The organism is Candidatus Spechtbacterales bacterium (assembly GCA_040879145.1).
In the GTDB taxonomy this organism is placed as follows: domain Bacteria; phylum Patescibacteriota; class Minisyncoccia; order Spechtbacterales; family 2-12-FULL-38-22; genus JAWVZY01.
In genome coordinates this window covers 3,202-47,121 of the sequence record JBBDKX010000004.1, presented here as the reverse complement: position 1 = coordinate 47,121, position 43,920 = coordinate 3,202, and the positions used below count along the sequence as shown (strand labels likewise).

49 protein-coding genes and 1 other RNA gene are annotated in these 43,920 nt (G+C 40.4%); 3 read left to right on the top strand and 47 right to left on the bottom strand.

Annotated features, from left to right (window positions below; translation table 11 throughout):
* Nucleotides 1–255 precede the first annotated feature (255 nt).
* Nucleotides 256–2,067, top strand: coding sequence for a hypothetical protein (locus tag WDZ40_00635; GenBank protein MEX0877354.1), 1,812 nt, complete (start codon nucleotides 256–258; stop codon nucleotides 2,065–2,067).
* A 59-nt stretch (nucleotides 2,068–2,126) separates the two neighbouring features.
* On the opposite strand, the gene WDZ40_00630 is transcribed toward WDZ40_00635, so the two are convergent.
* The 7 genes from WDZ40_00630 to WDZ40_00600 all read right to left on the bottom strand — a co-directional run bounded on the left by WDZ40_00630 (nucleotide 2,127) and on the right by WDZ40_00600 (nucleotide 12,984).
* Nucleotides 2,127–2,498, bottom strand: coding sequence for a septum formation initiator family protein (locus WDZ40_00630; GenBank protein ID MEX0877353.1), 372 nt, complete (start codon nucleotides 2,496–2,498; stop codon nucleotides 2,127–2,129).
* Between the two features lie 201 nt (nucleotides 2,499–2,699).
* Entirely contained in the window at nucleotides 2,700–4,490 is a 1,791-nt protein-coding gene (gene lepA / locus WDZ40_00625) for a translation elongation factor 4 (GenBank protein ID MEX0877352.1), read from the bottom strand.
* 79 nt (nucleotides 4,491–4,569) lie between these two features.
* Entirely contained in the window at nucleotides 4,570–6,264 is a 1,695-nt protein-coding gene (gene murJ, locus WDZ40_00620; protein MEX0877351.1) for a murein biosynthesis integral membrane protein MurJ, read from the bottom strand.
* Nucleotides 6,265–6,283: 19 nt separating this feature from the next.
* A complete protein-coding gene (locus WDZ40_00615) occupies nucleotides 6,284–8,971 on the bottom strand; it encodes a DUF4012 domain-containing protein (protein MEX0877350.1) in 2,688 nt (895 codons plus the stop codon).
* 246 nt (nucleotides 8,972–9,217) lie between these two features.
* Nucleotides 9,218–10,357 carry a glycosyltransferase family 1 protein gene (locus tag WDZ40_00610; protein ID MEX0877349.1) on the bottom strand — a complete coding sequence of 380 codons (1,140 nt, stop codon included), beginning with the start codon at nucleotides 10,355–10,357 and terminating at the stop codon, nucleotides 9,218–9,220.
* A 4-nt stretch (nucleotides 10,358–10,361) separates the two neighbouring features.
* Nucleotides 10,362–11,468: a glycosyltransferase gene (locus WDZ40_00605; GenBank protein MEX0877348.1), complete on the bottom strand. Its 1,107-nt coding sequence runs from the start codon at nucleotides 11,466–11,468 to the stop codon at nucleotides 10,362–10,364.
* A gap of 133 nt (nucleotides 11,469–11,601) precedes the next feature.
* Nucleotides 11,602–12,984, bottom strand: a complete 1,383-nt coding sequence (locus WDZ40_00600; GenBank protein ID MEX0877347.1) for a sugar transferase — start codon at nucleotides 12,982–12,984, stop codon at nucleotides 11,602–11,604.
* 108 nt (nucleotides 12,985–13,092) lie between these two features.
* On the opposite strand from WDZ40_00600, the gene rnpB reads away from it, so the two are divergent.
* Nucleotides 13,093–13,545, top strand: an RNA gene (gene rnpB / locus WDZ40_00595) — RNase P RNA component class A.
* 72 nt (nucleotides 13,546–13,617) lie between these two features.
* Here rnpB and WDZ40_00590 read toward each other — a convergent pair.
* The 3 genes from WDZ40_00590 to WDZ40_00580 form a co-directional block, all read right to left on the bottom strand.
* Nucleotides 13,618–14,016: a hypothetical protein gene (locus WDZ40_00590; protein ID MEX0877346.1), complete on the bottom strand. Its 399-nt coding sequence runs from the start codon at nucleotides 14,014–14,016 to the stop codon at nucleotides 13,618–13,620.
* Between the two features lie 67 nt (nucleotides 14,017–14,083).
* Nucleotides 14,084–14,530 carry a ribonuclease HI family protein gene (locus WDZ40_00585; protein ID MEX0877345.1) on the bottom strand — a complete coding sequence of 149 codons (447 nt, stop codon included), beginning with the start codon at nucleotides 14,528–14,530 and terminating at the stop codon, nucleotides 14,084–14,086.
* 506 nt (nucleotides 14,531–15,036) lie between these two features.
* On the bottom strand, nucleotides 15,037–15,240 hold the full coding sequence (locus tag WDZ40_00580) for a hypothetical protein (protein ID MEX0877344.1): 204 nt from the start codon (nucleotides 15,238–15,240) through the stop codon (nucleotides 15,037–15,039).
* A 76-nt stretch (nucleotides 15,241–15,316) separates the two neighbouring features.
* Between WDZ40_00580 and WDZ40_00575 the strand changes: the two genes are divergently transcribed.
* A complete protein-coding gene (locus tag WDZ40_00575) occupies nucleotides 15,317–15,538 on the top strand; it encodes a hypothetical protein (protein ID MEX0877343.1) in 222 nt (73 codons plus the stop codon).
* 1,254 nt (nucleotides 15,539–16,792) lie between these two features.
* Here WDZ40_00575 and WDZ40_00570 read toward each other — a convergent pair.
* The 37 genes from WDZ40_00570 to WDZ40_00390 form a co-directional block, all read right to left on the bottom strand.
* Entirely contained in the window at nucleotides 16,793–17,578 is a 786-nt protein-coding gene (locus tag WDZ40_00570; GenBank protein MEX0877342.1) for a helix-turn-helix domain-containing protein, read from the bottom strand.
* 80 nt (nucleotides 17,579–17,658) lie between these two features.
* Nucleotides 17,659–19,416: a single-stranded-DNA-specific exonuclease RecJ gene (gene recJ / locus WDZ40_00565; protein MEX0877341.1), complete on the bottom strand. Its 1,758-nt coding sequence runs from the start codon at nucleotides 19,414–19,416 to the stop codon at nucleotides 17,659–17,661.
* A 91-nt stretch (nucleotides 19,417–19,507) separates the two neighbouring features.
* Nucleotides 19,508–20,665, bottom strand: a complete 1,158-nt coding sequence (locus tag WDZ40_00560) for a phosphoglycerate kinase (protein MEX0877340.1) — start codon at nucleotides 20,663–20,665, stop codon at nucleotides 19,508–19,510.
* On the bottom strand, nucleotides 20,662–21,405 hold the full coding sequence (tpiA, locus tag WDZ40_00555; GenBank protein MEX0877339.1) for a triose-phosphate isomerase: 744 nt from the start codon (nucleotides 21,403–21,405) through the stop codon (nucleotides 20,662–20,664). Before tpiA ends, WDZ40_00560 begins: the two co-directional genes overlap by 4 nt.
* Nucleotides 21,406–21,431: 26 nt before the next feature.
* Nucleotides 21,432–22,082, bottom strand: coding sequence for a DedA family protein (locus WDZ40_00550; GenBank protein MEX0877338.1), 651 nt, complete (start codon nucleotides 22,080–22,082; stop codon nucleotides 21,432–21,434).
* A 2-nt stretch (nucleotides 22,083–22,084) separates the two neighbouring features.
* Nucleotides 22,085–23,119, bottom strand: coding sequence for a galactose-1-phosphate uridylyltransferase (gene galT, locus WDZ40_00545; GenBank protein ID MEX0877337.1), 1,035 nt, complete (start codon nucleotides 23,117–23,119; stop codon nucleotides 22,085–22,087).
* Nucleotides 23,082–23,852, bottom strand: a complete 771-nt coding sequence (locus tag WDZ40_00540; GenBank protein ID MEX0877336.1) for a dolichyl-phosphate beta-glucosyltransferase — start codon at nucleotides 23,850–23,852, stop codon at nucleotides 23,082–23,084. Before WDZ40_00540 ends, galT begins: the two co-directional genes overlap by 38 nt.
* 159 nt (nucleotides 23,853–24,011) lie before the next feature.
* Nucleotides 24,012–24,764 (bottom strand): type I methionyl aminopeptidase, encoded by a 753-nt coding sequence (gene map / locus WDZ40_00535; GenBank protein ID MEX0877335.1) that lies wholly within the window; start codon nucleotides 24,762–24,764, stop codon nucleotides 24,012–24,014.
* 39 nt (nucleotides 24,765–24,803) lie between these two features.
* The gene (locus WDZ40_00530; protein MEX0877334.1) at nucleotides 24,804–25,370 is read right to left on the bottom strand and encodes a nucleoside monophosphate kinase; all 567 of its coding nucleotides are present in this window, start codon (nucleotides 25,368–25,370) and stop codon (nucleotides 24,804–24,806) included.
* Nucleotides 25,367–25,930 (bottom strand): AAA family ATPase, encoded by a 564-nt coding sequence (locus WDZ40_00525; GenBank protein MEX0877333.1) that lies wholly within the window; start codon nucleotides 25,928–25,930, stop codon nucleotides 25,367–25,369. Before WDZ40_00525 ends, WDZ40_00530 begins: the two co-directional genes overlap by 4 nt.
* 65 nt (nucleotides 25,931–25,995) lie before the next feature.
* Nucleotides 25,996–27,285 carry a preprotein translocase subunit SecY gene (gene secY / locus WDZ40_00520; protein MEX0877332.1) on the bottom strand — a complete coding sequence of 430 codons (1,290 nt, stop codon included), beginning with the start codon at nucleotides 27,283–27,285 and terminating at the stop codon, nucleotides 25,996–25,998.
* Nucleotides 27,286–27,288: 3 nt separating this feature from the next.
* Nucleotides 27,289–27,738 carry an uL15 family ribosomal protein gene (locus WDZ40_00515; protein ID MEX0877331.1) on the bottom strand — a complete coding sequence of 150 codons (450 nt, stop codon included), beginning with the start codon at nucleotides 27,736–27,738 and terminating at the stop codon, nucleotides 27,289–27,291.
* 81 nt (nucleotides 27,739–27,819) lie between these two features.
* Nucleotides 27,820–28,563: a hypothetical protein gene (locus WDZ40_00510; GenBank protein MEX0877330.1), complete on the bottom strand. Its 744-nt coding sequence runs from the start codon at nucleotides 28,561–28,563 to the stop codon at nucleotides 27,820–27,822.
* Between the two features lie 11 nt (nucleotides 28,564–28,574).
* A complete protein-coding gene (rplR, locus tag WDZ40_00505; GenBank protein ID MEX0877329.1) occupies nucleotides 28,575–28,937 on the bottom strand; it encodes a 50S ribosomal protein L18 in 363 nt (120 codons plus the stop codon).
* Nucleotides 28,938–28,945: 8 nt separating this feature from the next.
* Nucleotides 28,946–29,494, bottom strand: coding sequence for a 50S ribosomal protein L6 (gene rplF / locus WDZ40_00500; GenBank protein ID MEX0877328.1), 549 nt, complete (start codon nucleotides 29,492–29,494; stop codon nucleotides 28,946–28,948).
* A 111-nt stretch (nucleotides 29,495–29,605) separates the two neighbouring features.
* Nucleotides 29,606–30,004 (bottom strand): 30S ribosomal protein S8, encoded by a 399-nt coding sequence (gene rpsH / locus WDZ40_00495; protein ID MEX0877327.1) that lies wholly within the window; start codon nucleotides 30,002–30,004, stop codon nucleotides 29,606–29,608.
* A gap of 152 nt (nucleotides 30,005–30,156) precedes the next feature.
* Nucleotides 30,157–30,342: a type Z 30S ribosomal protein S14 gene (locus tag WDZ40_00490; protein MEX0877326.1), complete on the bottom strand. Its 186-nt coding sequence runs from the start codon at nucleotides 30,340–30,342 to the stop codon at nucleotides 30,157–30,159.
* Between the two features lie 9 nt (nucleotides 30,343–30,351).
* Nucleotides 30,352–30,936, bottom strand: a complete 585-nt coding sequence (rplE, locus tag WDZ40_00485; GenBank protein MEX0877325.1) for a 50S ribosomal protein L5 — start codon at nucleotides 30,934–30,936, stop codon at nucleotides 30,352–30,354.
* Nucleotides 30,937–31,019: 83 nt separating this feature from the next.
* Nucleotides 31,020–31,328, bottom strand: coding sequence for a 50S ribosomal protein L24 (gene rplX, locus WDZ40_00480; GenBank protein MEX0877324.1), 309 nt, complete (start codon nucleotides 31,326–31,328; stop codon nucleotides 31,020–31,022).
* 4 nt (nucleotides 31,329–31,332) lie between these two features.
* On the bottom strand, nucleotides 31,333–31,698 hold the full coding sequence (rplN, locus tag WDZ40_00475) for a 50S ribosomal protein L14 (protein MEX0877323.1): 366 nt from the start codon (nucleotides 31,696–31,698) through the stop codon (nucleotides 31,333–31,335).
* A 105-nt stretch (nucleotides 31,699–31,803) separates the two neighbouring features.
* Nucleotides 31,804–32,064, bottom strand: a complete 261-nt coding sequence (gene rpsQ / locus WDZ40_00470; GenBank protein ID MEX0877322.1) for a 30S ribosomal protein S17 — start codon at nucleotides 32,062–32,064, stop codon at nucleotides 31,804–31,806.
* A gap of 8 nt (nucleotides 32,065–32,072) precedes the next feature.
* Nucleotides 32,073–32,279 carry a 50S ribosomal protein L29 gene (rpmC, locus tag WDZ40_00465; GenBank protein ID MEX0877321.1) on the bottom strand — a complete coding sequence of 69 codons (207 nt, stop codon included), beginning with the start codon at nucleotides 32,277–32,279 and terminating at the stop codon, nucleotides 32,073–32,075.
* Between the two features lie 19 nt (nucleotides 32,280–32,298).
* The gene (gene rplP, locus WDZ40_00460) at nucleotides 32,299–32,709 is read right to left on the bottom strand and encodes a 50S ribosomal protein L16 (GenBank protein ID MEX0877320.1); all 411 of its coding nucleotides are present in this window, start codon (nucleotides 32,707–32,709) and stop codon (nucleotides 32,299–32,301) included.
* A gap of 61 nt (nucleotides 32,710–32,770) precedes the next feature.
* A complete protein-coding gene (gene rpsC / locus WDZ40_00455) occupies nucleotides 32,771–33,451 on the bottom strand; it encodes a 30S ribosomal protein S3 (GenBank protein ID MEX0877319.1) in 681 nt (226 codons plus the stop codon).
* Nucleotides 33,452–33,498: 47 nt separating this feature from the next.
* Nucleotides 33,499–33,978, bottom strand: coding sequence for a 50S ribosomal protein L22 (gene rplV, locus WDZ40_00450; protein MEX0877318.1), 480 nt, complete (start codon nucleotides 33,976–33,978; stop codon nucleotides 33,499–33,501).
* 166 nt (nucleotides 33,979–34,144) lie between these two features.
* Entirely contained in the window at nucleotides 34,145–34,429 is a 285-nt protein-coding gene (gene rpsS, locus WDZ40_00445) for a 30S ribosomal protein S19 (GenBank protein MEX0877317.1), read from the bottom strand.
* 145 nt (nucleotides 34,430–34,574) lie between these two features.
* Nucleotides 34,575–35,414: a 50S ribosomal protein L2 gene (gene rplB, locus WDZ40_00440; GenBank protein ID MEX0877316.1), complete on the bottom strand. Its 840-nt coding sequence runs from the start codon at nucleotides 35,412–35,414 to the stop codon at nucleotides 34,575–34,577.
* Between the two features lie 154 nt (nucleotides 35,415–35,568).
* Nucleotides 35,569–36,054: a 50S ribosomal protein L23 gene (gene rplW, locus WDZ40_00435; GenBank protein ID MEX0877315.1), complete on the bottom strand. Its 486-nt coding sequence runs from the start codon at nucleotides 36,052–36,054 to the stop codon at nucleotides 35,569–35,571.
* Entirely contained in the window at nucleotides 35,936–36,676 is a 741-nt protein-coding gene (gene rplD / locus WDZ40_00430) for a 50S ribosomal protein L4 (GenBank protein ID MEX0877314.1), read from the bottom strand. The genes rplW and rplD overlap by 119 nt, the downstream gene beginning before the upstream one ends.
* A gap of 2 nt (nucleotides 36,677–36,678) precedes the next feature.
* Nucleotides 36,679–37,296 (bottom strand): 50S ribosomal protein L3, encoded by a 618-nt coding sequence (rplC, locus tag WDZ40_00425; protein ID MEX0877313.1) that lies wholly within the window; start codon nucleotides 37,294–37,296, stop codon nucleotides 36,679–36,681.
* Nucleotides 37,297–37,550: 254 nt separating this feature from the next.
* Complete coding sequence (gene rpsJ / locus WDZ40_00420) at nucleotides 37,551–37,904, bottom strand: 30S ribosomal protein S10 (protein MEX0877312.1); 354 nt, start codon at nucleotides 37,902–37,904, stop codon at nucleotides 37,551–37,553.
* Between the two features lie 32 nt (nucleotides 37,905–37,936).
* On the bottom strand, nucleotides 37,937–39,133 hold the full coding sequence (tuf, locus tag WDZ40_00415; protein MEX0877311.1) for an elongation factor Tu: 1,197 nt from the start codon (nucleotides 39,131–39,133) through the stop codon (nucleotides 37,937–37,939).
* A 169-nt stretch (nucleotides 39,134–39,302) separates the two neighbouring features.
* A complete protein-coding gene (locus WDZ40_00410; protein MEX0877310.1) occupies nucleotides 39,303–39,686 on the bottom strand; it encodes a hypothetical protein in 384 nt (127 codons plus the stop codon).
* A 271-nt stretch (nucleotides 39,687–39,957) separates the two neighbouring features.
* Nucleotides 39,958–42,063 (bottom strand): elongation factor G, encoded by a 2,106-nt coding sequence (gene fusA / locus WDZ40_00405; GenBank protein MEX0877309.1) that lies wholly within the window; start codon nucleotides 42,061–42,063, stop codon nucleotides 39,958–39,960.
* 2 nt (nucleotides 42,064–42,065) lie between these two features.
* A complete protein-coding gene (gene rpsG / locus WDZ40_00400; GenBank protein MEX0877308.1) occupies nucleotides 42,066–42,533 on the bottom strand; it encodes a 30S ribosomal protein S7 in 468 nt (155 codons plus the stop codon).
* Between the two features lie 6 nt (nucleotides 42,534–42,539).
* The gene (rpsL, locus tag WDZ40_00395) at nucleotides 42,540–42,953 is read right to left on the bottom strand and encodes a 30S ribosomal protein S12 (protein MEX0877307.1); all 414 of its coding nucleotides are present in this window, start codon (nucleotides 42,951–42,953) and stop codon (nucleotides 42,540–42,542) included.
* Between the two features lie 85 nt (nucleotides 42,954–43,038).
* Nucleotides 43,039–43,695, bottom strand: a complete 657-nt coding sequence (locus WDZ40_00390; GenBank protein ID MEX0877306.1) for a site-2 protease family protein — start codon at nucleotides 43,693–43,695, stop codon at nucleotides 43,039–43,041.
* Nucleotides 43,696–43,920 lie beyond the last annotated feature (225 nt).

Here is a 43,920-nt window from a genome sequence, read left to right as displayed (position 1 = left end):
AAATCAAAGATTTGGGCAATATCGGAGCGAGTGCGTTGCTCTACCAACTGAGCTATCCTGGCAAAATTTTATAGAACATCGAGGACTCTCGACATTGCAACCAAATCAAAGATTTGGGCAATATCGGAGCGAGTGCGTTGCTCTACCAACTGAGCTAAGGTGGCCTGCCACCTGCCAGGCTCCCGATAGAAACCAGTCCAGCTTGTGTATAAATATCCTCCCAAATATACCACAAAAAATGCTAATATTAAATATATGGCTTTAGGTAAAAAAACATGGCCCTTTTTGGTCCTCATCCTCCTTTTGGCACTTGGAGCTTTTTTTAGGTTGCACAAATTAGACACAGTGCCCCCGGGAATCTATCCTGATGAAGCAAAAAATGCCAACGACGCGGTAGAAACACTGCAAACCGGGGAATATGAACTGTTCTATCCTGAAAACAACGGACGGGAGGGTTTATATGTCTGGATGATAGCATCCTCTTTTCAATACAACGGAATAAATATTCCGGCAGTAAGAATGGTAAGCGCGATAATAGGGATATTAACAATACTTGGCACATATCTTTTTACGCGCGAAATTTTTATATACAAAGAATTAAACGACCCTGAAGAATCAAAAATAGGAATAGCGCCAATAGCGCGAGAAACAATAGCGTTACTGGCGGCAGGGTTTCTTGCTGTCAGCTTCTGGCATATTAATTTTTCGCGTATCGGCTTTAGAGCCATACTGGTACCGATGCTTTTGAGCTTCGCAATGTGGCTTACATTAAAGGCACTGCGCCCCATAGGGCCCTCGGAGTACAGCTCAATTGAAAAAAAGAGTTTGTGGGCTGCAATATTTGCGGGACTTTTCTGGGGAGCCGGATTTCATACATATATAGCTTTCAGAATAGCCTACGGCATACCACTATTTATGATATCAGCAGCTTTTATTGTTTATCTCTTTAGAAATAAACCGCGGTTAAGTTGGGAATGGGTAAAAGAAGTACTTATACGCGACAGGTGGATAAATATATGTGCGATGTTTACAGCCATGTTTCTTGCTATGGCTCCCATGCTACTGCACTTCGCAAACAACAGAGAGGACTTTATATCGCGCGCTACAGGTATTTCAGTTTTTGATGAACCAACCCCTGTAATTGCCTTTCTCAAAAGTCTCGGTCTTCATATGCAAATGTTCTTCTTCCGTGGTGATGCCAACTGGCGGCACAACCTTTCTACGGAACCGCAACTCCTGCTTCCTGTTGGAATTCTGTTTATCCTTGGACTGATATATTCCTTCTTAATTATGAAAGATGGCGTAAAGCATAAGAACAGCGAGGCCATTGTTATACACCTTACTCTTCTTGCTGCCTTGGGAGCTATGATGCTTCCGGGAGCCCTTACCGCGGAAGGAGTACCGCACGCCCTGCGCGTAATAGGCATGATGCCTTTTGTTTTTGTTTACGCCGCTTTTGGTTTTCTTTATTTTTTACGAATAATGTTTCCGCACACTCACCACAGAGCAGAGATATGGCCTTTTGCCTTAGGGACAGCAGTAGTAATGATACTTGTAATAGCATCATTCCAGTACCGGAACTATTTTATTGACTGGGGTAAAAACACTGAAACAGAACACGCATTTAGTAAAGGATATGTGGAGATAGGAAAATATTTTAATAGCCAACCTCTGGATGTACAAAAGTATCTTATAGTAAACGGGGGTGGAATAGATGTAACTTATCCGCAAGAACTTGCCACAGAGGGAGCGTTGGCACTTTTTCCTGACTGTCTGGATTGCCCCAGAGATAAAGAATTACTACGACTCCCCATGTCCGCGCAAACCACATTGTTTGTACAGCGCACCAAACAGTCTACTCTGGACTATTCTTTCTATGGATCTGAGATACCTATACAGAGTACAAAATACATACGCGAAAATCAGCTACCCGCTATAATTGAAGGGCAAACTATATTTGTGCCTCTTAGTGCTACTGATGAGATAAAAGAAAAATTACGCACAAGCTATCCGTTAGGTGAAGAAATTCAATTTGAATACTTCTGGGCATGGCAGATAAACATTTAGTATTTTATTGAAGCAGTAAATTACCAGTAACTAAAAACGCGCTCTATGCGCGTTTTTAGTTACTCAAACCAACTTATTATCTTGTGCCAAAAAGAGCTCGCTTTATCCCCGGTTTCAGGGGATTGCTCCTCTATGATATTTTTATCTTCGCCGCCCGGAGGCAAGATGATTACAACTTCTTCTCCATCTTTTTTAAGGTTTAGACGTCTTCGGGCTTCCCTATCTATTGTTGAGGGATCCTGAAAGTTTTCAATTGCCTTTTGTAAATCTTCGTTTTGTTTTTCAACACTTTCTATATTGGTCTCTAATTTACTTATTTGCGCGTGAAGGTTATAATTTTTTTTTGCCTGATTGAAAACACCTACAGCCAAAACACCAATAAGTACCAGGAGCGTGGGGGGTAAAATAAATTTATAAAAAAAAGTCTTCATTACAGTTGAAAAAAATTACTAAAAGTTATATACTATTAACCATATGTTATTAAATTCCAATAAAAAGAAAAAGGTTGTAAAAATAGGACAGACTCTTATGGTTATTTTTGCAGCGGCAGGAATGATACTTTTCCTTGTAGCGCCTGCATTTTCATAATACCACAAACAATAAAAAAAGGGCTCGCAACGCGAGCCCTTTTTTTATTGAAATATCTTCATCAAAGTATCCGTATCCAGATCAACCTTGCCCTGTTCCTTCAAACGCTTTTTTCCCTTTTTCTGTTTTTCAAGCTGTTTTCGTTTTCTTGTATAATCCCCGCCATACAGTCCCGCTGTTACATCTTTGCGCATGGCGCTACGAGTTTCGCGTGCTACAATTTTGCCACCAACAGCGGCCTGAATTGCTACCGCAAACTGCTCTGCAGGTAAAACATTTTTTATTTTTTCCGCAAGCTTCCTTCCTTCTTTTTCTGCATAATCTTTGGGAACCATGCGCGCAAGCGCGGCTACAGGTTCGCCGGCAAGTAATATATCCAATTTTACAATATCAACAGGCCTGTATCCCGTTATCTCATACGACATAGAGCCGTAGCCGGAGGTTGTATTCTTTAAATTGTCATAAAAATCGGAAATTATATCAGCCAAAGGCGCTTCGTAATTTATACGTATTCTATCACTTCCTATATACTCTGTATCTTTGTAAAGTCCGCGAATGGTTTTGAGAAGATTCATTACATTATTCATATATTCAGGTTGCACAATGATGCGCAAAAACACCCAGGGCTCTTGTGCACCCTCAATGATTGAAGGATCAGGATACTGAGACGGAGTAAAAACAGTGATAGTCTCTCCGGATTTCATTGCCACATTATAAGCTACTGATGGAGATGTAACTACAAGTTCAAGACCATACTCACGACGCATGCGTTCTAAAATTATCTCCATATGAAGCATGCCCAAAAACCCTGTTTTAAAACCGCGTCCAAGAACCGGAGAGCTTTCGGGTTCAAAATACAGAGCTGCATCGCTCAATTTAAGTTTTTCCAAGGCATCCCTTAAATCCTCGTAGTTGCTGTCTTCTTTTGTAAAAATAGTTGAAAAAACAACCGCCTGAGGCTGCCTGTACCCGGGTATTGAACTTTCAGACTTATTATTAGCCAGTGTTATAGTATCTCCTATGCCTGCGAGTTCTATATCTTTTATCCCTCCAACTATGTATCCGATATCCCCTGCCTGAAGCCCGTCCTTTTGTATGCGCTGAGGAGAAAATATGCCAACCTCTTTGCTCTCGCTTTTTTCTTTTGATGCCATAAAAAATATGTCATCTCCGGGCTTTATCTTTCCCTCAACTATTCGCACGTGAGATATTACTCCCTGGTAGTCGTCGTACATTGAATCAAAAATAAGCGCTCTAAGAGGGGCTTCTGTTTTTTGCTCAGGTGCGGGAACCTGTCTTACAACATCATCAAGAAGCTCCTTTATGCCTTCCCCTGTTTTTGCGGATATCCTATGCACATCTCCGATGTCATAATCAAGAGACAAAAGCAAATTCAATATCTCTTCTTCTGCGACGTCGGGTTCGGACTGGGGAAGATCTATTTTATTTATTACGGGGATTATTTTTAACTTCTGTTCAATAGCGGTTGTAAGATGCGCTACTGTTTGCGCCTGTATGCCTTTTGTGGCATCTACCAGCAATATAGCTCCTTCAACCGCGGCAAGAGAGCGGGAAACTTCATAAGAAAAATCCACATGTCCCGGTGTATCTATAAGATTAAGAGTATATGATTCACCGTCCACGCTGTACGCCATTGTAACCGGCTGCATCTTTATTGTTATCCCGCGCTCGCGCTCAAGTTCCATCTGATCTAAATACTGTTCCTGCATTTTTCTTTTTTCTACCGCGTGCGTCAATTCTAAAAACCTATCCGCCAGTGTGGATTTTCCGTGGTCAATATGGGCTATTATTACGAAATTTCTTATCTTTTTCATAAATACAAAGGTTTTAAATTAGCATGCCATCTGCCAAGATTCTAACAGGTAAAGCAGTCGCTTGCAATGGACTTGTACTTTATTCCGGATGAGAAAGGTCATTCATCTGGTCCAGAGGACCTGACTGAGGTAATTTAGAACGCTTAAACTTTGCGTTCATAAATGAGCGCAAAAGAGAAAATTCATCATATTTGAAAAAGTAGGCAATAAAAACATACACCGCAATGGCTACAACAGCAGAAACAGCTGTCTGAATAAATATCATTATAAAAGTGTTTATGGGATTAAATATTCCAAAAAGCTTCAAAACCATCCACCCAATTCCGCCCGATATAAACCCGGCAAAAAGAGTGCGTGTAAATGCTTCTTTTAAATCTCTGACAATTGAAAAATTTCTATCCTCTCTAAAAAAAGCTACAAGAAGAAAGATGAGAGAGAAAATTCCCGAAATTGAAAAGGCTATGGGCAGTCCTATTACGGCTATCTCCGGAAGATCATCTATCTTTAAAAAAGACCCTATCATGTTTAATGTTCCATCAGCCGGAAATATAAAAAATATAAGCAGTACGCTAAGAATAATATTTATAACTATACCTGCCGTATTTGCTAAAACAGGCGTTTTTGTATTTTCCCGCGCGTAAAATGCCTTAGAAATTATCGGTGCCAGAGCGTACGCGGAAATACCCAGACTAAAAGCACCCAATGCCGCGGCGGTAAGGCGTGTATCTTCCCAGCTAAATTGACCTGTTCCAAGAATTATACGAACTATCTGCGCGCGAAAAATAAAGAACATAACGCTAAGGGGAAAAACTAAAAAGAAGACGCTTCTCAACGTGCGTGAAATCTCCATGAGATAGCTCTTTTCATCTTTACGTGAAAAAGATTGAGACAAATTAGGAAATACCGCTGTAGCAAAAGATGTTCCAATAATTCCTATGGGCAGGTACTGTATATTATTTGCAAGTGTAAATATTGCCAAAGAACCCACAGCCAGAGTTGAAGCTATTATGGTTATCACCCAAAGATTAATCTGATAAGCGGCAAGACCAAGCGCACGAGGACCCATAAGGCGTAGTATGCGCTTTATGGCCGGATGATATATATTTTTTAATCCCGGCAGTCTAAATCCCGCGCTAAAACTACTCGGCGCCTGTACCACCATGTGCAGGACGGCACCAAGAGCTACTCCCCACGCAAGACCTTTAACGCCTGCAAAATCTGTAAACCACAGCGCACCGATAATTATGCCCACATTATAAAAAATAGGGGCTAAAGAGTATATAAAAAATTTCCTGAATGAGTGCAAAATACCGGAGAATATGGCGCTTAATCCAAGAAAAAGAGGACTCAGCAACATTATGCGACTCATTGTAACAGCAATACTTTTGCTTTCGTCGTCAAACCCGGGAACTACCAACGGTATTAAAAAGGGCATTAAAACATACAACAGGGCGCACACGACCAAGAGGCCGACTGTCGCCATGTAGAAAAAAGATCTCGCTACCTCCCATGCTTCATTTTTATTTTTAGAAAGGTAACTTATAAATACCGGTATAAAAGCTGAGCTAACAGCGCCCCCTATTATTATGTTATAAACCAGATCGGGCACGCGAAAAGCGGCAAAATATACATCTAATTCTATTCCGGCACCAAAAAGACCGGCGAGAATCCTGTCTCTAACCAAACCCAAAAGACGGCTTACTAAAACTGAGCCACCAAGTATAAGTGCCGCCACCGGCACTGAGTTTGTAGACTTATTGAGATTTTTTATCATTATCAAATGTGCGACAATGCTAACGCACGAGCTCGCACCTTATCACAGTGTCTGAATCCTGAATAAATTTAAACTGTGCACCACCAAAGCTTTCCTCATCCCTGCCACAAGAGTCCAAATCAAGAGCGCTGTCAAACTCCTCAATTGAACCTGAATATTTTATATCCAACCCGCTCTGTTTTTGAATATAGAGCTCATATCCATCTGTATCTTTTTCTATTTTAAACGGCAATTTGTACGTAACAGTAGCAAATACTCTTTCTCCTGCAGGTATCCAAAGCCAGTTGCCAAAAACTGTTTTTCCGGATTCTTCAAATATATCCGTACCATCATCTGCTGTCCACGCGGTGCTATTTATAGATGTTACCAGTGGGTCTTTTATATATCCTTCTCCTTCATAATCAGTTTCTATATACCGCGGCGCTTGTTGAAATCCTTCTGCGGATATAAATTCTGAACCTTCCGGCGCGTAGACGCGCACATATCCGTGATTCGGCTTGTTGTACCACATATACGGCGCAGAACCACCATTATGTTTTCTGGAGATAAGCACAGTGCGTATAATGTCCCCCGATTCTGATATCTTAGTAACTGTATCTACTTCCGTATCTGTATAAATATCAGTCTTCCATCCGCCAATATTGCTCATAACAACAGCAAGATAATCCTCTATCACGTTGTTTTCACCATTGCTTGAAGACAAAATAGCACCATCCCAGTTCTGCTCTGCCAAAAAATTATTTACCCTTTCATCGCGAGAATATACTAAAATATCCTTTCTTTCAAGAGATTCTATAAATATGTTTATGAGATCTATTTTTTTATCATGAGCACCCAGCCTTTCCATTAGTATCGGGGTCATATCAGCTAAAATCTGCTTGGGACGATTTAGCTCCTTATCATAATCTTGTTCGACCTCTTTCTGTACCAGTTCAAGCCAATTTTCACTTGTTAAAGTTGTTCCGTAAGCTTCCATCTCTATGGGTCCGGACAACTTAAGAAGTTTTGTTAAAATATTCGTGTTTAAAGCTATAACACCGTGAACATCAAAGTCAGCACTGAAACTTGTCTCACCTGGAGGGGGTCCTCCAGTTTTTTGATAAAACCAAATTATCTTTTCAGCTGAAGTTGGGAAGTCAAAAAACCAGTTGGCATCCCTTGTGCCCCAGTAAGGAGTTACATATTGTAGAGGATCGGGAGGCACAACAAAAAACTCATTAACCTTTAGTTGCCCGTCGGGATTATAAATTCCATCTATAAAAAGTTCTTTTATGTTTCCTTTGTTTACCGATAATATTCCGTAAGTTCCTATAAAGCCTCCTGTTGCGCGCAACTCAGAATTATTCTGAAAAGTCAGGAGATAATTTTTTTGGCTTTCGTGTCCAAGAAATGCAAGTAATATGTCGAGTGAAGACAAAGTTTCTTCAAAAAGCGCCTCTATCTCACCAGCCTTAGACTGGAGCTGCCGGATATCTTTTTCAAATTCATTGGGTATGTCCTGAGGTCTTACATGAGATACCTCCATATTAGCTTCCTTAAGATACTCTCCCGCCTCTTTAAGTCCGAGTGCTGCAACTACTAAGCTGTCAGTAAAATAATTAGAGTTATCGCCGGCATCAATAGAATAATTAGCATTAGAAAGAGAACTCAAAGCATGGGATGCCTCGTAACCCGCCAAGGAATACAACTTCCCTGCCCGAACAAGATGCGCAACAGAGGTAAGTTCAGACTGCACAGGAAGACTTGCTGAAAGATTCACAACATCTCGACCAAAAAACCTGAACTTTTGTTCTATTTCCTCAAACTCTTCTTTGGCTTTTAAAAAATTCTCTTCCGCTGTTTTAGTATCAAAAACAGACAGAGCATCCTGCCCCGCCTGCATATAAGCGTATGCTCTTTCCGCGTGCTCTTGTCCCTGCACTTTAAGAGAAAACATTTTCTGGGACATTAAGCCACCCACAGCAAGACTCACAACCAAGGAGGTTGTAAGTACTTTTTTACCAAAACGCCTTTTCTTTTTGTCTCCACCCAAAAGAACCTTTTTTTTAAGCTCTTTTTCTTTTTTCTTGCTTACCGAAAGTTCTTTTTTAATTTTAGGTTTGGATTCTTCTTTCAAATACTGGAGCTCTTCGAGTTCGGGTTCGGGTTCAGAAACTTCATCCTTTTGCGATAAGCCATCTTCGGCTTTTTTAAAATCAAAGGGCGAAACATCGTCCTCATTCCCACGCCCGTCAGACTTAACATCTTCTGCAATTTCTTCAGCTTCGGATTCTTCCCGGGGAATAAACTGAAAATTGCTTTTTTTAAGATTGTCCGATTCCGCTTCTAATTCTATTGCGCCTTCACCCCGCATCGCTGTTTTAATAATGCTTTCTTTTATTAAAAGATCTTTATTGTCTATTTGGGAAAGTTCATCTGCGAGAACCTCCTTGGAAAGATTTTCTTCACGAGTTTCTGCTATGCGACTGAAAGGCTTCAACGCTTCTACCTCTTTTATATAATTTGAAAATTCCTGCTCTGTCAAATTAACACCACTTTCCTTTGGCGAGAGTGGTGTTTGCATATCTGCAAGTCTAACATCGGGGTATAAAGAGCGCGGCTCAGAATAAGAACCTATATCCCTCATTATTTTTGTTACCTTGGGCTTAGTTTTTTTAACATCACGAGATTCCTTTATTTTTCTCAAATCCACGGTATCGTAATCCATTAAGGTACGCCAATTTTCCCCATCCTTACGGGTCTTTTTGAGGTTTTTATCTTGTCGATTAAAACTGTGCGCCATTATCTATAAGTATCTATATGTTTACATAACCTGCATCTCTTAAATTCTTTCTCTCGTTACCTTCAATTATAGCATATTAGACATACTACAAACGAGTTTGAAAAGCTAATATTTATTAATGTTTATTATGCCTATATCCACAAAACACAGTTAAACTTAAATAAAAATACTTTATTCCTCTATTAAGACCCTAAGTGTTTCCTTTGCGGTTTTTTCCCATGAAAATCTCTCAGCACGCTTTTTACCTTCTATTGAAAGATATTCCGCAAATCCTTTATCGAGCAAAATCTCTTTTAACGCTCTTGATATATCTTTTGGAATATACGGATTTATTAAAATAGCAGCTCCGCCTGTAACCTCCGGCAGGGATGTTACAAAAGACGCAATTGTCGGCGTACCGCTGTACATTGCCTCAAGAGGCGGGAAGCCAAAGCCTTCATACAGGCTTGGGTATATAAATACCTTTGCTTTTTTATACAAAATAGATTTTTCATCCTCTTTCACGGGACCTGTAAAAATTATCTTATTTACATGAGGGGAGTTACTTGCCTCTTTTAAGATATTTTTATACTCCCATCCTTTTGCTCCCGCTATAACCAGATGCAGGTTTTTGAACTTCTTATCTTCGTGAATATCGTTGAAGGCCCTTATGAGAGCCACTATATTTTTTCTGGGCTCTATTGTGCTTAAGCTTAAAATATAATCTTCCTGTATTTTGTATTTACGCTTTACGCTGTTCCAATTAGAAGCAGGTGGATTCGTTATCGAGTCGCATATTCCAAGATAGACAACATTTATTTTTTCTTTAGGAATACCATAAATATTAACTATGTCATTTTTAGTTGAGTGTGACACAGCTATCAGCTTATCTGACATCTTTGCCTGCGTGGCAGGCGACATATATTTATGCCACAACCTGCGTCGCCTATCAAAATATTCGGGAAAGTATTCAAAACTTAAATCGTGAAATGTAGTTACTCTTTTTGTGCCGGGAGAAACGGGTGCCGGAAGAAAGTGTGGACTAAAAAACACATCGACCCCACCCACTAATTTATCCAAGTATGGTCTATTTAGATAACGGCAAGAAAAAGTAAAAAACTTATTAGGATATCTAAATTCATGAAGAGTAACATTATTAAAGCTTAAAAAATCGCTGTAATCCTGAGGATTTTTGCGCGAATTAGTAAAAAGGTGAAATGAGTGACGATTGCCACCTTCCAAAAAAAGAGCCGGAAGCAGATTCCGGATATATTCACTTACACCGCCATAAGAGGATGTGTTAAGAGCTCTGATGTCTATGCCTATCTTCATTTTATTACGACAAAATTAGCTTGTGAGATTCTCTCCACTTCTCTTCTAAAAAAGTGGCCACATTGCGGCGGAAGTGAAGTTTGTCAAACTTTTCAACACTATCTCGTATGTAACGCGGATCAAAGTCCATTTCCTGAAACTCCTTAACAGCACCTACAAGAGAGCTGACGCTTTGTTCTTTAAATAGTATGCCTGTCTTTCTGTTCTCTATACTTTCAAGAGCACCTCCTTTTTCATAAGCTATAACAGGCCTTCCCGATGCCATGCTTTCTAATGCGGTGATTCCAAAGTCTTCTTCCTGTGGAAATATAAGAGCCCTGGCTTGCGCGTAATACTTAGAAAGATCACTTTCGGGCACCAAACCCATAAACTCTACTGTTGGTCCGGCTATTTTTTTAAGATTTTCATATTCAGTACCTTCCCCTATTATTTTAAGCGGAAGCTTTAACTCATTGAATGCCTTAATCGCAATATCAAACCTTTTATAAGGAACCATACGTCCGATAAGCAGAAAATAATCTTTAGGCGTATCTATCCCAAAACGGCCATGATTAAGAGGTGGGTAAATAACGCGGGAATCACGATTATAATATTTTTTTATCTTTTTTTGTATAAAACTTGAATTAGATATAAAATAGTCCGGACGTTGCGCGCTGTTTCTGTCCCAAAACCGCATATATGGCATCGCAAACGGTATAAGCTTCGCTACCGCTGAAGGATAAATAGAGTCCCCCGCTATTTTTTTATAATCAAACCATGCGTAACGCATAGGCGTATGACAATAACACACATGCATTCCATCACCCCGCATCACTACTCCTTTAGCAAACGAGGCAGAACTTGAGAGTACTAAATCGTACTCTGTAAGATCAAAGCTCTCAATTGCAAGTGGCATTAACAGGGGAAACAACTTATAGTGCATTCGCGAATTGGGTATTCTCTGTAAAAACGAGGTTCTCACATCTCTTCCTTCAAACACATGTCCTGTGGCATCGGCATCATAAACAAGCGTATATATTGGAGCATTGGGGAACATATTCGCAAATTCAGTAAGCACGCGTTCGGCTCCTCCATATTGGACTAAGTAATCATGGACTAATGCTACTCTCATAAGAAATTTATCTTTTGACTTATTTCGTTGTCAGCACCTGCGGTGCTCAACACGGTACACGCTTCGCTGTCAGTACCGCTTATTCCGCTTCCTCAGCGCTTCCTAGAACTAAGTCAAAATCTGAAAATTTTATTTATATTCCGCTGTTATCAAATAATAATAATTTAACTGTTTTAAACATAATTATAATATCCAGTTTTAGCGACCAATTTTCAACATAGTACCTATCCAGCTTTACCTCCTCGTCAAAAGGCAGATCGCTCGCCCCGCTTACTTGCGCCATCCCTGTAACCCCGCTCTTAATAGCCAAAACCTTCTTGTGATAATCCTTATACTGTTCAATCTCAGCCGGTTCGTGGGGACGCGGACCAACCAGACTCATGTCACCGCTAAGAACATTTATAAGTTGTGGTATCTCGTCTAACCTGCGCGCGCGCATAAATTTACCCACCTTTGTAATTCTCGGATCGTTAGCTATTTTAAAAAGCGGACCGTCGCCTCTCTCGTTCAACTGTTGAAGTTTATCTTTCTGTTTATCCGCGTCTTTTATCATTGAGCGAAACTTGTACAACCCGAACTCCTTTCCGTTACTTACGCGTTTTAACTTTACTAAAACAGGACCTTCTGTTTCCCATTTTATTAAAAACGCAAAAATAAGAAAAAGCGGGAAAAACAAGACAATGCCAATTACTGAAAGTATAACATCGACACTGCGTTTTAAAACCTTAGCCCACCCGTCAAGAGGACTTGGTTTTATAGAAACCACAGGTATGCCTTCCATAATGTCCAGGGACATTTCAGCAACTATTGAACCAAGCATATCGGGAACATAAGAAAACTGAATTCCATTCTCTTCGCAAAAATTTACAACTTTCATTATTTCAAGCCTGTCAAAATCAATGTCTGCGGCTAAAACTCTCTGAATCCTCTCCTCTTTATGAAATTTTTTTATAAGCTCTAAATCAGGATAATCCAGTACCTTCAACAGCTTTAAGCCCAGGGTTTTATTTTGCGCTGCCTGTTCTTTTATTAAAGAAACCTTATCACCCCCGCCAAAGACCAGCACTTTTTCAATGCCTAAGCCATTTTTGTATAAAACGAACCTGCGAATAAAACGCATTCCTATTCTTCCAAAACTCACAAACAAAGCGGCAAATACCCAGGCGGCAAGCAAGATAAACCGCGAGTCAAACCATTCACGCTGAAAAAACATATATATAATTATAATTGCCACCCCGGCAGATGTTGCTACAATGACTTTTATAACTTCAGCAAGTAAAGATGTTGTTCTACGTATATGATATAAACCGCTAAAAGCAAACAAAAATATCAGAAACAGTGCAACTGCCGCTGTAAGCGTAAAAACGCGACCGGGAGTCAAATTAAAAAGCACTGGACGAATATCTATTATAAAAGGACTCAAGCGCAAAAAATACGCCGCAAAGACCGCGCCAATAAGCATCAAAAAATCCAGAGGAACCAGAAAAATATTGTAAACGAGATCGTTTCTACGCATAGCTGAAATTACAATTATATACAAAGTGTTATACAGTCTTGATAATATACCGAAAAAACCATTAACTCAACTTTACACAATCTTAAAAACAGTGTATAATAATTGAACTTTCGGGTACAGAGGGTCGCTCTTCGTTTTTGTCCAAGGAGGTTTACCTCCCGAAGCTTTAGCGAAGGGAGGAAAGTCCGAACACCCCTCCGGCATATGTCGGAGGAAGTGGGTGGTTGGTAACACCAACCGCCCCTCACATGGTTCATCGAACATGAATTGTTGATTTAAAAAATATATTTCGTGTTTGGCGATCCATGTGAGGGGTAGGGAAAGTGCCACAGAGACTATACTAACCAATGCTTGCATTGGTAAAAGGTGAAAAGTTCCGCCTAAGGCGGATCTCCGATATGGCGACATATAGGAGTGGTAAACCCCACCCGGTGCAAGGCCGTGCCCCGTTTTAACGGGGAGTGCCGCTTGAGGTGTTATGGCAACATGGCATCCAGATAAATGACTCTCCATCTTGAATTTTCAGGAGGACAGAATTCGGCTTATAGTGCTCGAAGTATATCAAAAACCGTTCCCAAAAGGAGCGGTTTTTGATATACAAAAAACCCCGCGTTTTGCAGGGTTTTAAACTGTTTAAAGTACGTCCCTATATGTGCCGGGCATGGCATCACTTATAGAAATTTCTAAAAGGTCGTTATTTCGAGCAAACTTACCCGCTCTATGCAGAGCATCTTGAAGCCAAACTGTATCCAATTTTTCAGTGAGTTTTAAAACACCTATAACTTTCTCATTTGACCTATATCTTTCCTTAAAGGATGCAGATAATACTTTTGCTAAAACCTCAATGGCTTTATCGGGGTAAATACCTACCTCAACTATCCTACGTACAGAATCAGATGTATCTGCGATATTCCAAGTCCAAAAAGTTCTCCCCACCTTATGACCTGTGACAAAATTATCAGTTAAACCTATTTCTTTGCACTCCCTTTGAAAGAACGAGGCAAGCTCTTCCTTTATTTCCCCACAGTCCATTAGACTCCACCTTCTTTTAATCGCCAGCGCTTGCTATGTGTATTTATACAGTTCTTTTATTTTAATGTCAAAATAAACTACTGCCTCCCGCTTGTTTGTCCAACTCTATATTTACCATCTTATCCGCGTCTTTATTTTTCTCTCTGGGAACGTGAGTAAAGTGAACTTTTCCATAATCCAGACGCAAATTATGGATTTTTATAAATATAGGAATAATGTTTTCGCTTTCAACTTTATATTTATGATTAAGCTGGTTTACTGCCAAGTCCGAATCCATAAAAACTTCAACTTCCAGGTCTTTTACATTGTCCTTGCCCAAAAGAGACTTTAGTTTTTTTAAAGCAAAGGCAACTGCCTCATACTCGGCCTCATTATTGGTTTTTTTACCCAAAAACTCTGAGTAGCTCTTGTTCAAAGGGGCACCAATTACAACACCCAAAGCCGCGGGGCCCGGATTTCCGCGCGCTCCTCCGTCTGTGTAAATTTCAATTTTTTTCTTTGAGTTCTTTGCCATTGTTTATATTGTATCATTTATTCACCCTGAGCTTTTAACCCTTCAAATAACCTACTAGCTAAGCGACGACCGTCTTTTTACTAATAGGTTATTTAAACCTTGTCACAGGTTTTAACACGCCAGCCGTGTTAAAAAGAAAAAAACCCGAGTGCTTCTATCTGTGCATTCGCACGCAGACAAATAGTACATCGGGTCTAACTGAAAGGACTTAATGCCGGGGAGAGACTTATCCGCGTCTACGCGCGGGTCTCTCCCCGGGGGGTGAATTAGGTTTAGTTTCGGTAAACCTAGAGACGTTATGCGGTTTAGGGAAACCGCATAACGCGATCTCCTCAAAAACCGGACCCTTCTCCCTAAAGAAGAGTACTTGCCGAAGGGCCCCAATTAGGGGCAACACTCCGACCCTTTTATTTTCCAACAATGAAAAACAAAAGGGTCGGCTGCTCTTGCGTCGTTAGGTACTGTCCATAAGAGCAGAAAATATAAGGTGCTAACCCTTTGGTCCTTTAACGGACCTTTTTTATAAGCTCAAGAAAGCTTAAAGCACTTTTGAGCGTTGTGTTAATTTGATCAACAATCTCTTCATTAACTGAGATATCTTTTATCGCCACATTTGGCACTACAGATTCCTCATTAACTAACCCCGCGGAAATTGCTCTTTCAACAATCTCATCGGTTAGATCATCAACCGTGAGTATTAATGTACTCATATTCCTCACCTCCTTTCTTCTTGTTTGAGGTTGAGAGTAGCAGCACTTATCGCGTACGCGATAAGTGCTGCGTTAAATGGATGGCGATTTTGTTTCCCTCTATGGAGGGCTTACCCCGAACCGCCAGAAATCGGGAAAGGAAAGTTCTCTGTATCTTATACATACAAGATACAGATTGGCAGGTTCCACTTTGGGTGAAGAGTCGGCTATCTCTCTTCTCATAAAGCCTCAGCTCCCGAAGGTTTCTGCTCAAGGATCCGCATCCCTTACTTTTCCTTTTGCAGGAAAAAGTGACTAAAGCTTTGGGTGCGCATTATATCGCGACTACGTGTCTTGTTTATCCTGTCCTTTCGGACGGAACCCTCACATACACGCTCACACCCGGGTTTTCCTACTTTAACCACTCTCTCAAAAATCCAACTTCAGCTGAATTGCTGAGAGAGCGGTGCAAAAATGTTTTACAACTATAACATGTTTCTTATTTTTTGTAAATAACTTTCAAAAATAATAGCAACCCTTATCTATATACTCTAAATTTAGTGTTGTTGTTTGTATCGCTTTTAATCGTCTCTCACATAAAACCGTGAAGGGATGGAAGCGAGGAGGCCATTTTTTGATAAAATGGGCGATACTACCCAGAGGAATTATTAAGCGACTCTCGCGTTTCGCTTACCCCTCACATGCATTGCATGTGAGGGGTCGCTTCCTCTAACTAAAGAACCTTATAATTGGCTTCAAACAGCCGATGCGAAGGAAGTACAAAAAAACTAATATGAAAATTGTCTCTCTCCTTAATACTTCCTCCGCTGCGGATGTTTGAGGGCCTGTCGGACAAGCAACTTTTCCAACAAGCCTTTGTGTCTTGTATGAAACTTGGAAAACGACTGAACGTCCTTTTGTATTACTTTTTGGCGTGTCGCTTTCTCTCTCCTTTTGTTTCGCAAGACACTTGTTCCCAAGCATGCCTCGTGGCGTAGCAACTCCGGAAAACCGAAATGGCCATATGCTCTCTGCAACTTTTAATTGTAGAGAGCAGGTTCGAATCCCGTCCCTCATAAAAAGGGCTAATCAAGTTATTGGGATATTAACCTGATTGGCAACATGTTAGCATACTTTTAAAAAAGTGTCAAATATTTTTTACAAATTTTTAAACAATCAACCAATTTACTTGTACTTCAGCGTATTTTTTGTGTATTTTTTGTTACAAATTTAGTACATAGTAATATTTTTTATACTTAGAAAATAAATATCACTAAAAAACAAAAACCCCTCAGCCGGCATGTAATAAATACAACATGGCAAAAGGGGTGTTTCACTAAACTTTTAGAGAGGAACTAACTATAGCTGATGATGTTGTGCGTGGATTTTTATATCAGTGTCCACCCATCTTTTTCTCCTTTCATGCTACTGGGACTGTAGCATGAAGGAGGAATTTGGTGTTCTAATTTTTCGGAAAACTTTACATGTTTTCATTGACCACACCTCCTTGATTTCGCTACAGTCGCGTATATATTAGCAGATATTGCCTAATTTGTCAAGTTGTGGTGACAAATTATTTATCTTCACCTTCTTTAGTATCTTGATTTTTCCACGCGAGCTCAAAAACCTGGCGTAAAGCCCCTACTATATCCTTGCTTTCTATAACAATACCTACTGAATCCTTATCGTTATAAGTAAGAAGCGTAGCGCGATCTTCAAACAAAGTAATATCGGCCTTTGGGGGCGCATCTATTTTTTGGGTAGTGCGAAGTAATTTTTCATCCGAAGGCTCATCTGTTTTTGTAGACCAGTACAAAACCTTGCTTGATATACTCTTTTTTACTCTCTTACTGGGGGCCTGAGTAAAATACTTAGGAAATATTTTTTGCACCCGGTCAATATTGGTAAAGCCATAAACCTCGGACTTGGATTTAGCTTTTCTAAAAGATTCCGCCAACACGGCATTGATGCCGTCCAAGCCCCTGTAAAACCTTACTTGAGGCGCATCCGGTATGTTTTCTCTGTGAGTATTTTTAAGTTTTGGAATCATCTCTTTCAGCTCTCTTTTTTTAAATTCAAGCTCTTTCTCCTGTTTTTCAAGCCACCGCTCAAGAGCTTCGGGTGGTTCGGGAACATATACTGCCTTCTTTTCTTCTGTCGATTCACTTACCAGCCCCTTTTCAGCGAGTTGCTCAAGTATAACATAAGCTGTGGGCCTATTTATGCCTGCCTGCTTGGCAATCTGTTGTACTGGAGAAGGGCCTAAAAAAGAGGAGGCAACGTAAACCTTTGCTTCTTTTTCCTGCAATCCTAAAACTTGCAGGTGTGTTGATAATTGTTGTAGTTGGTTTGTGCTCATAAATAAAAAATTGTTACTTTCTACTTCCAATTACATTATATATACCTATTATAAACTTTCTATGAATATTTGTCAATTTTCTACAACAAATATTTTGCACTGACATCTACAAGCTTGAGATCTAATTCACGAGTTCCGTTCCACTCATTTTTATCTAACTCAAAAAGAATATCGGCAGGTGAGCCATCCCCTGTGTGAGCTACCTCGGGGGGGAAACGAAATCCTATGGCTTTTAGTGTCCGTCCTGATGATGTTTCAATAAGACACTTGAAATGATTCTTGGCATCTCCCACCATGCTGGGTTTTCTTATTATAACTCCGCGTAATAAAAAAACCGGCTTGGGGTTACTCTCTCCATATGGATCAAATTTTTCAAGTTCATCATACAAATTCCAGTTTATTTCTTCAGCGCTTATTTCCGAATCAACAACAACCCGTGGCGATACCTCCTCTTTAGACATTTCTCCCATCGCCAGGGCCACCTGGGTCTTTAAGCTACGTAAAAGATTATCCTCATGTTCAACTAAAGCTGTGAAGCCGGCTGCCTGCCTGTGACCTCCGAATTTATCAAGAAAATCTTCACATCCCTGCAATATTTCTACTATATTTAAATGCTCAGGACCTCTAACAGATCCGATGAGCTTGTTTCCTTTCTTCTGGTATATAAAGGCCGGCTTATTATATGCTTGCGTAAGGCGTCCCGCTACAATACCCGCGACACCTATCGGCCAGTCATGGGTACCGGCGAAAATAACATTTGAACTTTCCAGTTGCTTGTGGTCTATCTCGTTAATAATGTCTTCTACAAGTTTTTGGCGCTCTTTATTTTTTGTATCTAAAATATGCGCCAAAACATCCGCTTCTTTTTTTGTTTTCGCATTCAAAAGATCTAATGCCAAATTAGCGTGTTCCATTCTTCCGGCGGCGTTTATACGCGGACCCAAAATGAAACCTAAGGTAAATCCGTCCAGGTTGGTGGAAATATCTCCATCTTCATATGTTGCATTTACACGGGCTTTTTCTAAAAGCGCCTGTAGGCCGGGTCGGCGTGTTTGGGCAAGAACATAAAGACCGTATTTTACTAACGTCCTGTTCTCTCCCTTGAGCGGCATGACGTCTGTAACTGTTGCAAGCGCGACCAAATCTAAAAGCCACTTCTCCCACCCTTCCATGGGCGCCTTGGCACCCTTCTTGCGGCGAAAATCCAAAAGAGCGGTGCATACTTTAAACGCTACCCCTGTCCCGCAAAGATCCTTAAAAGGGTACTTGTCATCCTCCTGGTGAGGGTTCACATGCGCGAAGGCAGGGTTATCATCTCGAGTAATCTGATGATGGTCTATTACTACAACATCTATACCGCTACTGTTAGCAAACTCTATTTCCTCTATGTTGCTTGATCCGCAATCTACGGTAACTATAAGATTAATACCCTCTTTTATAAAATCCTTTATAGAGGGTGTGTTAAGCCCGTAACCCTCATCCTCCCGATGAGGTATGTATGTTGATAATTTTTTAGCCCCCAACTCATTAAAAACTTCTCTTAACAAAGCTGTTCCACAAACCCCATCGGCATCATAATCTCCATAAATTAAGATGCTCTCACCTTTATCTAAGGCACTGCTAATCCGTGAAACAGCTCGGTCAATATCTTTTAAGGTGTGAGGGCTATGTACATCTTTGTTGTAATTAGAATTAAAAAAGTTATCTATATCTTCCTCCTTTTTTATATCCCTATTCCACAAAAGCTGTTTTGTGGTGCGTGAATAATTTGGATGCGCATTTAAAAACTCCGCGGGAGCAGATTCTTGCAACTTCCATATTTTATTAAAAAGACTCATGATAAAGTAACTTTTTAAGAATTAGCTTTTTAGCTTCTTAGAAGCTCTTCTTATCTTTTCTCCAAAAAATTAAGAAGCTAACGCCTAAAGCCTACTTAAGAACTTCCAAAGCAGGTAAGGTTCCCTCTGCAAGATATTCCAGCATGGCCCCGCCTCCGGTTGAAGCATGGTGTATTTTATCAACAGCGCCAACCTCATCTATTATACGCATAACATCGCCCCCTCCTACAACAACTTTTGCCTCTGTTTTAAGTATGGCTTGTGCAAGCCCGCGCGTGCCTTCAGCAAATTTATCAACCTCTATAAGACCCAGTGGTCCATTCCACACTACGGTTCCAGCCTTTTTTATTATCTGAGAGAATAACTCTATTGTTCTGGGGCCGGCATCCAATATCATCTCATCTTTTTCAATGTGTTCTATATCTGTTACCCTAACAGAATTTTTACCCGAAGCATCAGTTGATACAACAACATCCAAAGGAAGGTGAATTTTTTCATCGTTCAAGTTCATTCCATCTATATATACCAAGTCGATACCCTTATCATACATCGATTTTCCAATTTCCATTCCCTTAAGCTTCATGATAGAGTTTGACATTAACCCCCCAAGACACACATCGTCAATGCTACCAAAAAGTTTATACAGTGTTTTTATTTTTGTTTCAACCTTGCTACCTCCCATCACAAAAACAAGAGGTTTTGCAGGCTCTTTGCGAATTGTACTTAAAATATCCACTTCTTTTTCAACAAGCAGTCCGGCTGAATGAGGAAGAAGTTTAGCCAAGGCATAAACAGATGCATGCTCTCTGTGAATTACACCAAAAGCATCATTCACATAAACATCGCCTAAGGCGGCGAGTTCTTTCGCAAACTCCTCGCTTCCTTCCTCCTCCCTTTTATCAAACCTTAGATTTTCTAAAACAGCCACTTCTCCATTTTCCATTTTCGGCAATTCCTGTTCCGCTATTTCTATTTCCTCAAAAAATTTAATATCCGCACTTAAAAGTGTGCCTAAATGTTCCGCAATCGGCATTAAGCTAAGAGGTTCTTCATAACCGTCCTTCGGCCTTCCCAGGTGTGCCAATATTAAAACACGCGCACCTCTTTCCCTTAAATAATTTATTGTGGGCAGTGTGGCGCGCATGCGAAAATCATCTTCAATATTTCCCTTGTCCATAGCAACGTTAAAATCCGCTCTTAGTAAAACACGGGTTCCGGGTTTAATGTCTATATCTTTTAATTTCTTCATATAATTTGTTCTATCATTTTTATAAATTCTTTGGGATTTAAGCTGGACCCTCCAACCAAAGCCCCCATCATGCCCGCATCTATAATAAAGGAGGAGATATTTTTACTATTTGTACTACCACCATAAATTACAGGGACGGATTCAGCAGTATTTTTTGAATAAAGATCACTCAATGTTTTTTGTATAAAGATGCGCGCGCTCATCGCGTCGTCGGTAGATGCCACCTTTCCTGTGCCTATTGCCCATATGGGCTCGTAAGCTATAACCATCTTCTTAACTTGTCCGGGGGTAATACCCTCAAAAGCATCTATTACCTGTTTTTTTATAACAGATATAGATTCTCCCTCTTTTTCGCCGACAGCCAGCACCGGGGTAATCTTATGCTTTAAAACAGATTTTAATTTGCCGTTTATTAATTCGGAGTCTTCGTTGAAGTAGTTTCTTCTTTCGGAATGTCCCACTATTACATACTCGCACTTTAAATCCTGTAACATTTTTGATGAAACTTCTCCTGTATATGCGCCGCTATCTTTGATGTAAGTGTTTTGAGCGCCAAGCTTTACACCGGACTTAAGCGCTGTGCCAACAATTTGCAGATAAGAAAAAGGAGGGCACAGCACAACTTCTGTTCCTGTTCTTTTTTTAAGCCTGCCAAGACCACTCACAACCTCTTTTGTAAGTTTTTTAGCTTCCGCCTGGGAGGTCGGGTTCATCTTCCAGTTTGCGATTAAATAAATCATAGTGTTTAGCTTATAGCTATTAGCTACTAGCTTTTAACTTTTTTATTATTATTTTCAATCTTAATGCCTTTTATATACCGCCTTACCCACCAGGCAACACCTAAAAAGAAAAGTGCTACAATAACCCAGTTGAATTTTTCAAAATATGGCGCAAGTGTATCCCAGTTCTCTCCGGTGAGTACTCCAACGTATGTAAGAGCTAAGGAGTAAATAAATGAGCCCGTAAACACATAGAGAACAAAGGGGGTAAATTTCATTCTTGCTATGCCCGCGGGTATTGGTATAAACCCTCTTATTCCGGGAATAAGGCGTGATATGAATATTATTTTTACACCATGCCGATTAAACAACTTTGAGGCATCTTCTATGTCTTTCTTGGTAACCAAAAAATATTTTCCATACTTGTATAAAAAATTCAAGCCGACGAATCTGGCAACAACATAAGTAAAAGCTGTTCCTATGATGTTTCCAACAGCCCCCCAAAAAGCAACAGCGAAAAGTGAAAATCTGCCTGTATGTACCAGATATCCCGAAAAGGGCAGTATAATTTCTGAAGGTATAGGTACAAAAGACCCCTCAAGAGCCATCAAAAACGCTATTCCGAAATATCCCGAAACCTCTATAACGCTTATAACCCACACAGCTATTGACTCTAATATGTTGCCTACAATATCCATAGTTATTTAATTTTTTCACGCAAATATTTTGCGGCACTTTTGGGCTCTATCGGAGTTGTTTCTATGCCGGTGCCCAGCTCAAATCCCGCGGGCAATGCTCCCAATAATTTAGGTCTTATTTCAATGTGCCAGTGATAGTGCGGGTAACTTCTTTCATCAACGGGTGCCGTATGTAAAAAAAAGTTATAATCGGGATTATCTAATTCATCATACAAAGCCAGCAAAGCAACACGTAAAGCTTCGGCAAGGTTTTTTATCTCTCGCTGAAGTGTTTTTTCAAAATATGCTTCATGTTTCTTTGGAAAAATGCGTACCTCAAATGCGACTCTTGAAACAAAGGGGCAAAAAACTATGAAATCGTTGTTTTCAAATACAACACGTTCTTTTTCCTCTTTTTCCCAATCTATCATAACGCAATGTACGCACTTTTTATTTCTGCGAAAATACAAATTTGAACCGCGCAAAGATCTTTGAACAGATACAGGGAGTATAGGAGTTGCTAATATCTGTGAGTGAGGATGCGCAAGAGAAGCTCCGGCACTTTTTCCGTGATTATGAAATATAGAAACATACCTTATGCACTTGTCCTTTTTTAATGTTTTGTATCTTTCCTGATACGCACGAACCACGTCAGAAACCTCCTTATTGTTAAGCAAGGCTATATGCTTATCGTGATCCCTTGTTATCACAACCTCGTGATAACCACTACCCTCACGTACGTGGTATTCCCCTTTTTGCATTATCTCACCGCAACTGTCTAAGTGGGAGAGCGCGGGATATTTATTTGGTATTATCTGCAAGCTCCATTCTTTGCCCTTTTTATACTCTAAAACAGGAGGCGCATTGCCTGATGCCTGGGGATCTTCAAAAGGACAGGATTCTTTAGCGCTATCTAATTCTTCACTGTCTTTTCTTTTTGAATGAGGCCTTTTAGCGCGCCCTTTTGCAACCAAAATCCACTCACCTGTAACCAGATCACGGCGAAACTCTGAGATATTGTTATTTTTTGTTTTTTGATTCCTTTTTAGAGAGGCCATAAACGTTGCGGATTAGATTCATTCGTATTTGAAAAAGCTCAACAAATGTATGTAAATAACCGCCAAGAGTTACATGAGAATCCGGGTCATTTTTCCAATGTACTGGTATTTTGCATATCTTGTATCCCAGTTTGCGGGACAAAGCTAATGCCTCTATATCAAACCCCCAACGATCTATGCGAGCAACAGAAAAAACTTTTTTAGCAGCATCAGCGGAAAACATTTTAAATCCATTCTGTGTATCCCATATTCCGGGAACAGCAAATATCTGTATTAATATGTTACCGGCATTGCCCAAAAATTGTTTTAAAAAGGACTGTTTAACATCCTGTCCGGCTCCTTTAACATCTCTAGAGTCACGAGAACCTATAACAACATCGCAACCTTCTTTTGTAAGAGGCCACATTTTCTCAATGTGATCTATTGACGTAGAACCATCGGCATCAGTAAATAAACGCCATTTGCTTTTAGCTTCAAGCATGCCTTGGCGCACCACATAGCCCTTGCCGTGATTTTCCTCATTGTTTATTATTCTAATACTCTGAACTAATTTTTGATGTCCCTGCACCACCTCAAAGGTGTTGTCCGTAGCGCCGTCTATCACAACCAATATCTCATACGAATAATCCTGAGCACTTAGATACTTGTCCAAATCTAAAAGTGTGTCCCCTATACGTTTTGCTTCGTTATAAGCCGGTATAATAACTGATAAGTGTAATTTTTCTTCTGCCATATGTTTTTTGTAACAGCTTCTTAAAAAGCGGGATATTATTGCAAACCTTAGCGATCTTTTTTGTATTATATCACGTTTTAAAGTGTGGGCGAAGTGCAAAAAACGGCTCATAGTATGAGTCGTTTTTAAATAAATGCATCAGAGAGATGAGTTGATTTTTTAAACTTGGGTAAGTATTTTAGGGCCTTGTTCGGTTATAGCTACTGTGTGTTCAAAGTGCGCGGTTAAAGAGCCGTCCGCGCTTTTATAACTAAATTTATCCGAGTCCAGTTTAATAGCGTTTGAAGGCCCATCAATCACCATTGGCTCAATTGCAATTACCATGCCTACCTCCAATACAGTACCTGTGTGGCGCTTTCCCCAGTTTGGCACTTGTGGCTCTTCATGTAGTTTTTTACCAACTCCGTGACCTACTAAATCACGGACAATTGAGTAGCCCTCACTCTCTACATATCTTTCTATTGTATTTCCGATATCTCCTGTAGTGCTTCCGGGTTTTGCCTTTTTTATTCCCAGACGGAGCGCCTTTTTTGTAACCTGCATAAGCCGGCGTGCTTCGTGCGATATTTCGCCAACCCCCACCGTTACCGCCGTATCAGAATACCAACCGTCCAAAATAACTCCAAAATCAAGGCCAACTATATCGCCGTCTTTTAAAGCCGTGTCATTAGGTACGCCATGCACTATTATATCGTTCACAGAGGTGCATAAAACGCCCGGGAAGCCATCGTAATCCTTAAAGGCGTGCTTTACACCGTGTTGGTGAATAAGCTCTTCTGCGAGCGCGTCCAGCTCTAATGTGGTAACACCGGGTTTTGCGGCTTCAGTAAGTTGCTTCAAGATTAAAGCTGCAATTCTACCGCTTTCACGCATCGCCTCAATTTCTTTTTGTGATTTAATTAGTTTGGACATACGGTCAGTAAACAAGTAGCAGATAACAGTAAACAGTATTTAACTCAAGTGGCTCATTATTTCCTCGTGGACTTTTTCCGGCGCGCCTTCACCGTTTATTTTTATAAGTTTACCCATAGAGTCGTAGTACTCCACAACCTCCATTACCCATTTGTCATAATAATTCATGCGTTCTTTTATGGCTTCCTCTGTATCATCTTCCCTGCCTCTTGCCAAAAGGCGGCGGCGGGCTTCGTCAGCAGAAATATTTACCAAAAAGATAAAAGTCCTGTCCATTCTTTCCAGAAATTCAAGATATTTATCTAAAGTCTTTGCCTCGTTTAATCGTCTTGGAAAACCGTCTGCAAGCAGACCTTGGTCCGAACGAAGATTGTAGGAAAGTTCATGCATCCACAGGGCTGTTGCAATATCATCATAAGGCAGTCCGCCACTATTTACTATATCTTTTATTTTTTGACCGGCATCAGAATTTTGTTTTGCAAGATCACGAAAAAGATCACCCGTTGAAAGGGTAAAGAAATTATCTATTTTTTTTATTAACAGCTCAGCCTGGGTTCCTTTACCTGAGCCCGAGCGGCCTATTAGTATAGCGTTATCGGGTTTCATAAAGTTAAAATATTATTTATTAAATTATCTACGGAGTTATGAAATTCCTCTATTGTTCCGATATTTTGTATGGTCCAGTCAGCCATTGCAATAGGACTGGCTTGTTGAAGCGCTTCTATCTGGGAATAATCCCTATCTTTAGCCTCAACTGATGCAAGCGGACGTATAGGACGCTTTTCAAGACGTTTATACCGTACACTAGCCGGCGCGTAAATTGCAAGAACACGGAACTGATCCCCGAATTCTTTTTTCATTGTTTTGTACGACTCCCAACTATAAAAACTATCTATAACCACATTTTTGCCATCAGCGAGCGCTTTTTCTATTTTAGGCATGGATTTTACCGCCATAACGTCCATACCATATTTTCGCCTCAATTCTTCACGAATAGGGCGTTCATTTTCCTGTGTTGGTTCCAATCCCCGGCGTTCCACCTCATCCATTACAACATCGTTAAAGCCCACCCGTTCAAATCCTTTTTTCTCAAAACGGCCCACCGCTTCTGATTTGCCTGAGCCGGGAAGCCCGACAACCGCTATAATTATTTTTGCGTTCCCCATTGAAATTAAAAAATGCTTAATTTATACTAAGCATTTTATCATACTTTTAATATTCAAAAATAAAATTACTCATACTGCCTCATTACTATCTGGCTTTTTACCTGTCGTATTGTCTCCAAAACCACAGAAACCAAAATCAAAATAGAGGTACCTCCTATAACAAATGTCAGGTCACCTATGCCTCCTGAACCTCCTGTCATGCCCTGCGCAATGTTTGGAACAATAGCTATAATTCCCAAAAACAGAGCTCCAACCAACAATGTTCTATTCAAAATATAGTTTAAGCGCTCAGCTGTGGGTTTTCCCGGACGTATTCCAGGCACAAACCCTCCCTGTTTTTGCAAGTTCTCCGCAACGTTCTCAGGATTAAATGTTACTGCTGTATAGAAATAAGTAAAGAATACAACTAACAGAAAATATGCCAAAGTATAAAGCGTCAGATTATTTTGGAACTCATTCATAATATTGGCAAGTCCTGCTAAGAATTGATTTGAACTCCCCTGGAGAAAATTAGCTATAATTCCCGGAAACAAAATAAGAGACAGGGCAAAAATTATAGGAATAACTCCCGCAGGGTTAAGAGACAAAGGAAGATATGTTGAAGAACCTCCATATATCTTATTTCCTCTCACCTGCTTGGCATATGAGACTGGTATGTTTCTTCTCGCCTCATTTACCACAACTACAGCCGCTATTATAAAGATGCTTATCAGAGCAAATGCCACATAGCTCGGAATGTCCTCCTGTGTTGCAGTTAAAATAGCATTTCTTATAGTTACAGGCAGGGAAGCGATAATTCCTGCAAAAATCAAAAGAGAAATACCATTACCTATGCCCTTTTCTGTAACAAGCTCACCTAACCACATTAAAAATATTCCACCTCCTGCAACAGTTATCAAAAAGGCAATTAGTTCCATGGGTGGAAGAGTGGTTAGTACTCCCTGACTCCTAAAAAGGGAGTACAATCCATATCCTTGTAAAAACGATAAGGGGACTGTTGCCAGTCGTCCATATTGATTAAATTTCTGCTTGCCCTGTTCACCCTCTTCTTCATACATCTCTTTAAGACGGGGGAATATCATTGTTAAAAGCTGTAGTGTAATTGTAGCTGTAATGTAAGGACCTAATCCAAGCATTACAATTGAAAGGTTGCTTAAAGCTCCTCCTGAAAATATATTTAAAATACCAAAAAACTGGTTACCGCTTAGAAATGATTCCAGCTGAGAACGATCTATTCCCGGAACAGGAATAACAGCGGCAACGCGAAATATTGCAAGAATACCCAAAACAAACAGGACCTTGTTTCTCAGTTCTTTTATTTTAAATACCGCTAATATTTGTTGATACCACTTCATAATTTATTCTATTTTTCCTCCGGATTTTTCAACTTGTTCTTTTGCGCTTTTTGAAAGAATTAGTCCTTTTATGGTAACAGCTTTTTTAAGCTCGCCCTTGCCTAAAAGTTTTACACGCTTGGGAGGGCGTCCTTTGTAATTTTTTACAAGCTTATTTTTTATCAAAAACTCAATATCAACGACATCTCCTTTTTTTACAACCTTTTCCAAATCTCCAGTATTAACCGAAAACACCGGTGCAGACTGTGAACCAATTGCGTTGCCTGCTTTTTTTGTAGGACCTCCTAACTTGGGAACCTTAAATATATAGTCCCGAATCTGAGGCCTTATTCTATGTCCTGCGCGTGATTTTTGTCCCTTCATTCCTCTACCGGAATATGTTCCGCGTTTTCCGCCCCTGCCTACCCTTCTTCGAGACTTCTGTTTTGGTTTTTTTATATCGTGAACCTGCATATTTCTTCGCTTCGCTCAGTCAAATTTAAAATTAAAAATGAAAAGTTAAAAATTGACTAAGTAAAAATGGTTTATTATTTATTATTCGTTTTTTGTAGATTTTGCTTTAACGGTTTTCTTATCAGACTTTTCTGTTTTCTTTTTTCCAGTCTTTACTTCTGTCTTTTCTTTTGATTTTCCAATCTTCTTTTCGGGTTTTTTAACCTCAGCAGGTGCCTTGTAGTCTATCTTCTCAAGAGCATTTACAGTGGCCAAGGCCATATTAAGTTTATTTGTGCTTCTGGATAAAACCTTAGCTGCTATATCTTTATATCCTGCAAGGTCGCATACTGTACGGACAGCTCCTCCCGCAATAACACCCCTACCTTCCTTTGCGGGCTTCAAAAAGACAACAGATGAAGACTGCTTTCCTGTTATGTCGTAAGGTAAGGTGCCTTCCGGGGTCATAGGAACTGTCATTACATTTTTCTTAGCATTTTTAGCAGCTTTTCCTATCGCAATTGTTACATCAGAACCCTTTCCAACACCTACTCCCACACGGCCCTTTTTATCGCCTATGACAACCGTAGCTCTAAAACTAAATCTGCGGCCACCAGCTACAACACGAGCCACTCGCGCAATATCAAGAACCTTCTGGTCAAACTCCTGATCTCTTTCCCTTTGTTGTCCTCTTGGGTCTCTGTGCCCTCCCCCTCTTTGCCCTCCGGGACCTCCAGGGCCTCTATGACCTCCTCTTTGCCCTCCGGGACCTCCAGGGCCTCTATGACCTCCTCTTTGTCCTCCGGGACCTCCAGGGCCTCTTTGTTGTTGTTGCTGTTGTACCATATTAATATTATTTAGAATTTTAATCCTGCTGAGCGCGCACCTTCGGCAAGCGCTTTTATTTTTCCGTGATATTTATATCCTCCTCTATCAAATACTACTTTTTTATATCCCGCCTTTACAGCCCCTTTACCCAGTTCCTCACCTACTTTTTTTGATATTTCCAAAGTAGGGTTGTTTGTCTTTTTGCCGGACAATTTTAAATCAGAAAATACTAACAACACCTTACTATTTACATCATCTGCCAACCCGCAATATATATGCTGATTACTCTTAAAGACAAATAAACGCGGACGTTGCGGTGTACCTGAAACACGCGCCCTCACTCGCTTGTGCCTTCTTATTCTTTTTAATCTTCTTTCTTTTATTTTTGACATGTTTTTGCTTATTTACCACCTCCGGCTATGGCGCGCTTACCTGCTTTTCTACGCACGTGCTCACCTTCGTATCTTATACCTTTACCCTTGTAAGGTTCGGGTTTTCTCTTACTTCTTATATCTGCTGCCATCTGCCCAACTCTTTGTTTGTCTATACCTGAAACAGTTATTATGTTTTTTTCAACTTCAATTTTCAAATCTTTTGGAATCTCCATAACAACGGGGTGCGAATATCCAAGGTTTAAAACCAACTCATCTCCTTTAATCTCCGCCCTGTACCCAACACCTTCTATGCTAAGCTTTTTCTGAAAACCCTCATGAACTCCCTGTATAATATTTGCGATAAGCGCTCTGTAAAGTCCCCAATACGGCTTAAATTTATTTCCAGTTCTTGCCAATGAAACAGCAACAGTATTATCTGTTAACTCAACTTTTACAATATCGGGGAAATCCAAAGATAGTTCCCCAAGAGGGCCTTTAGCTTTGATGGTATCATCCTCAACTGTTACTTCTACTTTGTCGGGGATATCAATTGGTTTTTTTCCTATTCGTGACATAGCTTTTAGCTTCTAGCTTTTAGCTGATCAGCTTTAAATTTTATCGTTTTATAATTCATTATATACCTTAAGCTGAAAGCTATAAACTGACAGCTTGTAAGCTAAGTTTATTTACCAAATCTCACATATCCGCTCTCCTCCTAATTTGCGTTTCTTAGCTTCCTCGTTTGTAAGAAGACCCGCGGGTGTTGATATTACAGCTGTGCCATAACCTTCCTTCACATTCTGCACATCTCTATAACCTATGTATATTCTCTGACCCGGTGTGCTTATTCTTTTGATATGTGTTATTTGCGGCATGCCGCTTTCTTTATATTTCAAATTAACAATTATAACCTGCTTGGGCTTTGTTCCTTTTTTCTCAACTGAACCGATATAACCCTCTTTTTCTAATATTTTTACCAATTCAAACTTAACTCCGGAGTAAGGAATTTTAACCGTACTTTTATTCGCGGCTTGCGCGTTTCTTATAACTGTTAACATATCTGCTATTGGATCTGTGTGTGACATAGTTTTTTGTGGCTAAGCCCTTTGGGCCGCCATCCCGGCTATTAGGCCTAGAGATTCGTTTTGCTCACAAATTAGGTGTTGGGTTACAGGTGTTAGGTTTTAGTCTAATACCTAGAACCTAGTACCTAACCCCTGCGAGCTTTAGCGAGCTATTACCAGCTTGATTTTCGGACACCGGGTAATTCTCCCCGGCTTGCCATTTCACGAAAACATATTCTGCAAAGGTCAAAATCACGCATATATCCTCTGTTCCTCCCACATCGAAAACACCTGTTTTCTTTTCTGGTTGAAAACTTTGGCTTTTTGTATGCTTTTGCTATTTTAGATTTCTTAGGCATATAAATAAACTACTTATCTTCGGATTTAAATGGCACACCCAACCTTTTAAATAACTGTAGGGCATGCTCTTTGTCATTAGTATTGGTTACAAGAGTAATTTCAAAACCCCAGTTAAAATTAGATGTTGGCACTTCAGGAAAAATACTACTCTCCTTGATGCCTATTGTCAAATTACCACCTTTATCAACCCCCTCAGAAGAAATACCTCTAAAATCTCTTGTTCTAGGCAGTGCAACGTTATTTAAGCGAGCCAGGAAATCATACATTCTTTTACCTCTAAGAGTAACTCTTAGACCGACGGGCATTCCTTCTCTTAGTTTAAATCCCGCAATACTTTTTCGAGCATATATAAGATGTGGTTTTTGACCCGCTATATTACTTAGTCCTTCAACAATATCACCGAGCATTTCTTCATCTGTTTGAGAACCAGTGCTTTTACCTTTTCGCAACATCGCTATCTTACCAATACCGCTATTTACAATTATTTTTTCCAGACGCGGAACTGCGTGCGAGTTAAGACCACCGAACTCCTTAGCGAGTTCGGGTTTTATCTTTTCCTTATATTCTTTATCTAAACTTAGTGTTTCTGCCATGATTTATCTTTTTAAGAGTTAACTTTTTAGCTTCTTGGCCCGTCGGCTGGCGGATAAAAAACTAAAAAGTTAACGCCTAATTCCTATTTAATTGCATTGTTGCATTTCTTGCACACTCTATATTTTGTACCCCCTTCTACTTTATATCCTACGCGCGCGGCTTTATTGCAGTTTGTGCAAACCAGTTTTACATTAGATACATCAACAGGGCCGGGCTTTTCAATAACCTGTCCTTTTTCACCTTGTTTTTTAGGCCTTACATGCTGTTTCTGAATATTCACTCCCTCTACAACCAGAGTTCCTTTTTGAGGTATAGCAGAAAGAACCTTTCCGGTCTTTCCCCGATTTTTACCGTGCAATATTAATACTTTGTCTCCTGTTTTTATTTTCATAAATTTACAATAATTCCTGTGACAACGAAGCTATTTTAGCATAACCTCTCTGTTTTAACTCTCTTGGTATTGGTCCAAATATTCTACCACCCTTAGGCATTACTCCATCCAAAATAACTGCCGCATTCTCATCAAAATAAATATATGACCCATCCTTTCTGCGAAAAGGTTTTCTCTGACGCACAATAACAGCCCTAACCACATCCTTTTTCTTTACAGGACGACGCGGTTCAGCTTTTTTAACAGATGCCACAATAACGTCGCCTATTTCAGCATATCTTCTTTTACTGCCTCCCAAAACGCGGATGCACATTATCTCTTTGGCACCTGAATTATCTGCTACTTTTAGTCTTGTCTGGTTTTGTATCATACTTTTTTGTCCCGATACCGCTGATAGTAACTGATTTCGCTGATACTCTAAATATCATCAGTGGTATCAGCTATTATCAGCGTAATCAAAGCGAGCGTTAGCGAGCTATTTTAGTACACGAAATCTTTTATCTTTTGAAATAGGCCTTGTTTCTTCTATTACAACCTTATCACCGATGTTGTATTCACCATCTTCGTAGTGGGCCTTATATTTTTTTGATTTCTTAAATCTTTTTTTGTACTTTGGGTGTTCAAGCAAGCGATTTACCTCTACTACAAGGGTTTTTTCCATCTTGTTTGAAACAACAGTACCTCTCATCTTCTTTCGGTTTACTGTATTCTCTTTTTTCTCTTTTTTGTTTGTCATAATAAGTTTTATTCTTCTGTAGTAACAGCGACAGCTCTCTCTCTCAATATTGTGATAATACGCGCTACATCTTTTTTAATATTGTGCAATTCACGTACATTCTTAACATTACCACTAGCGATATTCATTCTTAAATTTACTGCCTGGCTTTTTTTATCCTTAAGTAGTTTATTTAACTCTTCGCTTGATTTTTTCTTTAATTCCTGTGCTTTCATAATTTTATTCCTGCGAGCGTTAGCGGACTATCACCTTAGTTTTTACCGGTAACTTATAACTTGCTCTTTTAAGAGCCTCGCGTGCTATCTCTTCAGAAACTCCATCTACCTCAAAGAGTACTCTTCCCGGATATACAGGAGTTACAAAATGATCTACAGCACCCTTTCCGCCACCCATGGGAACCTCTGTACCCTTTCGAGTTACGGGCTTATCAGGAAAAACTCTTATCCAAACTTTTCCGCCTCGCTTCATATATCTCGTTATCGCACGACGTGATGCCTCTATCTGGCGCGAAGTTATCCATGCCTCCCCTTCGGAAACCTGTAAACCATACTGCCCAAATGCCAAATACGTCCCGCGACTTTCCATACTCGTTCTTTTGCGGCCTTTCCACCATTTTCTATGTTTTACTTTTTTAGGTAACAGCATGTTTAAAACCTTATTAAAATATCACGGATTGAACAATTGTGCAACATTTATAATGTAAATATTATTCTAATTTTTCTCCTCTATATATCCAAACCTTAACTCCGATCACTCCATATTTAGTCAAAGCTTGTACATACGCATAATCTATGTCGGCACGTAGTGTCTGAAGGGGTAGATTGCCTTCCTTAACAAACTCGCTCCTTGCCATTTCCGCTCCATTAAGCCGACCTGCAACAGATATTTTAGCCCCCTCAACCTCCTTATTAGTCATAACTCTATCCAGCGACCTCTTAATAACTCTCCTAAAAGGCATCCTTCTTTCAAGCTGTTCTGCTACGTTAAGTGCAATGAGTCGGGCGTGAGCATCGCTGTCGCGAACCTCTCTTACCTCTACTCTAATCTCGGGGGCTACCAACTGTTCGCGCTCTCTGGCATCGTGCCTGCGCCTCATTTTATTACGCAACTCTTTGTGCATCTCTTTTTTAGCCTCTTCTATTCCTGTTCCCCCGCGTCCAATTATTAACCCTGGTCTTGAAGTATATATTATAACTGAAATTGAATTAGCAAACCTTTCAACTTCAACACTGGCAACTCCCGCGTTTTTAAATTTTTCAAGAGTATATTCTCTTATAAGGTAGTCTTGCTGGGCATTTTCAGCATATTTTTTACTATCAAACCAACGGGAATTCCATCCTTTTGTATATCCTAATCTTTTACTAAGTGGGTGAGTTTTATGAGTCATGTTTGCTATCGCTCAAATTAAAAATTTAAAACGAAAAATTAAAAATTTTAGTTATCGCCTTTGGCGATATTTTGTTTTTTACTTTTACCTTGTGTTTTTGTATTTTGCGTTTTTACTTTTTCACTTTCAGATGGTTTTCGCTCTGATTTTGCTTGTCTCTTGTTATTTGTCTCTTGTTGCTTCTTTAATTCTTTCTCCGAAAGAATTAAAGTCACGTGGCTTGTCTTTTTCTGTATCTCATGCACCGTGCCACGCGCAACGGGCATATATCTTTTTAGCATAGGGCCTTCATCAACACGAATTTCCTTGATGCGCAAATTGCTTTCATTAATACCCTCAGTAACATCTTTTGCGTTACTTACAGCTGAATTTAAAAGCTTTAACAGTGAAACAGAAGCTCTTTTGTTTGAATATTTTAACTGCATGCGAGCCTCCTCAATATTCTGGTTCCGCACTAAATCCGCAACCAACCTTACTTTTCTTGGTGATATCTTTAAATATGATAATTTTGCTTTGTATTCTGCCATAATTTTTTGTTCACCCCTAGGCCTTCGGCCGGTGGCTAGGGAGATCCCGGCGGCAAAGCCGCTTAGGGACTTCGCCTCACAAATTAGGTTCTAGGTTTTAGGTACTAGGTGCTACACTAGTGTAATACCTATTACCTAAAACCTGATACCTGCGAGCTTTAGCGAGCTAGTGTCTCTTTTCCATACTGCTTTGAAGTTTCCCTCCGTGTCTTACAAACTTTCTTGTAGGAGAAAACTCACCAAGCTTGTGTCCAACCATATCTTCGGTAATAAATACAGGTGTATGTTCCTTTCCATTATGAACTCCTATCGTGTACCCAACCATCTCCGGAGTAATGGTAGACGCGCGCGCCCATGTCTTAATAACGGTTTTCTCATCTTTTTTGACTTTCTGCAACTTCTTTAACAATTTTTCGTCTACGTATGGTCCTTTTTTTAGTGATCTACTCATAATAATTTTTTGTGGCTAAGCCCTTTGGGCCGCCATCTCCCTAGGCTGTGCCGGGATGGCGACTTTACGTCTAGCCACCGGCCATTAGGCCTAGGGATTCTCTTCGCCTGCCTGCGTGCGTTCACGCACAGGCAGGCGAAGCGAGCTATTTTCTTTTTTTCTTTTTACGCCTTTTAACTATATGCTTATCAGAATACTTATTGGGTCGCCTGGTCTTAACACCGTATGCGTTTTTACCCCATGGTGTTTTGGGGTGCTTCATTCCTATCGGAGACCGACCCTCACCTCCTCCGTGAGGATGGTCAACGGGGTTCATTGCTGAACCTCTTACATGTGGCCTCTTTCCTCTTAATCTGTTCTTTCCCGCTTTTCCTACAACTTCTTCCCTATGTGTACTATTAGAAACAGTGCCTACTGTCGCAAATCCTGCGCTTGAAATTATTCTGACTTCAGACGAGGGCATGACAAGTTGGGTTTTTTGGGCATCATGCGCAAGAACACGCGTATATGAACCTGCAGACCTTGCAAGCTGTCCGCCCCTGCCTCTTTTTATCTCTACATTATGTACAAATGTGCCAACTGGAATATTTCCCAGTATCATGCGATTGCCATCCTTAATAGGAGTTTTTTCTGCAATGCTGAGTTTAGCCCCAACCTTAATTCCCTCCGGTGCAAGTATATACCGCTTAATACCATTATCATTATGTACAAGAGCTATAAACGCAGACCTGTATGGATCGTACTCAAGAGCTTTAACAGTTAGCGTCTCCCCAACCTGGTCCTGTTTAAAGTCTATATCTCTGTATAACTTTTTAGAGCCGCCTCCTTTGTGTCTAACTGATATCTTTCCGTGGCTTCTTCCTTTTTTTCTATGATAAGCACTCGTTAAGCTTTTTTCAGGCTCCTTTTTAGTTAAAACTCCGTAATCTGTAGTTACCATTCCTCTTCTTCCCGGAGTTGTTGGTTTGTGCCGTTTAACAGCCATGAATGGTTAGCGAATGCGAGCCATGCGATGCATGAGCTTACATTCATGAGCACCCAGCACTTACTTTGAATTTCAAAGTAAGTGCTGGGTAAGTAGTTTCTAAACTCTCAAAGCATTCAATAAATTTAAATGCTTTGCTCGTTAAGCAACTACTTTACTGTGGTAAAACTTCTATTTCTTGCCCCTTCTTCAAGGTAACAACTGCCTTGCCAGGGCGTGAACTTGTACCGCTCTGAAATCTATATCGTGTTCTTTTTGCAGGCATTTTAATTTTATTTACACTATCAACCTTAACACCATACATAATTTCAATTGCCTTCTGTATCTCTTTCTTTCCTGCCTGGGGAGCTACCTCAAACACATATTTTCCTTCAGAATTTTGAGAAACACTCTTTTCAGATATATGTGGTCGCAATACAACTCCATAAGCGCCGTAAGCGTTATTTAAATTGATTGCAGAGGTTGACTGCTTATCCCTACTCTTCTTTGTCTTAGGTGAACCGGATTCCGTCTGGAGCTTATCAGTTTTCTTTAACTCCTGCTCTCTCTGCCCCTGCTTTTCTTCTCTCAGTTTTTTCTTCTGAGTTTGGGGCCTTTCCTTCCCCTGATTCTTTTTGAATATGTGTTGAAGTATTGGCATATTGATTAATTATATGTGTTAATGCTGTTTTTGAAATTATACAATATCTATTATCTAAAATGTCCAGTATGTTTAGCCTGTTTATATTTACAGGTTTTACTCTTGGTAAGTTACGAAACACCCTGCTAAAACCTTTATCTTCTGCTGTTCCATAAACTACAGCGGATTTACCCTGAATGCCCAACTGAAAAATAAATCCCGCGCCATGCTTTGTTTTTAACTCCGGATATTCAAGAGACTCTGCTACATATATATTTCCGGCTTCCGCTTTCGCGCTAAGCGCTGTAACAATAGCTTTACGATTCATTTTCTTGTTTACTTTCTTTGAAAAAACACGGTCATTGCGTGGACCAAATGTCACACCACCTCCGACCCATATGGGCGAACGGGTTGACCCATGCCTTGCGCGCCCGGTTCCTTTCTGTCTCCATGGTTTTCGCCCTCCTCCTCTAACTTCCGCTCTGGTTTTTGTATGTGCGTAAGGGCGACGCTTATTAGCAAGTTTTGATGTATACACCTGATGCACAAGAGCGTCATTGCGAGATAATCCAAAAACAGTTTCGGGTACTTCCTGAGAACCTGTTTTCTTTCCTTCTTTGTTGTATACTTCAAGCTTGATCATGTTTATTTTCTTGTAACAACCTCTACATAACTGCCGTTGTTGCCGGGGACGGAACCTTTAACGCCCAGGATGTTATTTTCTTTATCTATATATGCAACCTTCAAATTTATTACGCTTTTTTGGTCAACACCCATGTGTCCCGCCATTTTTAATCCTTTAAAAACGCGCTGTGGAAATGCTGACCCTATAGACCCGGGGGTACGGAGGGTGTGTTTGTTGCCATGGGTTTTATTCCCGCCGGCAAATCCCCACCTCTTAACAACTCCTTGAAAACCTTTTCCTTTAGTTGTGCCGCGGACAACAACTTTGTCACCCACCTCAAACTGGTCTACTACAATCTTATCTCCTTTTTTAAGCTCGCCTCCTTCTACGTGAAACTCACGCAAAAAAGCAAATCCATTTCCTTTATCATCAACAGAGTCTTTAATATGCCCCTGTTCCGGCTTGCTGAGCTTTTTACTGCCCACGCCAAGCTGGACAGCATTATACCCCTGCTTGTCTTCCTTAAGCACTTGGGTAACAGCGGCACCCGATGCGTCAATTAAAGTTACCGGAACAACATTACCATTATTGTCGTAAATCTGTGTCATTCCTAATTTTTTTCCAATAATAAATTTCATAAATTTTGCTTCGCAAAATCAGATACCGCTGATAGTAACTGATTTCGCTGATACTCTAAATACCATCAGTGGTATCAGCTATTATCAGCGTAATCAAAGCGAGCGTTAGCTCGCTTTCAACATAACCCGCCCAAGTTTTTAGACAGTATTACCTCTTTTAAAAGAGGAACTTATCCAAAAATTTGGGCGGGTTTTGGCTCTCCTAATGAGGGCCTGTATTTATAATTTAAATATCTTTAAGCAGTGACAGTATATTACATTTTCACCTCAATATCAACCCCTGCAGGCAAATTTAAATCCATTAATGCGTCTATTAACTGTCCCGAAGGATTGTATATGTCTATAAGACGCTTATGGATTCGCATTTCAAACTGCTCTCTGGATGTTTTGTGAACAAAACTAGATCTATTTACCGTGTACTTCTTTATCTCTGTAGGTAAGGGGACGGGCCCTTTAATCTCTGAACCATAACGAAGAGCAGTATCAACTATCTGTTTAACACTAGAGTCGATAACCTGATGATCATAAGATTTTATTTTTATCCTAATTCTTTGCCTTAGATCTTCTTTTTCTTTGGTTTTTGATTTCGCATCTTGCGCGCTTGCCATATTGGAAATGTAATTTAATCCTGCTAAACTATTTAGTTTACAACCTTAGTAATAACCCCCGCACCTACAGTCTTGCCTCCTTCACGGATAGCAAACCTCTGCTTTTCTTCCATCGCAACCGGTACCACAAGCTTTACTTTAAAAGTTACAGTATCGCCGGGCATTACCATTTCAGTACCCTCAGGCAAAGTTACATCTCCCGTTACATCAGTTGTTCTAAAGTAGAACTGAGGCTTGTAACCTGTAAAAAAGGGTGTGTGCCTTCCTCCTTCTTCCTTCTTTAGAATATATACCTCAGCTTCAAACTCTGTGTGCGGAGTTACAGATCCTGTCTTTACAATAACTTGTCCTCTTTCTACATCGTCTTTTTTAAGACCTCGTAAAAGAAGCCCTACGTTATCTCCGGCCAATCCTTCGTCAAGTTGTTTATTAAACATCTCTACTCCTGTAACAGCTGTCTTTTGCGTGTCTCTCATACCAACAATTTCAATCTCTTCACCTACATTTACTTTTCCTCTTTCAATCCTTCCTGTTACAACTGTTCCGCGTCCCTCAATTGAAAAAACGTCTTCAATGGGCATAAGAAAGGGCTTGTCTACCTCTCTTTCGGGTACAGGTATGTACTCATCTACCGCCTTAAGAAGTTCACCCATAGGCTTTGCGGCATCGTCGTCAACACTTGAGGCATTCAAGGCCTGCAGAGCAGAACCTCTTATAATTGGAGTGTTGTCTCCATCATATTCATATTTTGAAAGAAGTTCACGAACCTCAGCTTCAACAAGATCTATAAGTTCCGGATCATCAACCTGGTCAACTTTGTTTAGAAAAACAATAATCTTTGGAACACCCACCTGGTGCGCAAGCAATATGTGCTCACGAGTTTGGGGCATAGGTCCATCAGCAGCTGAAACCACCAAAATGGCACCGTCCATCTGAGCGGCACCTGTAATCATGTTCTTAATGTAGTCAGCGTGTCCAGGGGCATCGATGTGGGCATAGTGACGCGCTTCTGTCTCGTACTCTACGTGAGCTAACGCAATTGTAATACCTCGCTCCCTTTCTTCAGGAGCTGCGTCAATCTGATCAATGTTTTTTTCTGAATGCTTCATGCCCGTAAGCTGAGCATACTTCAAAAGTGCTGCCGTAAGTGTTGTCTTACCGTGGTCTACGTGACCAATTGTACCGACGTTAACGTGCGGTTTTGTTCGTTCAAATTTTTCTACTGCCATAAATTTGTTTTGTTTGGCTTCGCCTCACAAACAGTTAAAAGTAAGCGAACGAAGCGAGCTTAGTTATTAATTTTTAATAATTATTTGATTAAAAGTTGATCTATGCAGTATGCAGAGATACAAATAATATTTTACACGAGTTAAATAATTCGTCAACCCCGTTACAATTCTATAAAGGCAGGTCGCTTAAATCTATATCAGAACTGTATCCATTATAATCAGCCAGTGATGGGGTGTCCGCTGTGTCAATATCGCTCAAGTCTACAGGCGCATCGCTTCGCGACGGATCAATTGCTCCCAAAAAAATGGATTCGTTATCGTTTGCGGGCGCGGGCTGAGCGGGGCTGGACTGAGCAGATGTTTCGGAGCTCCCAAAGGGTGAGGGGGTGGTTTTTTCCTCCCCGCCTAAAGCCGGCTGTGCCACACTATTAACTCCGCCGGTAAGTTTAAGATACTCATCAACGGGTATTACAATATATTTTGGATCTCCATCTTCAACAATAACTGCCTTTCCCCCACTTGCTTTTAATATTTCTTTTAATTTATCCCACATGCCATTTTTGCCCAAGAGGGCAAGTTAATTTTAACGCAGCCCGATTGGCTGCCTGCCTGCGGTAGGCAGGCAAAACTGAGCACCCCGCCCTTATTTTGCCTTGTATACCCTGGCGGCGCAAGGGGCGAATAGCCCCTGCCCTATGTGGGCACAGCGCCGCAGGATTTTAAATTACTTAAACTTAGAATCCTGCTTATGCTGGTTATACGAAGCAAAATAAGGGCGGGGTAAGTTTCACTAAATTCACGCTACGCGCTCATTAAGCTCAACTTTATTTCCGTGATTCCATTATTTCTTGAGAAATGCTCTGCGGAACTTCAGCATAATGGCTAAATTCCATTATCGCGGTACCCCGTCCCTGCGTCATAGAACGCAACTCTGTTGTGTACCCAAATAGTCCGGATAGAGGAACTATCGCTCTAACTGTTTTAAGATTAGCTCTTTCACCAAGTTCTTCTATTTGACCTCTTCTGGAACTTAAGTCTCCTGTTATATCACCGAGATATTCTTCAGGAATTGTAACCTCCATCTTCATCATAGGCTCAAGTAGAACAGGTTTTGCATTTTTAACAGCTTCCTGAAAAGCTATAGAGCCCGCAATTTTAAATGCCGATTCAGATGAATCAACCTCATGAAAAGATCCGTCATAAAGCGTAGCTTTAATATCCACCATAGGATAACCGGCTAAAACACCTTTGCCCATAGCCTCCTGAACACCTTTGCCTACATGTGGAATGTACTCCTGGGGAATAGCGCCTCCTTTTATCTCATTGGAAAACTCAAAGCCCTCGCCTGCCTCCATGGGTTCTACTCTAAGATAGACGTGTCCATACTGTCCGCGTCCTCCTGTTTGTCTTATGTACTTACCTTCAGCCTCAGCTTCAATTCGTATTGTTTCTCTGTAAGCTACCTGTGGCTGTCCAACATTGGCCTCAACCTTAAATTCCCTCTTCATTCTATCTACAAGAACTTCAAGATGTAGCTCTCCCATGCCCGATATAATTGTTTCTCCTGTTTCTTCGTCGGAACTTATCTGAAATGTAGGGTCTTCTTCGGCAAGACGTCGTAAAGCAATTCCCATTTTATCCTGATCAGCGCGTGTCTTTGGTTCAATACGCACAGCGATAACCGGTTGAGGAAATGTTATTTTTTCCAATACAAGAGGTCGCTTAGGGTCAACAAGCGTATCTCCTGTCGTGGTTCCCTTCAAACCAACTGCAGCGGCAATATCTCCCGAATATATTGCATCCACCTCTTCTCTGTGGTTTGAGTGCATGCGTAAAATTCGGCTTAAGCGCTCCTTGTCTCCAGTAGAGGCGTTTAACACATAGGATCCTGAAGAAAGAGTACCTGAGTAAACTCTGAAGTATACAAGTTGCCCCACAAAAGGATCTGTTGCAACTTTAAAAGCGAGTGCCGCAAAAGGTTCCTCATCTGTTACATTTACCTGAATGTGCTCTTCACTATCTGGGTCTTCACCCTGAACAGCAGGTACATCTACAGGACTGGGAAGATACTCAACAACTGCGTCTAAAAGAGATTGTATGCCCTGATTTTTCAAAGCTGTTCCACACAAAACAGGTATAAGTTTATTATCTATTGTCGCTTTTCGCAAAGACTTCTTCAGCTCATCTACGCTTATTTCTTCACCATTTAAAAATTTATCTGTAAGCTCTTCATCCTGCTCAGCCACTCTTTCAACAAGTTCTGCTCTCATCTTCTCCGCCTGCTCCTTAAGATTGGCGGGAACTTCTTCGCGTAAAACTTTTTCACCATGTTCACCTTCGTTTCTTATCCACTGCATATTTACAAGGTCAATAACGCCGTCAAAATCACTCTCGGCTCCAACGGGAAGTTGTATTGCCACAGCATTGGGGCTGAGTCTTTCTTTTATAGAGTTAAAGCTAAAATCAAAACTGGCTCCCATCCTGTCCATTTTATTTACAAAGCAAAATCTGGGAACCTTATATTTATCGGCTTGCCGCCAAACTGTCTCTGACTGCGGTTCAACTCCGGCAACACCATCAAAAACTACAACCCCTCCATCCAAGACGCGTAAAGAGCGCTCTACCTCTACAGTAAAGTCAACGTGTCCGGGAGTGTCAATAATATTTATTCTATATTTATTTTCCTGTTGGTCCTGAGGTAAGTAGCTGGGAACCCAAAAGGCAGTAGTAGCAGCAGAGGTTATTGTAATACCTCTCTCCTGTTCCTGCTCCATCCAATCCATAATAGCCTCTCCTTCGTGAACCTCTCCTATTTTGTGGGAAATACCTGTATAAAAAAGTATGCGCTCACTAACTGTTGTTTTTCCGGCGTCAATGTGCGCGATTATACCGATATTTCTAACTTTTTCAAGTGGATATTCTCTGGGCATATTTATGCAAAATGGGCAAACGCGCGGTTAGCACGAGCCGTTCTCTCAGTTGCTTCTTTCTTCTTAATAGCTTCGCCCTCATTGTTTGCAGCAGCCATAAGCTCCTGCGCGAGGCTTTGAGCCATGGGTTTTCCTTTTTGATTTCTTGAAGATTCACGAATCCAACGCATAGCAAGTATGATGCGCCTGTCACCCTTAACCTGTATAGGTACCTGATAGTTTGCACCTCCTATTCTTCGTGTTTTTACTTCAAGGGTTGGCGCGACATTCTTAAGAGCCTTATCAAAAACGTCCATAGGATCTTCTTTTGTCTTTTTCTGAATAATATCAAAAGCATCGTAAACAACTTTACGTGCAACAGATTTTTTTCCTTCCCACATTATATAGTTGACGAACTTAGTCACCAGCGGGTTGTTGTATTTGTAATCGGGCTGCAATACCCTTCTTTTAAATCCTCCTTGTTTTCTCATAGTTTTTTATTCCTTAGGTGCTTTTGTTCCGTACTTGGAGCGCTGAGTTTTTCTTCCCTCAACTCCTGCAGTATCAAGTACACCTCTCACTATATGATAACGTACACCGGGCAAGTCCTTCACTCTTCCGCCGCGGATAAGAACCACGGAGTGCTCCTGAAGGTTGTGCCCCTCTCCCGGAATATAAGCTGTAACTTCCATACCGTTAGTAAGACGCACCCTGGCTACCTTTCTCAATGCGGAGTTAGGCTTCTTGGGTGTTACTGTTGTAACACGCGTACACACTCCACGTTTAAATGGGCTCTGGTAACTCGTCGGCTTGTTTTGAAGCGCGTTAAAACCCCGACTCAAAGCCGGAGACTTATCTTTCTTCTTTGGTTTCTTTCTTGATTTGCGAACTAATTGATTTATTGTCGGCATATTTAAAAGCGCAACATGCGCTTAATTCATACTTATGTAATTTATATGAAAAAAAAATAATTGTCAAATGAAGCCTCCGCAGGCCTTACATAAAAGTGCCCGAGTTGATGCCGGTTATAAGCACAAATGCCCCTTCTATCAGGGGGAGAATAATCTTGAAGCCAAAAAATATAAACAACAAAAGTAGTAAGAAACCATTCTGTTCAAGAAACATTCGTGTTTTATACGGAACATTAAACATTGAGAACATAAGTTTTGAACCATCCAAAGGAGGTATTGGAACCATGTTAAATATTGCAAGTAAGAGATTAATATATGTTATTGCAAAAAATACAATTACTGCTCCGGTGAGAGGGGAACCTGCGGGAAGCGGCATAATAAAACGTAACGCGAGTCCAAAAACCAAAGCCAAAAAAATGTTAGTAGCAGGTCCCGCTCCTCCAACAAGCGCGGGGCCCCATTTTTTGTAACGCAAATTATTGGGATTATACGGCACCGGTTTCGCCCAGCCGAATATTATAGCCGGCATCCCAAAAAATATAGGTATAGCCAAAAGAAGCGGTAGGATAACCGAACCAAACATATCCAAATGCGGAAGAGGGTTCAAGGTAAGACGCCCCATCATTCTTGCGGTGGGATCACCAAGATAGTTGGCGACCGCGCCATGAGATACTTCATGCAAAACAACAGAAAACAAAAGTATAATTATATATATTGCAAATATTATAAAGCCTCCATCCATAAAAGTTATCTTGATTTTAATTTAAGGTTGATATATACTATCATAGTATTAATTCTATATACGAGGATAGTGAGTGAAAAGAAAATTTATTTTCTTTTCCAAGCGACGCAGTATATATTTAATAATATATTAACTAATCATATATATCAAATTATGGCAAAGAAATGTGTGGTATGTGGGAAAGATTCACAGATGGAAGGAAAAAGGAAACTTCTGCGTGGTCAC

What these genes read in the sequence shown, in the direction of transcription:
- rplF (MEX0877328.1), bottom strand. Translation starts at nt 29,494, where the DNA reads ATGTCACGAATAGGAAAAAAACCAATTGATATCCCCGACAAAGTAGAA.
- WDZ40_00570 (MEX0877342.1), bottom strand. Translation starts at nt 17,578, where the DNA reads ATGAGCACAAACCAACTACAACAATTATCAACACACCTGCAAGTTTTA.
- murJ (MEX0877351.1), bottom strand. Translation starts at nt 6,264, where the DNA reads ATGATAAAAAATCTCAATAAGTCTACAAACTCAGTGCCGGTGGCGGCA.
- WDZ40_00615 (MEX0877350.1), bottom strand. Translation starts at nt 8,971, where the DNA reads ATGGATTACGATACCGTGGATTTGAGAAAAATAAAGGAATCTCGTGAT.
- rpsJ (MEX0877312.1), bottom strand. Translation starts at nt 37,904, where the DNA reads ATGGCAAGCGCGCAAGATGCGAAATCAAAAACCAAAGAAAAAGAAGAT.
- WDZ40_00610 (MEX0877349.1), bottom strand. Translation starts at nt 10,357, where the DNA reads ATGAAGATAGGCATAGACATCAGAGCTCTTAACACATCCTCTTATGGC.
- rpmC (MEX0877321.1), bottom strand. Translation starts at nt 32,279, where the DNA reads ATGAAAGCACAGGAATTAAAGAAAAAATCAAGCGAAGAGTTAAATAAA.
- WDZ40_00525 (MEX0877333.1), bottom strand. Translation starts at nt 25,930, where the DNA reads ATGGGGAACGCAAAAATAATTATAGCGGTTGTCGGGCTTCCCGGCTCA.
- WDZ40_00515 (MEX0877331.1), bottom strand. Translation starts at nt 27,738, where the DNA reads ATGCAGGTTCACGATATAAAAAAACCAAAACAGAAGTCTCGAAGAAGG.
- rpsH (MEX0877327.1), bottom strand. Translation starts at nt 30,004, where the DNA reads ATGTCACACACAGATCCAATAGCAGATATGTTAACAGTTATAAGAAAC.
- WDZ40_00605 (MEX0877348.1), bottom strand. Translation starts at nt 11,468, where the DNA reads ATGAGAGTAGCATTAGTCCATGATTACTTAGTCCAATATGGAGGAGCC.
- WDZ40_00550 (MEX0877338.1), bottom strand. Translation starts at nt 22,082, where the DNA reads ATGGATATTGTAGGCAACATATTAGAGTCAATAGCTGTGTGGGTTATA.
- WDZ40_00630 (MEX0877353.1), bottom strand. Translation starts at nt 2,498, where the DNA reads ATGAAGACTTTTTTTTATAAATTTATTTTACCCCCCACGCTCCTGGTA.
- rplP (MEX0877320.1), bottom strand. Translation starts at nt 32,709, where the DNA reads ATGCTGTTACCTAAAAAAGTAAAACATAGAAAATGGTGGAAAGGCCGC.
- tpiA (MEX0877339.1), bottom strand. Translation starts at nt 21,405, where the DNA reads ATGATTTATTTAATCGCAAACTGGAAGATGAACCCGACCTCCCAGGCG.
- rplE (MEX0877325.1), bottom strand. Translation starts at nt 30,936, where the DNA reads ATGGCAGAAACACTAAGTTTAGATAAAGAATATAAGGAAAAGATAAAA.
- WDZ40_00635 (MEX0877354.1), top strand. Translation starts at nt 256, where the DNA reads ATGGCTTTAGGTAAAAAAACATGGCCCTTTTTGGTCCTCATCCTCCTT.
- WDZ40_00600 (MEX0877347.1), bottom strand. Translation starts at nt 12,984, where the DNA reads ATGCGTAGAAACGATCTCGTTTACAATATTTTTCTGGTTCCTCTGGAT.
- rpsQ (MEX0877322.1), bottom strand. Translation starts at nt 32,064, where the DNA reads ATGACAAACAAAAAAGAGAAAAAAGAGAATACAGTAAACCGAAAGAAG.
- tuf (MEX0877311.1), bottom strand. Translation starts at nt 39,133, where the DNA reads ATGGCAGTAGAAAAATTTGAACGAACAAAACCGCACGTTAACGTCGGT.
- fusA (MEX0877309.1), bottom strand. Translation starts at nt 42,063, where the DNA reads ATGCCCAGAGAATATCCACTTGAAAAAGTTAGAAATATCGGTATAATC.
- rplD (MEX0877314.1), bottom strand. Translation starts at nt 36,676, where the DNA reads ATGATCAAGCTTGAAGTATACAACAAAGAAGGAAAGAAAACAGGTTCT.
- WDZ40_00575 (MEX0877343.1), top strand. Translation starts at nt 15,317, where the DNA reads ATGGATGGCGATTTTGTTTCCCTCTATGGAGGGCTTACCCCGAACCGC.
- WDZ40_00390 (MEX0877306.1), bottom strand. Translation starts at nt 43,695, where the DNA reads ATGGATGGAGGCTTTATAATATTTGCAATATATATAATTATACTTTTG.
- WDZ40_00510 (MEX0877330.1), bottom strand. Translation starts at nt 28,563, where the DNA reads ATGGTACAACAGCAACAACAACAAAGAGGCCCTGGAGGTCCCGGAGGA.
- recJ (MEX0877341.1), bottom strand. Translation starts at nt 19,416, where the DNA reads ATGAGTCTTTTTAATAAAATATGGAAGTTGCAAGAATCTGCTCCCGCG.
- rplW (MEX0877315.1), bottom strand. Translation starts at nt 36,054, where the DNA reads ATGCCAATACTTCAACACATATTCAAAAAGAATCAGGGGAAGGAAAGG.
- secY (MEX0877332.1), bottom strand. Translation starts at nt 27,285, where the DNA reads ATGAAGTGGTATCAACAAATATTAGCGGTATTTAAAATAAAAGAACTG.
- rpsS (MEX0877317.1), bottom strand. Translation starts at nt 34,429, where the DNA reads ATGAGTAGATCACTAAAAAAAGGACCATACGTAGACGAAAAATTGTTA.
- WDZ40_00490 (MEX0877326.1), bottom strand. Translation starts at nt 30,342, where the DNA reads ATGCCTAAGAAATCTAAAATAGCAAAAGCATACAAAAAGCCAAAGTTT.
- rplN (MEX0877323.1), bottom strand. Translation starts at nt 31,698, where the DNA reads ATGATACAAAACCAGACAAGACTAAAAGTAGCAGATAATTCAGGTGCC.
- WDZ40_00590 (MEX0877346.1), bottom strand. Translation starts at nt 14,016, where the DNA reads ATGGACTGTGGGGAAATAAAGGAAGAGCTTGCCTCGTTCTTTCAAAGG.
- rpsG (MEX0877308.1), bottom strand. Translation starts at nt 42,533, where the DNA reads ATGAGAAAACAAGGAGGATTTAAAAGAAGGGTATTGCAGCCCGATTAC.
- rpsL (MEX0877307.1), bottom strand. Translation starts at nt 42,953, where the DNA reads ATGCCGACAATAAATCAATTAGTTCGCAAATCAAGAAAGAAACCAAAG.
- WDZ40_00540 (MEX0877336.1), bottom strand. Translation starts at nt 23,852, where the DNA reads ATGGCAGAAGAAAAATTACACTTATCAGTTATTATACCGGCTTATAAC.
- galT (MEX0877337.1), bottom strand. Translation starts at nt 23,119, where the DNA reads ATGGCCTCTCTAAAAAGGAATCAAAAAACAAAAAATAACAATATCTCA.
- rplX (MEX0877324.1), bottom strand. Translation starts at nt 31,328, where the DNA reads ATGAAAATAAAAACAGGAGACAAAGTATTAATATTGCACGGTAAAAAT.
- WDZ40_00585 (MEX0877345.1), bottom strand. Translation starts at nt 14,530, where the DNA reads ATGGCAAAGAACTCAAAGAAAAAAATTGAAATTTACACAGACGGAGGA.
- WDZ40_00410 (MEX0877310.1), bottom strand. Translation starts at nt 39,686, where the DNA reads ATGTGGGATAAATTAAAAGAAATATTAAAAGCAAGTGGGGGAAAGGCA.
- lepA (MEX0877352.1), bottom strand. Translation starts at nt 4,490, where the DNA reads ATGAAAAAGATAAGAAATTTCGTAATAATAGCCCATATTGACCACGGA.
- rplV (MEX0877318.1), bottom strand. Translation starts at nt 33,978, where the DNA reads ATGGCAGAATACAAAGCAAAATTATCATATTTAAAGATATCACCAAGA.
- rplR (MEX0877329.1), bottom strand. Translation starts at nt 28,937, where the DNA reads ATGTCAAAAATAAAAGAAAGAAGATTAAAAAGAATAAGAAGGCACAAG.
- rplC (MEX0877313.1), bottom strand. Translation starts at nt 37,296, where the DNA reads ATGAAATTTATTATTGGAAAAAAATTAGGAATGACACAGATTTACGAC.
- map (MEX0877335.1), bottom strand. Translation starts at nt 24,764, where the DNA reads ATGTCCAAACTAATTAAATCACAAAAAGAAATTGAGGCGATGCGTGAA.
- WDZ40_00530 (MEX0877334.1), bottom strand. Translation starts at nt 25,370, where the DNA reads ATGAAACCCGATAACGCTATACTAATAGGCCGCTCGGGCTCAGGTAAA.
- rpsC (MEX0877319.1), bottom strand. Translation starts at nt 33,451, where the DNA reads ATGACTCATAAAACTCACCCACTTAGTAAAAGATTAGGATATACAAAA.
- rplB (MEX0877316.1), bottom strand. Translation starts at nt 35,414, where the DNA reads ATGGCTGTTAAACGGCACAAACCAACAACTCCGGGAAGAAGAGGAATG.
- WDZ40_00560 (MEX0877340.1), bottom strand. Translation starts at nt 20,665, where the DNA reads ATGAAGAAATTAAAAGATATAGACATTAAACCCGGAACCCGTGTTTTA.
- WDZ40_00580 (MEX0877344.1), bottom strand. Translation starts at nt 15,240, where the DNA reads ATGAGTACATTAATACTCACGGTTGATGATCTAACCGATGAGATTGTT.